Annotated in this window: 53 protein-coding genes and 2 pseudogenes (1 of these 55 cut by a window edge); 29 read left to right on the top strand and 26 right to left on the bottom strand. The window is 61.1% G+C overall.

Annotated features, from left to right (window positions below; all coding sequences use genetic code 11):
- Together I6F36_RS28480 and I6F36_RS39900 are read right to left on the bottom strand one after the other, a co-directional pair.
- Positions 1-2594 carry the 5' portion of an acyl-[ACP]--phospholipid O-acyltransferase gene (locus I6F36_RS28480; RefSeq protein WP_225172630.1) on the bottom strand. Its footprint begins 811 nt before the window's first position, so the window shows 2594 of its 3405 coding nt (coding positions 1-2594); the start codon lies at positions 2592-2594; its stop codon lies beyond the left edge, outside the window.
- Positions 2595-2936: 342 nt separating this feature from the next.
- Positions 2937-3203 (bottom strand): hypothetical protein, encoded by a 267-nt coding sequence (locus I6F36_RS39900; protein ID WP_074448103.1) that lies wholly within the window; start codon positions 3201-3203, stop codon positions 2937-2939.
- 51 nt (positions 3204-3254) lie between these two features.
- Here I6F36_RS39900 and I6F36_RS28475 point away from each other — a divergent pair, with 51 nt between their 5' ends.
- On the top strand, positions 3255-3875 hold the full coding sequence (locus I6F36_RS28475) for a TetR/AcrR family transcriptional regulator (RefSeq protein WP_193375193.1): 621 nt from the start codon (positions 3255-3257) through the stop codon (positions 3873-3875).
- An 8-nt stretch (positions 3876-3883) separates the two neighbouring features.
- On the opposite strand, the gene I6F36_RS28470 is transcribed toward I6F36_RS28475, so the two are convergent.
- The 3 genes from I6F36_RS28470 to I6F36_RS28460 all read right to left on the bottom strand — a co-directional run bounded on the left by I6F36_RS28470 (position 3884) and on the right by I6F36_RS28460 (position 7859).
- Positions 3884-5197: a GGDEF domain-containing protein gene (locus tag I6F36_RS28470; RefSeq protein ID WP_225139044.1), complete on the bottom strand. Its 1314-nt coding sequence runs from the start codon at positions 5195-5197 to the stop codon at positions 3884-3886.
- A gap of 328 nt (positions 5198-5525) precedes the next feature.
- Positions 5526-6830, bottom strand: coding sequence for a nicotinate phosphoribosyltransferase (gene pncB / locus I6F36_RS28465; RefSeq protein ID WP_036011351.1), 1305 nt, complete (start codon positions 6828-6830; stop codon positions 5526-5528).
- Between the two features lie 99 nt (positions 6831-6929).
- Positions 6930-7859: a LysR family transcriptional regulator gene (locus I6F36_RS28460; protein WP_036026598.1), complete on the bottom strand. Its 930-nt coding sequence runs from the start codon at positions 7857-7859 to the stop codon at positions 6930-6932.
- Between the two features lie 90 nt (positions 7860-7949).
- On the opposite strand from I6F36_RS28460, the gene pcaH reads away from it, so the two are divergent.
- Both pcaH and pcaG read left to right on the top strand, forming a co-directional pair.
- Positions 7950-8738 (top strand): protocatechuate 3,4-dioxygenase subunit beta, encoded by a 789-nt coding sequence (pcaH, locus tag I6F36_RS28455; protein ID WP_225142416.1) that lies wholly within the window; start codon positions 7950-7952, stop codon positions 8736-8738.
- A 5-nt stretch (positions 8739-8743) separates the two neighbouring features.
- Positions 8744-9370, top strand: coding sequence for a protocatechuate 3,4-dioxygenase subunit alpha (pcaG, locus tag I6F36_RS28450; RefSeq protein ID WP_225135058.1), 627 nt, complete (start codon positions 8744-8746; stop codon positions 9368-9370).
- 23 nt (positions 9371-9393) lie between these two features.
- Here the strand turns inward: pcaG and I6F36_RS28445 are convergent, their stop codons facing one another.
- Together I6F36_RS28445 and I6F36_RS28440 are read right to left on the bottom strand one after the other, a co-directional pair.
- The gene (locus tag I6F36_RS28445; protein WP_225172629.1) at positions 9394-10005 is read right to left on the bottom strand and encodes an NYN domain-containing protein; all 612 of its coding nucleotides are present in this window, start codon (positions 10003-10005) and stop codon (positions 9394-9396) included.
- Between the two features lie 345 nt (positions 10006-10350).
- Positions 10351-11256: a helix-turn-helix domain-containing protein gene (locus I6F36_RS28440; protein ID WP_036026589.1), complete on the bottom strand. Its 906-nt coding sequence runs from the start codon at positions 11254-11256 to the stop codon at positions 10351-10353.
- 50 nt (positions 11257-11306) lie between these two features.
- On the opposite strand from I6F36_RS28440, the gene pobA reads away from it, so the two are divergent.
- Positions 11307-12479 (top strand): 4-hydroxybenzoate 3-monooxygenase, encoded by a 1173-nt coding sequence (gene pobA, locus I6F36_RS28435; protein WP_036011339.1) that lies wholly within the window; start codon positions 11307-11309, stop codon positions 12477-12479.
- Between the two features lie 49 nt (positions 12480-12528).
- Here pobA and I6F36_RS28430 read toward each other — a convergent pair whose 3' ends face one another.
- From I6F36_RS28430 to I6F36_RS28420, 3 genes and pseudogenes are all read right to left on the bottom strand, one after another.
- Complete coding sequence (locus I6F36_RS28430) at positions 12529-14679, bottom strand: adenylate/guanylate cyclase domain-containing protein (protein WP_225172628.1); 2151 nt, start codon at positions 14677-14679, stop codon at positions 12529-12531.
- Between the two features lie 34 nt (positions 14680-14713).
- Positions 14714-15382 carry a hypothetical protein gene (locus I6F36_RS28425; RefSeq protein ID WP_225172627.1) on the bottom strand — a complete coding sequence of 223 codons (669 nt, stop codon included), beginning with the start codon at positions 15380-15382 and terminating at the stop codon, positions 14714-14716.
- Positions 15383-15566: 184 nt separating this feature from the next.
- Positions 15567-15830, bottom strand: a pseudogene (locus I6F36_RS28420) (two-component system response regulator); the annotation flags it as partial.
- Positions 15831-16023: 193 nt separating this feature from the next.
- Here I6F36_RS28420 and I6F36_RS28415 point away from each other — a divergent pair.
- The 3 genes from I6F36_RS28415 to I6F36_RS28405 all read left to right on the top strand — a co-directional run bounded on the left by I6F36_RS28415 (position 16024) and on the right by I6F36_RS28405 (position 17490).
- Complete coding sequence (locus I6F36_RS28415) at positions 16024-16467, top strand: hypothetical protein (RefSeq protein ID WP_036026581.1); 444 nt, start codon at positions 16024-16026, stop codon at positions 16465-16467.
- A gap of 158 nt (positions 16468-16625) precedes the next feature.
- Positions 16626-16910: a hypothetical protein gene (locus tag I6F36_RS28410; RefSeq protein WP_036011293.1), complete on the top strand. Its 285-nt coding sequence runs from the start codon at positions 16626-16628 to the stop codon at positions 16908-16910.
- A gap of 133 nt (positions 16911-17043) precedes the next feature.
- On the top strand, positions 17044-17490 hold the full coding sequence (locus I6F36_RS28405) for a CHRD domain-containing protein (RefSeq protein ID WP_225112338.1): 447 nt from the start codon (positions 17044-17046) through the stop codon (positions 17488-17490).
- Positions 17491-17534: 44 nt separating this feature from the next.
- On the opposite strand, the gene I6F36_RS28400 is transcribed toward I6F36_RS28405, so the two are convergent.
- From I6F36_RS28400 to I6F36_RS28390, 3 genes are all read right to left on the bottom strand, one after another.
- Positions 17535-17900 carry an antibiotic resistance protein VanZ gene (locus I6F36_RS28400; RefSeq protein WP_036011287.1) on the bottom strand — a complete coding sequence of 122 codons (366 nt, stop codon included), beginning with the start codon at positions 17898-17900 and terminating at the stop codon, positions 17535-17537.
- A gap of 90 nt (positions 17901-17990) precedes the next feature.
- Positions 17991-19529 carry an EAL domain-containing protein gene (locus I6F36_RS28395; protein WP_225172626.1) on the bottom strand — a complete coding sequence of 513 codons (1539 nt, stop codon included), beginning with the start codon at positions 19527-19529 and terminating at the stop codon, positions 17991-17993.
- 632 nt (positions 19530-20161) lie between these two features.
- Entirely contained in the window at positions 20162-20335 is a 174-nt protein-coding gene (locus I6F36_RS28390; protein WP_167361675.1) for a hypothetical protein, read from the bottom strand.
- Between the two features lie 1028 nt (positions 20336-21363).
- Here I6F36_RS28390 and I6F36_RS28385 point away from each other — a divergent pair.
- From I6F36_RS28385 to I6F36_RS28375, 3 genes are all read left to right on the top strand, one after another.
- The gene (locus I6F36_RS28385; RefSeq protein ID WP_036011277.1) at positions 21364-21654 is read left to right on the top strand and encodes a hypothetical protein; all 291 of its coding nucleotides are present in this window, start codon (positions 21364-21366) and stop codon (positions 21652-21654) included.
- Between the two features lie 41 nt (positions 21655-21695).
- Positions 21696-22112, top strand: coding sequence for a hypothetical protein (locus I6F36_RS28380; protein ID WP_036011274.1), 417 nt, complete (start codon positions 21696-21698; stop codon positions 22110-22112).
- A 163-nt stretch (positions 22113-22275) separates the two neighbouring features.
- On the top strand, positions 22276-22554 hold the full coding sequence (locus I6F36_RS28375; protein WP_225112340.1) for a hypothetical protein: 279 nt from the start codon (positions 22276-22278) through the stop codon (positions 22552-22554).
- 15 nt (positions 22555-22569) lie between these two features.
- Here the strand turns inward: I6F36_RS28375 and I6F36_RS28370 are convergent, their stop codons facing one another.
- Positions 22570-23781: a hypothetical protein gene (locus I6F36_RS28370; RefSeq protein ID WP_225112341.1), complete on the bottom strand. Its 1212-nt coding sequence runs from the start codon at positions 23779-23781 to the stop codon at positions 22570-22572.
- 183 nt (positions 23782-23964) lie between these two features.
- On the opposite strand from I6F36_RS28370, the gene I6F36_RS28365 reads away from it, so the two are divergent.
- On the top strand, positions 23965-24207 hold the full coding sequence (locus tag I6F36_RS28365) for a hypothetical protein (RefSeq protein WP_057026181.1): 243 nt from the start codon (positions 23965-23967) through the stop codon (positions 24205-24207).
- A gap of 96 nt (positions 24208-24303) precedes the next feature.
- Positions 24304-24546, top strand: coding sequence for a hypothetical protein (locus I6F36_RS28360; protein WP_128262894.1), 243 nt, complete (start codon positions 24304-24306; stop codon positions 24544-24546).
- 47 nt (positions 24547-24593) lie between these two features.
- Here the strand turns inward: I6F36_RS28360 and I6F36_RS28355 are convergent, their stop codons facing one another.
- Positions 24594-24971 (bottom strand): hypothetical protein, encoded by a 378-nt coding sequence (locus I6F36_RS28355; RefSeq protein ID WP_225112342.1) that lies wholly within the window; start codon positions 24969-24971, stop codon positions 24594-24596.
- A 416-nt stretch (positions 24972-25387) separates the two neighbouring features.
- Here I6F36_RS28355 and I6F36_RS28350 point away from each other — a divergent pair, with 416 nt between their 5' ends.
- Entirely contained in the window at positions 25388-25765 is a 378-nt protein-coding gene (locus I6F36_RS28350; protein WP_036011263.1) for a hypothetical protein, read from the top strand.
- 1 nt (position 25766) lies between these two features.
- Here the strand turns inward: I6F36_RS28350 and I6F36_RS28345 are convergent, their stop codons facing one another.
- Together I6F36_RS28345 and I6F36_RS28340 are read right to left on the bottom strand one after the other, a co-directional pair.
- Complete coding sequence (locus tag I6F36_RS28345) at positions 25767-26420, bottom strand: hypothetical protein (protein WP_036035501.1); 654 nt, start codon at positions 26418-26420, stop codon at positions 25767-25769.
- A 20-nt stretch (positions 26421-26440) separates the two neighbouring features.
- Entirely contained in the window at positions 26441-27178 is a 738-nt protein-coding gene (locus I6F36_RS28340; RefSeq protein ID WP_057026183.1) for a metallophosphoesterase family protein, read from the bottom strand.
- Positions 27179-27370: 192 nt separating this feature from the next.
- Between I6F36_RS28340 and I6F36_RS28335 the strand changes: the two genes are divergently transcribed.
- The gene (locus I6F36_RS28335) at positions 27371-27997 is read left to right on the top strand and encodes a transglutaminase-like cysteine peptidase (RefSeq protein WP_225172625.1); all 627 of its coding nucleotides are present in this window, start codon (positions 27371-27373) and stop codon (positions 27995-27997) included.
- Positions 27998-28008: 11 nt separating this feature from the next.
- Here I6F36_RS28335 and I6F36_RS28330 read toward each other — a convergent pair whose 3' ends face one another.
- From I6F36_RS28330 to I6F36_RS28320, 3 genes are all read right to left on the bottom strand, one after another.
- Positions 28009-29187 (bottom strand): hypothetical protein, encoded by a 1179-nt coding sequence (locus tag I6F36_RS28330; RefSeq protein WP_225172624.1) that lies wholly within the window; start codon positions 29185-29187, stop codon positions 28009-28011.
- Between the two features lie 177 nt (positions 29188-29364).
- The gene (locus tag I6F36_RS28325) at positions 29365-29640 is read right to left on the bottom strand and encodes a hypothetical protein (RefSeq protein WP_036011249.1); all 276 of its coding nucleotides are present in this window, start codon (positions 29638-29640) and stop codon (positions 29365-29367) included.
- Positions 29641-29715: 75 nt separating this feature from the next.
- Complete coding sequence (locus I6F36_RS28320; protein ID WP_225148877.1) at positions 29716-30276, bottom strand: hypothetical protein; 561 nt, start codon at positions 30274-30276, stop codon at positions 29716-29718.
- Positions 30277-30555: 279 nt separating this feature from the next.
- Here I6F36_RS28320 and I6F36_RS28315 point away from each other — a divergent pair, with 279 nt between their 5' ends.
- The 10 genes from I6F36_RS28315 to I6F36_RS28270 all read left to right on the top strand — a co-directional run bounded on the left by I6F36_RS28315 (position 30556) and on the right by I6F36_RS28270 (position 43535).
- Positions 30556-31758, top strand: a complete 1203-nt coding sequence (locus tag I6F36_RS28315; protein ID WP_057026186.1) for a polysaccharide biosynthesis/export family protein — start codon at positions 30556-30558, stop codon at positions 31756-31758.
- A 244-nt stretch (positions 31759-32002) separates the two neighbouring features.
- On the top strand, positions 32003-32512 hold the full coding sequence (locus I6F36_RS28310; protein ID WP_225172623.1) for a hypothetical protein: 510 nt from the start codon (positions 32003-32005) through the stop codon (positions 32510-32512).
- A gap of 28 nt (positions 32513-32540) precedes the next feature.
- Entirely contained in the window at positions 32541-34028 is a 1488-nt protein-coding gene (locus I6F36_RS28305) for an O-antigen ligase (protein WP_225172622.1), read from the top strand.
- Between the two features lie 135 nt (positions 34029-34163).
- Entirely contained in the window at positions 34164-34778 is a 615-nt protein-coding gene (locus I6F36_RS28300) for a hypothetical protein (RefSeq protein WP_225172621.1), read from the top strand.
- A 275-nt stretch (positions 34779-35053) separates the two neighbouring features.
- A complete protein-coding gene (locus I6F36_RS28295) occupies positions 35054-37306 on the top strand; it encodes a polysaccharide biosynthesis tyrosine autokinase (RefSeq protein WP_225172620.1) in 2253 nt (750 codons plus the stop codon).
- A gap of 13 nt (positions 37307-37319) precedes the next feature.
- The gene (locus I6F36_RS28290; protein ID WP_225172619.1) at positions 37320-38039 is read left to right on the top strand and encodes a hypothetical protein; all 720 of its coding nucleotides are present in this window, start codon (positions 37320-37322) and stop codon (positions 38037-38039) included.
- Between the two features lie 390 nt (positions 38040-38429).
- The gene (locus tag I6F36_RS28285; RefSeq protein WP_225172618.1) at positions 38430-39605 is read left to right on the top strand and encodes a glycosyltransferase; all 1176 of its coding nucleotides are present in this window, start codon (positions 38430-38432) and stop codon (positions 39603-39605) included.
- The gene (locus I6F36_RS28280) at positions 39602-40507 is read left to right on the top strand and encodes a glycosyltransferase family 2 protein (RefSeq protein WP_225172617.1); all 906 of its coding nucleotides are present in this window, start codon (positions 39602-39604) and stop codon (positions 40505-40507) included. Before I6F36_RS28285 ends, I6F36_RS28280 begins: the two co-directional genes overlap by 4 nt.
- Before the next feature lie 237 nt (positions 40508-40744).
- The gene (locus I6F36_RS28275; protein ID WP_225172616.1) at positions 40745-41995 is read left to right on the top strand and encodes a hypothetical protein; all 1251 of its coding nucleotides are present in this window, start codon (positions 40745-40747) and stop codon (positions 41993-41995) included.
- Positions 41996-42056: 61 nt separating this feature from the next.
- Positions 42057-43535 (top strand): hypothetical protein, encoded by a 1479-nt coding sequence (locus I6F36_RS28270; RefSeq protein ID WP_225172615.1) that lies wholly within the window; start codon positions 42057-42059, stop codon positions 43533-43535.
- Here I6F36_RS28270 and I6F36_RS28265 read toward each other — a convergent pair.
- The 5 genes from I6F36_RS28265 to I6F36_RS28245 form a co-directional block, all read right to left on the bottom strand.
- Entirely contained in the window at positions 43516-44118 is a 603-nt protein-coding gene (locus tag I6F36_RS28265; RefSeq protein WP_225172614.1) for a glycosyltransferase, read from the bottom strand. The two genes, I6F36_RS28270 and I6F36_RS28265, sit on opposite strands and share 20 nt — an antisense overlap.
- A gap of 443 nt (positions 44119-44561) precedes the next feature.
- A complete protein-coding gene (locus tag I6F36_RS28260; RefSeq protein WP_225172613.1) occupies positions 44562-45875 on the bottom strand; it encodes a lipopolysaccharide biosynthesis protein in 1314 nt (437 codons plus the stop codon).
- On the bottom strand, positions 45872-47029 hold the full coding sequence (locus tag I6F36_RS28255; RefSeq protein WP_346656679.1) for a glycosyltransferase family 4 protein: 1158 nt from the start codon (positions 47027-47029) through the stop codon (positions 45872-45874). Before I6F36_RS28255 ends, I6F36_RS28260 begins: the two co-directional genes overlap by 4 nt.
- A gap of 22 nt (positions 47030-47051) precedes the next feature.
- Positions 47052-47816, bottom strand: coding sequence for a class I SAM-dependent methyltransferase (locus I6F36_RS28250; protein ID WP_225172611.1), 765 nt, complete (start codon positions 47814-47816; stop codon positions 47052-47054).
- Between the two features lie 70 nt (positions 47817-47886).
- Positions 47887-49386 (bottom strand): undecaprenyl-phosphate glucose phosphotransferase, encoded by a 1500-nt coding sequence (locus tag I6F36_RS28245; protein WP_225172610.1) that lies wholly within the window; start codon positions 49384-49386, stop codon positions 47887-47889.
- Positions 49387-49648: 262 nt separating this feature from the next.
- On the opposite strand from I6F36_RS28245, the gene I6F36_RS28240 reads away from it, so the two are divergent.
- The 4 genes from I6F36_RS28240 to I6F36_RS28225 all read left to right on the top strand — a co-directional run bounded on the left by I6F36_RS28240 (position 49649) and on the right by I6F36_RS28225 (position 53762).
- Positions 49649-50638, top strand: coding sequence for an ABC transporter substrate-binding protein (locus I6F36_RS28240; protein ID WP_225172609.1), 990 nt, complete (start codon positions 49649-49651; stop codon positions 50636-50638).
- 220 nt (positions 50639-50858) lie between these two features.
- Positions 50859-51131 carry a hypothetical protein gene (locus I6F36_RS28235; RefSeq protein WP_225172608.1) on the top strand — a complete coding sequence of 91 codons (273 nt, stop codon included), beginning with the start codon at positions 50859-50861 and terminating at the stop codon, positions 51129-51131.
- Positions 51132-51422: 291 nt separating this feature from the next.
- Positions 51423-52397, top strand: a complete 975-nt coding sequence (locus I6F36_RS28230) for a GDP-L-fucose synthase (RefSeq protein ID WP_225172671.1) — start codon at positions 51423-51425, stop codon at positions 52395-52397.
- Between the two features lie 57 nt (positions 52398-52454).
- Positions 52455-53762, top strand: a complete 1308-nt coding sequence (locus I6F36_RS28225) for a WcaI family glycosyltransferase (protein ID WP_225172607.1) — start codon at positions 52455-52457, stop codon at positions 53760-53762.
- Positions 53763-53858: 96 nt separating this feature from the next.
- Here the strand turns inward: I6F36_RS28225 and gmd are convergent, their stop codons facing one another.
- Positions 53859-54950, bottom strand: a complete 1092-nt coding sequence (gene gmd, locus I6F36_RS28220; RefSeq protein ID WP_057026198.1) for a GDP-mannose 4,6-dehydratase — start codon at positions 54948-54950, stop codon at positions 53859-53861.
- A gap of 221 nt (positions 54951-55171) precedes the next feature.
- Here gmd and I6F36_RS28215 point away from each other — a divergent pair.
- A pseudogene (locus I6F36_RS28215) lies at positions 55172-55897 on the top strand (mannose-1-phosphate guanylyltransferase); the annotation flags it as partial.

The following is a 55897-nucleotide window of genomic DNA, read 5'->3' as shown; positions in this document are numbered from 1 at the left end:
CGGTAGTGCAGCGGCGAGGGATACATGTAGATCGGAATGCCCGCCAGCATCGGCATCATCATTCCGCCCGTGAGTCCAAACGAGTGGAACACCGGCAACACGTTGAACACCTTGTCGTTGGCATTGGCATCGACCCGCGCCAGCGCCTGCGCCGCGTTGGCGAGGATGTTGCGGTGGGACAGCACCACGCCCTTGGGCGTACCTTCCGAGCCCGACGTGAACAGCACGACGGCGGGATCGTTGGCCTGGCGGGGCACGCGCGGCGTCGTGCCCGCGAGCAGGCCCTTGATCTTGTCGGCGATGCCGATCGAGGCGCGGACGTCCTCGAGATAGACGACGCGTGCCTCCGCGGAGATCGCAGTCATCAGCTTGTCGAGCTTGCCTTTCTCGATGAAGGCCTTCGACGTCAGCACGGTCTTGACCTGCGCGGCCTTCATGGCGGCGAGCACGTTGACCGGACCGGCCGAGAAATTGAGCATCGCCGGCACCCGGCCGCTGTTCTGCAGCGCCATGAAGACGACGGCGACGCCCGCGGAGTTCGGCAGCAGCACGCCGACATTCTCGCCGGTTGCGGTGCCGTTCTCGAGCTTGCGGCTCAGGACCTGCGCGCCGAGGATCAGCTTGCGATAAGTCAGCTTGGTGCCGAGCGCGTCCTCGATGATGACCTTGCCGGTGTCGCGGTCGCGATAGGCGTGTCCGAGGGCTTCGAACAGCGTGTGATCGAGCATGGCGTTCTTGACGAGGGCGTCGATCATGACGTCCTGCAGCGCGGCGCCGGCGGCGTTGCGGCGGGCCTTGCCCTTCAGCGTTTCGTCGACCGGAAGCTTGACCGGCGGTAGGATCGTCACCGTCACGCGCGGAAACCAGGACCGCTTGATCTGGCTGGAGTTGAGATAGCTGAGATAGGAGCGCTGCGCACCTTCGATCCGGACCGGCACGACCACGGCGTCGGCCTTGTCCGCGATCATCGCGGTGCCGTCATACACCTTCATCAGCGAGCCGGAGACGGTGATGCGTCCCTCAGGGAAGATCACGACAGGCTCGCCCGCCGCCACCAGCTTGATCAGGTCGCGCGCAGCCAGCGGCTTGGTCGGGTCCATAGTGTAGTGCTTGATCGCGCGCAGGAACGGCTTGGCCCACCAGGCCTTGGCGATGCCGGTGTCGACCGCAAAGCTCGCGTCGATCGGCAGCACGGCGTGCAGCAGCGGGCCGTCGATCAGGCTGACATGGTTCGGCGCGATCAGCATGCGCGTGCCGGGAGGCGGCAGGTTTTCCAGCCCGCGCACCTCGGTACGGAACAGGGCGCGGAACAGAAGCCCGCCAGCATCGCGCACGCCTTCCTTGCCCCACTTGGTCAGCACGAACCACACCGCGCCGAAGCTGGCGACGCCGAGGCCGAAGAAGATCCAGCCGATATGCAGACCTGCCGCCTGCAACAGCGCGACGAACAGCGAGCCGACCACCATGAAGGCGGCCTGCAGCACGTTGCCGGCGGCGATGATGCGGGCGCGCTCGGAAGGTTGCGACCAGGCCTGGACCGCGGCAAAGGACGGAACGACGAACAGGCCGCCGCCGAAGGCGAAGGCGACGAAGTCGGCCAGCATGCGCAGGCCACCGAACGAAGTCGCGAAGCCGAGCGCGGTGATCTCGTGCCCCTTTGCGGTGACGCCGATGGCCCAGGCGAGATCGAGGCCGGCAAAGCCCATGATGATGGCGCCGATCGGCACCAGCGCGAGGTTCGGGCGAACGTGGCTGAGGCTGGCGGCAAACAGCGAGCCGATCGCGATGCCGATCGCGAAGATGGCAAGGCACAGCGTCACGACGCCCTCGGTGCCGCCGACGACGTCCTTGATCAGCGCCGGCAGCAGCGACAGCACGATGGCGCCGACCAGCCAGAACCAGGAGACGATCACGGTGCCGTCCCAGAGGAGATGGTCGGCACGAAGCGTCCTGAGCAGGCTCACCGTCGAGGTCCAGGGATTGGCGTCGATGGGCAGCTCAGGCGCGGAGGGCGTCGTCTGCGGAATGCGGGACGCGAACGCCCAGGACAACACGGCCAGCACGACCACGGCGGATGCGACCCAGCCCATATGCGCGGAGCCGGCGACGAACTGGCCGCCGGCGACGGTGCCGAGCAGGATCGCCATGAAGGTCGCGCCTTCGACCAGCGCGTTGCCGGTCGCGAGTTCGCCGAGCTCGAGCTGGTCCGGCAGCATCGCGTATTTCACCGGGCCGAACAGCGCGGCGATGGTGCCGAACAGCGCGAGCGCTGCGAACAAGAGCGGCACCGAATGCAGGAAGAAGCCGGCAGCGGCGAAGCAAGCTGCAAAGATCTCGACGAATTTGAGCCGCCTTGCGACGACGGATTTGACGTATTTGTCGGCGAGCTGGCCGCCGAGCCCGGACAGGATGAAGTAGGGGAAGATGAAGACGGCGCCTGCCACCGTCACCAGCGCATCGCCGTGGCTCGTTGCCGCGCTGTAGAGCAGGATGATGACGAGCGCATTCTTGAGCACGTTGTCATTGAGCGCCGAGAAGAATTGCGCCCAGAACAGCGGCGCAAAGCGGCGTGACGACATCAATTCCCTGATCATGACTGGTCCTGTTTTGGCAAGGCAGACTGAGGTTGTTACGTTGTCTGTGAAACGTCACGACCGGAAGCATAGGGCGAACGATTGCGCGGCAACGAAGTTGCTGGCCTGCTCTGTCCCCTCGGTTCCTCCGATCCTGTTGGTCTCCAATCGGCATCGTTAGGTTCGCAAATATCCGGTCGAGGCCGGGCGGAGCGGCCTCGCTCGCCCGGATATGGCGCCGGGCGATGAAGGAAAGACTGAACCGCATCGTCGAAATCCGCCGGATCGGCCACGCCCGTCCGGACATGGTTAAGTCCATCCTTGCAGCCGGCGCTTGCATTCGAGCCGACCCGCGTGCGCGCCTCAGGTGAGATGGGCGAGGTGGCGAAACGGCGAGAAGCGGCCGAGCAGGCTGAACCGGCGGCCCTCGTGACGGGCACGGGCACGGCTCGCCCGCCACATCCGAAGAGTCGCCCGGCGTTCGGCGAGCACACCGGCAACGTCGCAGGCGTTGGCGATGCGATTGACCGGGGCCATGGCCAGCCGCAGCAGGGCCCGGCCAAAGCCGGCGACGAGGGCGGCGGCGTCATCGACGAAGGTGGTGGCGATATCGACAGCAAGGGTTTGCATTTTCCAGGTCTCCGGGTTAGATTGAACAATGTTCACATGAGTAGCTTGAAAATGAACAATGTTCAAGAAGAATCGCCGCGCGACCAGAAAAAATTTCGGCGCCGGCTCCAGATCGTCGAAATTGCCCGCGGCATCATCTCAGCTAAGGGGCTGAGATCATTGAAGGTTCGGGATGTTGCCGAGGCGGCCGGCTGCTCGGTCGGCAGCGTCTATAACGAGTTTGGCGACTTCGACGGGGTCATTCTGACGGTGAACCGGGAAACGGTTCAGGCGCTCACGGCCCGGCTCCGTGCTGTTCCCGCCGAGGATCCGGTCCGCCAGCTTTATGGGCTCGCCGAGACTTATCTCGACTTCTTCGCCGCGCACGCCAATTTGCTGCGTTCCCTGTTCGAGCATCGGATGGAGGACGATCGCCCCTATCCGGACGACATCCTCCAGATGGTGATGGATGCGTTCGCGCTGATGCATCCGCCCCTGGTGCGGCTATTGCCGGATGCGGACGACGTGAAGATTGCGCTGCTGTCGCGCACGCTGTTTTCCGCCGTGCATGGCATCATCTCGCTCGGCCTCGAGGAGCGCATGGTGGCCGTGCCGTCGCAGATGCTGCGCCAGCAGATCGAACAATTCGTCGACACCCATCTCGCAGGACTTGGAATTCTGCCCCTGCGGTGACGATGCCATTACCCTCGTGCAGCGACCGCTTCGCGCGGGCGTGGCGCAACGACGACAACGTCCGATCGCCCGTTCTCGACCTGAACGCGGTTGCGGCCCTTTTCCTTGGCGCGGTAGCAGGCCGCATCCGCGCGTCGCATCGCATCCTCGAGCGTGATGTTGCCGTCGGCGATGCAGGCGACGCCGATGCTGGCGGTCACGGCAAAGCAACGGTCGTCCCAGGCGAAATTGAACAGCTCCAGCGACCGGCGCAGACGCTCGGCGATGTCGACGGCATCGAAGGGCGAGCATCGCGGCAGGATCAGGCCGAATTCGTCGCCGCCGAGCCGGGCCACCAGATCATGCGCATGCCGGTCCTGCTGCAGCAGGCGCGAGACCTGGCAGAGCAGGCGGTCGCCGGCGAGGTGGCCGCAACTGTCGTTGACGCTCTTGAACTGGTCGAGGTCGAGCAGGATGAGGGCGAGCGCACCCGCCGCGGCATTGTCCAGTTCGGCTTGCAGGCGCGCCTCGAAGGCGCGGCGGTTGGAGAGGCCGGTCAACCAATCATGCGATGCCTGCCAGGCCAGGCGCTCCTTCTCGGCATGCAAGGCGTCTTCGAAGGTCTGCCGTTGCCGCACCAGGCGCCGCGTATGCCAGATCAGGAGCAGGATCAGCGCCGCAGCCGTGATGATGTTGATGCCCGTCAGCGTCAGCTTGATCGCCCGGGATCCTTCGCCGAGGACGGTGGAGAATTGCTTGGCGTGCACCGTGAACTGGGCATTGAGCTCCGATAGCCGCGACGACAGGAATTGCAGGCGGTCGTCGTCCTGAATGGGACCTTTCTTCAGCTCGGATCGGATGACCTCGCCGAACACGCTGAGCTCCAGCAGCATGGGATCGGTGGCGGCCCATTCCCTGATCGCGTCCTGGAGGAAGCTGACGCGATTGAAATAGCGAAACAGCCAGATCAGTCCCGGGACGTCATCGGGATGGTTGCCGCCTTGCAGAAAGCCGACGCGGGCGGCCTCGACGTCGACCGGATCGCGTTCCAGCGCCCAGCGTGCGAACTCGTCGCCGATGGGGACGGCGAGTGAAGCCTGATATTGCGCGAACTGGCTCGGTTCGCCCGAATGCAGATAGAGATTGAGGAAGTAGACCGCGTTCTTCTGCGAGCGCGACCAGAGTGCTTCGCCGGCGACATAGGCGCGGACCGACGACATCACCTCGAGACTGAATCCGGCGATCGCCGCCTGCAGCACGACGACCATCACGAAAGGCGAGACGAGCTTGATGACGTGAAGGAGGTTGCCGCCCTCCGCCGACGCCGCTGTTCTGCGAAACACACCAGTCCCCAAGTCGATCGACGCGCCCGGCAGGGGCGTTGCGCCTGCAACGCAAAGTAGACGAGATGGTTGCTTAACTGGACCTGAAAAGTGCGAGGGATTGTGACGGAGGGTGAAGGTAATGTGACGTGGATGCGCGCAGATCGTTTCAAATGCCGCGAAATCGGAGCTGATGTGATATCGCGAACCAATGCCTTGTCATTGCGAGCGCAGCGAAGCAATCCAGCCTGCCTCCGCGGCATCATTCTGGATTGCTTCGTCGCAAGAGCTCTTCGCAATGACGACGTAGCGGCGGACGGGCGCTACACGCTCTCCGTGGACGTGTGTCCTACACCAGCACCGGCTTGCGTACGCGACCGGCGTCGCCGAACACGCGCAGATAACGCTCGATTTCCGAGGGCAGGCCGGTCGCCTTCTCCGGATTGTCGGAGAGCTTGACGGCCGGACGGCCGTCGACTGATGAGACCTTGCAGACCAGCGAGATCGGATCGAGGCTGATCGAGCCGTCCGGCGTGCAGCCGACGAAATCGTTGGTGAGGTTGGTGCCCCAGCCAAAGGAGAGCCGCACGCGCCCTGCGAAGTGGCGATAGGTGTCCTCGATCGAGCCGACGTCCATCGCGTCGGAGAAGACGAGCAGCTTGTCCTTGGGGTTGCGACCCTGCTTCTGCCACCAGGCGATGATTTCCTCCCCAGCCTGGATCGGCGGCGCGCTGTCGGGGCGGAAGCCGGTCCAATCGGCGACCCATTCCGGTGCATCGCGGAGGAAGGTCCTGGTACCGAAGGCGTCGGGCAGCGCGATCAGGAGGTTGCCGCCGTAAGTCTGACGCCACTGGTCGAGAATGCGGTAGGGCGCCCAGCGCAATTCCTCGTCGTCTCTGGCGAGCGCGGCGGCCACCATCGGCAGCTCGTGCGCGTTGGTGCCGATGGCTTCGAGATCGTTGTCCATCGCGAGAAGCACGTTGGAGGTGCCGATGAAGGAGGGGCCGAGGCCTTCCTTCACCGCCTCGACGCACCAGCGCTGCCAGAGGAAGCCGTGGCGGCGACGCGTGCCGAAGTCGGAGAGCCGCAGGTTCTCGAGCTGGCGCAGCCGTTCGACCTTGGTCCACAACTTGGCCTTGGCGCGGGCGTAGAGCACGTCGAGCTCGAAGCGGCCGCGGCCCTTCATGGCCGCACGCGAACGCAGCTCGTTGAGGATCGCAAGCGCCGGAATCTCCCACATCGTGGTGTGGGTCCAGGGCCCGTGAAAATGCAGCTCGTACTGGCCCTCGACCTTGCGCAGCTCGTATTCGGGAAGGCGGAATTCCGCCAGCCAGCGGATGAAATCCGCCGAGAACATATGGGTCTTGCCGTAGAAGGTGTTGCCGGCCAGCCAGATCAGCTCCTTCTTGGTGAAGCGGATGGTGCGGGCATGGTCGAGCTGGGCGCGCAGCTCGCCCTCGTCGATGATCTCGGCAAGGCGCACATGGCGCGAGCGGTTGATGACCGAGAAGGTCACATTCTGACTCGGGTAATCCTCCCGAATCATCTGCAACATCAATAGTTTGTAGAAGTCGGTATCGAGCAGGCTGCGGATAATGGGATCCAGCCGCCAGCTGTGATTGTAGGTCCGGTTCGCAATGTCAGTCACTGTCATGGGAGGATTTTAGCGCGGCTCCCCCTGCGCAACCAGTGGGTTTGGGAAGGGCAGTCTTGCGGAGCGCGGCGCCTGCTATCAGGGCATGAGAACGGCAGGTCAGAACGTGGCGGCCGTCGCCGCGACGGCCTCGAGTTGGCTCCTGACCCAGCGGTGGGCCGGGTCCTTCTGGTAGCGCTGGTGCCAGACCATGAACATCGGCAGCTCGGCCAGGGTCTTCGTGCGCGACGCCAGCGGGATCGGTGTTTGCGTAAAGCCACGCATTACGCCGGACGCGAGCAGGCTCGGCATGCTCGCCAGCATCTGTGAGCCGCGCAGGAACGACGGCACGCCGGAGAAGCTCGGCACGGAGATCGCGATGTCGCGGTGGAGCCCGTTCGCTGCCAGCCGGCGGTCGAAGTCGAGCCGCTCATTGTCGGTATAGACCACGGTGATGTGACGCGCCGCGAGATAAGCGCTGCGGCTGGCCGGCGCGGCGCGCGCTTTGGGATCGTAGTAGCAGACGTAGTGATCCCTCAGCAGCCGCTTCTGCACGATGTCGACGCCGGACGGCGGCAGCGGCGTGATCAGGAGGTCGCAGCGGTTTTCGCGCAGCATCGCGGGCGAGGGCGATTGCGAGGGGATCACGCGCAAATTCAGGCCCTTCACTTGTGCGGCGACGTGATCGAAGAACCGCGGCAGCAGCAGGTCGCGCTGGAAATCGTTGGCCGCGATCGTCAACGACAGCTGTGCGCGGGGTGGCTCAAAGCTGACGCCCCCGGCGAAGCTGCGCATCTCGTCGATCAGCGCGCGTGCCTTGCCGGCCAGTGCCTGCGCATGGGCCGTCGCAACGATGCCACGGCCGGACTTGGCGAACAGCGGATCGCCGGCGATCCGCCGCAGCTTGTTCAACCCGTGGCTGACGGCAGACTGGGTGAGGCCGAGCCGCGTCGCTGCCGCCGTCACCGAGCCTTCCTCCAGCACCGCCAGGAACAGCTCGAGGGCGTGGCCGTCGAGGGCCAAATGATCGATTTCCTTCATGCAATTCATTATAATTCATCTATTTATCTTGAGAATAGGCTGGCTCATGCTCTCCCGATAAGCCGCCCGACCCCGGGCTCCCAGGGAGAGACAACGCCGATGAATGCCCAGGCGCCAGCCTTGCGGGATCCCCGCCTCAACCGTCCCGAGCCCTTCACGCCGCCGCTCGGCGACGGCGGCTTCTTCCAGCGCGACCGCGCGATGCATCCGCCGGCGCATGCGCCAGGCTACAAGTCCTCGGTGCTGCGCTCGCCGCGCCAGTCGCTGCTGTCCTTGGAGAACTCGATCTCGGAGATCACGGGGCCGGTGTTCGGCCACAACGATCTCGGCCCGCTCGACAATGATTTGATCCGCAACTACGCCAAGGACGGCGATCCCGTCGGCGAGCGCATCATCGTCCACGGCCGCGTGCTGGACGAGACCGGCCGGGGCGTTCCGAACACGCTGGTCGAGTTCTGGCAGGCCAATGCCGGCGGCCGCTACCGGCACAAGAAGGACACCTATCTGGCGCCGATCGATCCGAATTTCGGCGGTTGCGGCCGCGCGCTCACCGACGACACCGGCTACTATTACTTCCGCACCGTGAAGCCGGGCCCCTATCCCTGGCGCAACTACGTCAACAGCTGGCGCCCCGCCCATATCCACTTCTCGGTGTTCGGCTCGGGCTTTGCGCAGCGGCTGATCACGCAGATGTATTTCGAAGGCGATCCGCTGATCCCGGTCTGCCCGATCCTGACGACGATCCCGGACAAGGACGCGCTCGACCGCCTCGTGGCGCCGCTCGACCTCAACGCCTCGACGCCGTTCGACTCGCTCGCCTACCGCTTCGACATCGTGCTGCGCGGCCAGCGCTCCACCTATTTCGAAAATCGCACCGCGGGGAACTAACGCCCATGCCGCAACCGCTCAATTATCTCAAGGAAACCGCCTCGCAGACCGCCGGGCCCTACGTACATATCGGCCTGATCCCGGCCATGGCCGGCTTCGACATCTTCGAGAAGAACTTCTCCAACGTGCTGGTGAGCCCGAACACCAAAGGCGAGCGCATCACGCTGGAGGGCAAGGTGCTCGACGGCACCGGCACGCCGCTGCGCGACGTGCTGCTGGAGATCTGGCAGGCGAATGCGGCCGGCCGCTACAACCACCCCGCCGATCGCTCCGCCGGCGCGCCGGATGACGAGTTTCGCGGCTGGGGCCGCGCCGGCTCCGACTTCGACAGCGGCCTCGTCACTTTCGAGACCATCAAGCCGGGTGCGATCACCGACAGGACGGGGCGCAAATGCGCGCCGCACGTCAACGTCTGGATCGTCGCGCGCGGCATCAATATCGGCCTCAACACGCGGCTCTATTTCTCGGACGAAGAGGCGGCCAACGCCGCCGATCCCGTGCTCAACCTGATCGAGCAGCCGGTGCGCCGCAAGACATTGATCGCAACCCGCAGCGAGCGCGCCGGCAAGGTCGTGTATTCCTTCACGATCAATCTGCAGGGGCCGGAGGAGACGGTGTTCTTCGACGTGTGAGGTGTCGGGCCGGCGTCCTTCGATCATTCCACCCGGTCGTCGCGCCTGATGGTTCCGCGCGCGAGGAATTGCGGTGGCTGCCGCATTTCGCGCGATACCGGTCGATCGGGTGGATCGCGCCCCACTTTTGGCTTCAACTCCACCAGATCGATGAACATGTCCGCCTGCCGGCGCAGGTCGTCGGCGATCATGGGCGGCTGAGTGGAGAGTGTGGAGACGACGGTCACGCGGACGCCGCGGCGTTGCAAGGCTTCGACCAGCGAACGGAAATCCCCATCGCCCGAGCACAACACGATCTGATCGACGTGCTGGGCAAGCTCCATCGCGCTTACGGCGAGGTCCACATCCATGCTGCCCTTCACCTTGCGGCGGCCGGTAGCGGGGTCGACGAACTCCTTGGCGAGTTTGGTGACGACGGTGAAGCCGTTGTAGTCGAGCCAATCGATCAAGGGGCGGATCGACGAATATTCCTGATCCTCGATGATGGTCGTGTAGTAGAAGGCCCGTAACATCGTAGCTCGGCTTTGAAATTCACTGAGCAGGCGTCTGTAGTCGATCTCGAAGCCGAGCGCCTTGGCGGTGGCATGGAAATTGGAGCCGTCGATAAAGAGCGCGCTCTTCCCAAGCGAAGACATTATGCACAACTCCCCGGGTTCGGCACGAAAGCCGACCGTCCAGCCGAAATGGCGCGGCGTATCGGCGGGAATAACTGAAGGCGCCGATGGCTTTGCTGAAAAGGCGGCGCAGACGACCGGACAGGGTTGGCCGCCTTGCGCCGAGGTTAGGGAGGTTCCATGCCACCAGCGCCAGGGCGCCGAATGCCGTTACGCTAGGGCGAGGGCGTGCCCCGCTCAATTGTACGGAGGTAAAGCGCCTCTATCCAAAGGATGGGGCGCTATATACGAAGGTAAGTGGCAACGAGAGACATCGCGGATCCGGGGCGCGTCGATCAGACGTGCCCTGATCCTTTGTCCGGTGGTTCAGCCTTCGCCGCCATGGAGCCGGGCGCGAAAGGCGCGCGGTGAGACCCCCGTGGCGGCGGCGTAGACCCGGCTGAAATAGGCGGGGTCCTCGAAGCCGAGGGCGTAGGCGATGGTCGAGACCGGCAGGTTGGTGTAGACGAGGTTGCGCCGCGCCTCCCGGATCAGTCGGTTGAGGATCAGATGCGAGGCGGTGTCGCCGGTCGCCGCCCGCGTGATCCGGTTGAGATGCGTCGGTGTCACCGACAGCGCCTCGGCATAGTCGGCGACGCTCCAGCGCTCCAGATGATGCTGCTCCAGCAGCGCCTCGAAGCGGCGGAACAACCCGCTTTCCGCGGTGCCGTTGCCGCCGCTCTCGCCCGTGAGCGCGCGGGCCACGAGCCCGATCATGGCCGACGACAAGGCGCGGAGCACATGCGCGCGGCCGAAGTCGCGCGCGGCGTGCTCGGCGAAGATCTGCTTCATCGTGGCGCGGATCTGCGGCGTGCCGCGCACCACGGCCGACCGCGACAGCGCACCGCGCAGGCCCTCGGCGGCGAGCAGCGCTTCGTCGAGGATCTCCGCGGCGATGGTCAAAACCCACCCTTGCGTATCGGGCACGAAGCGGAAGCCGTGGACGTGGCCGACCGGCACGTTGACGATCTGCATTGGCCTCAGCGGCACCACGCGCCCGTCGAGCGTCGCCTCGCCGCCGCCGCGCTCGATCAGCAGCACCTGGTGCAGCCGGGCATGGCGGTGCACGGCCAGCGTCCAGTCGTGCAGCACCGAACGCGAGGCGATCGTCTCGCAATGCACGACATCGGGCAGATCGCCGGACTCGCCGAACAGATTGTAGACCCGGATGGCCGGGGCGGGGGCCGCGCTTCTCATGTTCGAATAGTACAAGACAAAGGCGAAACCCTCCATCGGCTTGCGCCTTAACGTATGCAAAAAAATGCCGACGGGAGGACGCAAAAATGAAAGTTCAGGTCTGTATCATCGGCGGCGGGCCGTCCGGGCTGTTGCTGTCCCAGCTCCTGCACCTCAAGGGCATCGACACCATCGTGCTGGAGAAATACAGCCGCGACCACGTGCTGGCACGGATCCGCGCCGGCGTGCTCGAGCACGGCTTTGCGAAGCTGATGCGCGAGGCGCAATGCGGCGAGCGGATGGACCGCGAGGGCGAGATCCACAACGGGTTCGAGATCGCCCATGACGGCGTGCTCTCCCACATCGACCTGCACAAGCATTCCGGCGGCAATTCGGTCCTGGTCTACGGCCAGACCGAGTTGACGCGCGACCTCTACGAGGCACGCGACCGGATCGGCGGCAAGGTCGTGCACAATGCCGAGGACGTCACGCCGCACGATCTGACGTCGGATCGGCCCTACGTGACGTATCGCTCGAATGGGCAGACGCTCCGCGTCGATTGCGACTACATCGTCGGCGCCGACGGCTTCCATGGCGTGAGCCGCAAGTCGATCCCGAAGGACGTGCTGCGCGAATATGAGAAGGTCTATCCGTTCGGCTGGCTCGGCGTGCTGTCGCGCACGAAACCGGTATCGCCCGAGCTGATCTACGTGAAGCACGAGCGCGGCTTTGCGCTGTGCTCGCTGCGCTCGCAGGTGCTGAGCCGCTACTACATCCAGGTGCCTTTGACCGACAAGGTGGAGGATTGGAGCGACGACGCGTTCTGGGCCGAGCTGAAGCGCCGCCTGCCGGACGAGGTCGCCGGCCGTCTGATCACGGGTCCGTCGATCGAGAAGAGCATCGCGCCCTTGCGCAGCTTCGTCGCCGAGCCGATGAGCTATGGCCGCCTGTTCCTCGCCGGCGATGCCGCGCACATCGTGCCGCCGACCGGTGCGCGCGGATTGAACAGCGCCGCGTCCGACATCTACTATCTTTATCACGCGCTGCTCGCGCATTATCAGAGCGGCGACGATGCCGGTCTCAAGGGCTATTCCGCCAAGGCGCTCGCGCGAATCTGGAAGGCACAACGCTTCTCCTGGTGGATGACGATGATGCTGCACCGCTTCCCCGACCGGATCGAATATGAGGATCGTCTGCAGCAGACGGAGCTCGACTACCTGCTCTCGTCCGAGACGGCGCAGCGTCTGCTTGCGGAGAATTATACGGGGCTGCCGTTTTAGGCGATCTAACCCTCCCCTGGAGGGCCCTCCAGGGGAGGGTAAAAAGCCACTACTTTCCTTCCAGCGTATTGACCGGTGTCCAGTCCGGCGGCGGCGGAGTCTGCGTCAGTACGTTCGCACGTTTGGCGAACCGGGCTGACGCAGGATCGATCTTCGCGACGCCGTCGAACGCACCGGCCGCCTTGGCAAACTCCCGTGCCCGCCAGCACGCCAGCCCTTCCGCATAGGCTGCGGCGACCTTGGCCTGCTCGGCGCTTTCCGCGCCGGTTTCCGCCAGCGGCTCGAACACCCTGATCGCCTCGCCGCGGCCCTGCACCCTGATCGCATCGAGCTCGCGCCAGGCGAAGCTATCGCCGGTCTGCGCCATCGTGGTTTCCGAGGCCATGATCGCGGTGCCGTAATATTTGTTGGCGCCTTCGAGCCGCGAGGCGACGTTCACGGTGTCGCTCATCACGGTGTAGTTGAAGCGGCGGCGCGAGCCGATATTGCCGACCACGGCTTCGCCGCTGTTGAGCCCGATACGGTGCGACAGGCCGTGACCGGCGAAGGCAGGATGGCCTTCATTGAGCTCGGCCAGCCTCTCGTGGCACTTCAGCGCGGCCCGCACCGCATTGCGCGCGTGGGCGGGATCGTCGGCCGGGGCGCCGAACATGGCGACGATGGAATCGCCGATATATTTGTCGACGTAACCGCCATGGCCTTCGATGATGTCGGTCATGGCGGACAGATATTCGTTCATCAGCGTCACCAGCTCGACCGGCGTCATCGTCTCGGCGATCGACGAGAAACCGCTGAGGTCGGAGAAGAACATGGTGACGTTGCGCATCTCGCCGCCGAGCGCCGGCATCTTGCCGGAGGCAACCATGGTCTCGATCACCTCGGGCGCAAGGTAAAAGGCAAAGCTCTTGCGCAGGAAGCGCTCGTCGCGGTCGGCCAGCACGAAGCGATAGCCGATCATGATCGCGAGCGCGGCAAGGCTGGCGAGCGCCGGCTCGGTCAGCGGCAGCGCCAAGGCATGGACGAATGCGCCGACGGCAGCGACCGCGTAGGCGATCGTGAGACCGAGCCAGGCGATCAGGGCGCCGCTCGGCGCAAACACGCCGGCCGCGCAGGCGATGACGGCCGCGAACGCGATCGTGAGAAGGGCGCGCGAGGGAAAGCCGAGCTCGGTCACGGCATCGCGCTCGATCAGGTTTCGGACCGCAGCGGCGTGCACGAACACACCGGCGACGTCGCTGCGGGCCTCTTGCGCGGTGCCGGCAGCCGCGGGCAGGGCACATCGCGCCGACGGCGTTCCGTCATAGCCGCCGGACAAGCGCATCGAGGTGAGCTTGCGGTCCTCGAAGTTGAGGACGGTCCCGAGCAGCACGACCTTGCCCTCGAAGGCGCGCCGGAAGAAATCGCGGTCGCCTTTCTCGACGCAGGCGCGCAGATCGGCAAAGGAGAAGGTCGGAACGTCGCGGCTGAGGTCGCGGAAGTTGAGCGTCAGCGTGTTCGGTACAGTGCTCGGGATTGCGTAGCCGGACAGCCCAGCCGCGCCGGATGGCGCCATCTCGACCTTCGCGCCGAGCGCGCGGGCGGCGAGCTCGGCCGCCATTGTGGGCACCGGCTTGCCCTCGATCGAGAAGCTGAGCGGCATCCGCCGGATGACATCGTCGGCGTCGGTGTGGACATTGAGCGCGCGGACGTTGTTTCGCACCGCCAGCCGCTGCGCACGGTAGGGCATTTCCGGATGGTCGTTGCTCAGGATCTCGCCGAGCACGAGCTTGCCGTTGTCGGAGATCTGCCGCAGCGCGATCAGATAGTCCCGGTCAAATCCGCGCATCCGGGCGCCGAGCGGCGCGTCGCCAAAGGGAATCTCGGATTGCTCGATCGAGTTCTTGAAGATGACGTCGAAGCCGATCACCTTGGCGCCGCCGTCGCTGATACTGCCGAGCACCCGGCCGATCTCGCGCGTCCAGGTCTGCGTCGGCGATCCCTTGAAGGGCGGGGTCTCGTAGGTTTCGCCGTCGATCGCCACGACGACGACCGGCGACGTCGCGGGATCGCGGCGCTCGCCGACAACCTTCCCACGCAGTGCGGTGAGGATGTCGAGCGAGAGGCGTTGCAGTGTCTGCAGCGGCGGGGACGTGAAGATCGCGCCCGCAAGGAGCGCGATCAGGATTGCCGCAACGATGTCCCGTCCCCCGATCCGCCGCATCGCCCCGTCGCCAACTCCGCTTATTCGAGTCCGCCTATTCGAGCCGCAGCAGGCGGCCGATGATCGGGGTCGGCGAGGAGGTGGCGCTGGCGTCGATCTGGAAGGTGTAGCGTTTGGCACCGAGAATGGCGAGGTAGCTGCCGCCCGGGGTCAATGTCTTTCCGGCCTTGGCAAAATCATAGAACTTGCCGCCGACCATAGCATCGCGCTTGAGCGGGACGCTGATCGTGGGCTCCTTGCCGTCGGTGCGTTCGATCACCAGCGTGCTGCCGACTTTGGCCTGCACCAGTGGCGAGACGCCGTAGAGCGTCGGCAGCTTGGCCGGTCCGCCCTTGGCGTCCGAGCGCACGGTGCGGAAGGTCGTTGCGGCGCTCTGGTTCGCCTCGCGCTCGGACAGTTTTGCCGCATTGGTATCGCAGGGCACCTTTTCCCGCTTGACCTCGCCCAGCTGCACGGTGCTCTGCTCGGCGCCGACCAGGACGACACCTTCGCTGATGGTCTCGCGCTGGCAGGATTTCAGGTAGCTGAGCGTGATGCTGGCCTTTGGTCCGAGCTTGATGATCTTGCCTGGCGCCACGTAATCCATGAACGCGATTCCGTCGACCTTGCCCTGGACGTCCTCGACGATCGCAGCGGGAGTCTCCGCCCAAGCGGGGGCCGCAAGGCAGAATGCGCCGACACAGGCGCCGATCAGGCTTTTCATGGGAATTCTCATCCAATTCGACGATGCTCTGGTGCCCGTCCTGGTTCGATGCCTAGCAGCAGGGCGCCGGGGCAAGTGTGACCAGAATCACTCTCAGGTCTTGGTGCCACTTTAGCAGGAACAGGTTCAAACCGGCGACCGGAGAAAAATGGTGCCGCGGCAAGATGTTGGCGGATCGATCGGGTCAGGCGGTCGGGCTGCTGGCCTTGGCTGGATGGCCCGCGTCTGACGAGCTCGCCGCCGCACTCTCTATTTCGATATCGGCAGCGAGAGGGGCGGCGGCGCTCGGCAAAGGAATTGTCCGCTGACCGCCGGCGATCTCGACCACCTCGTCCCAGCGCAACAGGAAAGCCTCGACGCAGCCCGGATCGAACTGCCGGCCCGCGTTCTCGACCAGGTAGCCGCGCGCGGCCTCGAGCGGCATTGGCTCCTTGTACGGCCGTCGCGTCGCGTCGAAGTCGTGGAAACGGCTGACGACGGCATCGAATTGTTTTGACGTCGCCGCCGCCGCGTGCGGCCGCAGAAATTTAACGGATTGATTTTGCAGGGCGTTAACCGTGGCGGAATGCTCGTCGTGTCAGTCATTGTCGCGCCTCAAGCTTCGTTGCAAATACACGTGGAAATTACGGGTGGATGTTTCCATGCTGAAAGAGGGCAAATACGCGGCGTGGTTCAGAACAGCGCACGCGCAAGGCACCGGCATCGTGCATCTGGCCCAGGGACGGATCTCGGGCAGCGACAGCTTCTTCAACTATGGCGGCTCCTATCAGTTCGACAACGACCGGCATTTCACGGCCGTCCTGACCACGCGGCGACATGCCGACGGGCCGCCGACCGTGTTCGGGCTCGACGAGGTGGAGGTCGAGCTCTCCGGCGTTTATAGCGGGGCGATGGCCACCTGTTCGGGAACGGCCCGCCAAGCGCCCGACGTGAGATTCGAAGCGACTCTGATCTTCAGCCAGGAAGAGGCGCCGGCTCCCGACCCCCGGGGCGCGGTCGTGAAGCTCAAGGCCGACAAGCTGCCCAAGCGGCTCGACAGCCGTTCACGGCCGCGGCATCCGTTCACGACGGGCGCGCCCAAGTGACAGTGGATCGGCAACAAGCTGCGCCGGTCCACCCGGCTCACGTCTGCGCCGCGCTTAGCATTGCGTTGACGTTGTTGGCTCGAATTCGCGCTGCAGAAACTCCGCCTTTAGAAGCGAGAGCTATCTAGTCTGCGATAGATCAAGCGTGGTGGAAGAACATGCCTCAAATCTGGATGACATATGACGAGCTCGGCGCCCTTTGCGGCTGCGATGCTGTGGAGGCGAGGGACCGCGCGATCCATTTGTCGCTCGATCGTCGCAGGAGTCGCGACGGTGCCACGCGCGTCAAGCTCGATCTGGCGCTGACGGCCAAGTTCTTTGCATCCGTCCGCGAGGCGGATTTCGATCTCGACTGCGCCATTGAAGCGCTGCACGACACCCACCGGAAGATGGCCGAGCTCCTGGTTCCCTCCGAGCGTCACACGAGGCGCGGGGCAGCTTGAGCGGCGCGTGTTTCGCTTGCGAAGGCTAATTCCCGCGAGCGTTGTCCCGAATCAGCATAAGCTCTGCGGTGGAATGTCCGGCAGTCCTCGGTGTTTTCATCGCGGGACCAACGAAATCCGCAGGAGGAAGTGCATGAGCAAAGCCGTGTGTCGACGGTCCGTGGCACTGTTGGGGGCATTGGCGCTGGTCGGAGGCGTCAGCGCGACGAGCGGAACGGCAGGTGCGGAGGTCGTGAAGCTGCGAGCGGAGCTCAAGGGAAGCAATGAAGTGCCGCCGAACAGCTCGACCGGGTCGGGCAAGGCGGAGGCGACCTACGACACCGAAACGAAAGTCCTGACCTACCTCGTCACCTTCACCGGGCTGACGGGACCGGCGATAGGCGCGCATTTTCACGGCCCCGGCGAGGCCGGGAAGAATGCCGGCATCGCATTGCCGTTCAAGACGGCGCAAAGCCCGATCGAAGGCAGTGCCACCCTCACCGAGGCGCAGGCGGCGGATCTGTTGGGCGGAAAATGGTACGCGAACATTCACACGGCCGCCAACCCAGGCGGTGAGTTGCGCGGCCAGATGATGAAGTAAGGACCGGGTCGCCCGGTCGCTCCGCCGAGGCCATGCTCGCCGTTTCAGGCAGGTGGTCTGGGCAGAAACGCCAGGATCATCTGGGCGAGCATCACGCCCACGGTGCCGCCCGCCGCCTTCTGCAGCACGTCGAGAAAGCCTGGATCGCGATCGGGTATCAACGCTTGCATCAGCTCCAACCCCATGGCGACTGCGATGACGAGCGAGCAAGCCAGGCTAAACCGTCCCGGCAGCAGGAACGACAGCAGGAAGCCGAGCAGGCCATAGGCGCTGAAGCGCTCGATCACGACGATCCAATAGGCCTCGTGGTGACCCATGAGCGCAGGCCGGCCCGACAGCTTCGCCAGCGTGGCATAGGCGATCAGCGCCAGACAGATGCTTGCGGCTGCTATGAGGTGGTTCCTGCGCATGGCGCCAACATACAAGGTTGGTCGCCGCTCCGGTTCGAAAGCCGAAAACATCGTTAGAAAGTATCGTTAAAGCCTCTGGGGGCCGACCAGTCAGGCCACCAAAGCCTTAGCACCGGATGTCGCCGCATCCGGCTGCGCAGCCCGACGCGATCTGATGAGCTCATTGAATTTGGCGGCGGGCAGGGGCGGCGCAACCAGATAGCCTTGGCCTTCCTCGACGCCGGAGGCGAGCAATGCGCGGAGCTGCTCCTCGGTCTCGATGCCTTCGGCGACCACGCTCATATTGAGGTCTTTCGCGAGCGCCACCAGCATCTCCACGATCGTGGTCGTCGATGCGTCCACCGTGATCGTGTCCACGAAGAACTTGTCGATCTTGATCGTATCGGCGCCGAGGCCCTTCAGCCGCGACAGTCCGCTATGGCCGACGCCGACGTCGTCGATGGCGACGCGGAAGCCGCGGTCCCGCAGCTCGGCCACGACCGAAGCGGCGCGCGCGAGATCATCCAATTCGTCGCGCTCGGTGATCTCGACCACGATCTGGCGCGCGGAGACGCGTGCCGTCAGAACCGTGCGCCGCAGTGTTTCGACGAAGCCGGCGCTCAGGAGGTGCTTGGGCACGACGTTCAGCGACAGCTTGAAATTCTTGTCGGCCCTGAGCAATGGCCTGAGCTCGGTGAGCGCCGATCCCAGGATCTGCCAGGTCATCGCCTGGATGCGTCCGCTGGATTCGGCGAGCGGAATGAAATTCATCGGCGGGACCACCGAGCCATCGCGGCGCAGCCAACGCGCCAGAATCTCGCAGCCCTTGATCCGACCTGTCCGGAGGTCGAAGATCGGTTGGTAATATGGCTTGAATTCGCCGGCTGTCAGCGCCCGGTCGAGATCGGCCACTGGCCCTTCCATGCGGCGGTTGCGTGCCAGCAGGATGCCGAAGATCGCGCCAAGTCCGAGCGCCACTGCAAGCGTTGGCCAATAGGCCTCGGTGTTCCAGCTCGACAGCACCGCGTCCTCGAGCCGGATCGTGGCATGAAGCGGGAGCCGAGCGGACGCTCGCTCGAAGCCGATCGGCGCCGGCAGAGACTTGCCGGCCTCGGTCTGGAATTCGCCGAGCTTCTCGCCATTGCTCAAGGCGAGGATCACCTGGCTGTGCGCGCGCAGCTCGGCCGGCATGATGTCGAACAGGCTGGCATTGACACCGACAATGGCGACCAGGGCGGAGTTGCCATTGACGTCCCTGAGCACGCCCAGGGCGTCGCCGCCAAACTGCTCCACGCGGAACAGGGAAAGCGTCTTGTCGCGCGAAGGCAGCATGTCGCGGCGATCCACCCATCCCTTGTCGAATTCGAGCGTCTCGGAATAGGCCGAGCAGATCACCGAGCCGTCCGGCTTGACGAGGCGGACGTCCTTGATCGCCGAGCGCTGGTAGACATGCAGGCGGATGGCTTGCAGCGCCGCCGGCTCGCAGCTGGCGAAATTGCGCCGCGCGAGCTCGTCCAGGCTGCCCGCAGCGAAATCGACTGCAAGCTCCGATCGGCGCAGAACCACCTCGGTGAGCTCATTGAGCTGATGCGCCTGGTGCTGGCGAATGACGGCGCCAGCGGCGAAATGACCCGCCAAGGCGAACGCCATCGTGCTCGCAAGCACGAGTGCCACAAACGGGAGGTCTGGTCGCAGCACTCTCATCCGGCTCAGGCGAAAACAGGCGGGGCGGAAATTCAAGCAAGGCGTGGAGATTGATCCTAGCCAGCGGGGGCTAAGATAGGGTTTAACGGAAAGACTGGCCCGAAGGGCCCCGCCTGAGCAGTGCCCGGCCAATGGTCTGGCGGCTCGGGGTCAGAAACAAGCATGGAAAGTTGAGCAGTATGATCAGGACGTTAAGTCTCGTGATGGCGTTGACAATCGGGAGCTCTCTGGCCTCGGCGCAGGGGACCAAAGACACGCCATCGGGCACGCAATCCACCTCCGCGACGCGCAGTGGCACGGGCACGAATTCCGGATCCGACACGATGGGCGGCGCCTTCAAGGGAACGGGGACGCCCAGCTACGGAACCAGCCCAGGGATGGGGTCCCAGAAGAGGACGCAGAATTAAGTGTGGCGGCTGGCGGGACACCGCCGGCAACCCGCTCAATCCACCTCACCGTCCAAGACGATGGCGGACCGGAACGACCCCGGGATAAGGGGCGGCTAGCCTATCGATGCGGGGCCCGTTCGACTGCAGCGGCCGTACATGAAGCGGAGGCGAGCGCCGGCACTTCTAAGATCAGCTCTTCTTTGCCGGCTTCGACTTCAAGGAAAGACCAAGCCGCAACGCCATGCGCTTGATCGCATCGGGCGAGCGCCCGAGAGCTTTCGCTGCCTGCTCCAGCGAGGTTGAAGACTTGGCCAGCTCGATGAGCCGGCGATCTTCCTTGAACGACCAGGGCCTGCGCGCCATAACCGAAATGATCCTCTCGTCGACACAACGACAAAGCCGCCAAGCGGACCCATGTTCGCTCGACGGCTTTGCTTGGGTGGGGCCGGGCTTGGGGGAGCCCGGTGCGAGATGGATAAGCAATCGCCGAAAGTTCGCAACAAACAACGCGGGTTAAGCTAACCTCTCAACCTTACCGCGATGAAGTTGGTGCATGGCGCTCCGTAGAAGCACGGATGCTTCTTCAGCGGTCTCGTCCGAGAGGCCGCTCGATACGTTCGAGAACGTTTCGCAAGACCTATCGTGCAGATCGCAACTGTGCCCGATGACAGCGCATCCAGCCGCTTCGTTCGAGGCTGCTGCCGCCGTGAACACGGGTTAACATCGCCGGCTGGATATCGCCCCCGAACGATGCGAGATTTCGTCGTCCTCCGGGCTCGTGGTTCTCGCGACGGCCAAAATTCAAGCACCACGTTGCACAAACTTCATCTTCCTCTGACAAAACTTTCAGCGCCGATGATCTTGAAGTCGTCAGAACATCACGTTGAAATGTACCGGGAGGAGCGTTCCGATCATTGGGAACATTCCAAATGTTTGCAATTCTGGTTCTGATTTCGATTTTTGCAGCTGGCTTTTGCTGCGGCTACGGCGTGCGGGCATGGCGCTCGCGCAGGCGATCGGCACGATATCGTCTCTATGCGCCCTACACGCCGGCGGCGATGGGCGCCAAGCAGAGTGAGCATCCGTCGTAGGCGCACCGCCATGTGAGCGCACACTGATCCTGCCGTGCGGCCGGGTCGGATAACCATGCGCAGTTAGGTTAACGTGGTGCGGCGCTTGAGAGCTTTGGAAAGGCAACCTAGAACGTAGCAATTCATGGTGAGAGTTTAGCCGCCTGTATTGTCGCGGCTCGCATAGGTGGGCGTGAATGGCGTATTTGATTGCTTTGCTGGGCGCGACTTGCGTCCTCGTTTTGATCGCGTTTGTTCGTGGCTTTGAGCGGCGGCTGAAGGATCGTCCGGGGCCTTGGATCATGAACGAGGGCCCTGCGAATGACTGATCAAAGGCACAACGCGCCGCGCAGATACTTCGTCGATGCCCAAGGGCATCGCGTTCTGATCGGCCTGTCTCCGGAAGAGACGGCGGAGTTCGAAGCTCTGGATCTTGCATCGAACGAGACAGGGCAATTTACATCCGAGGTCCGCGTGCGAAAAGGAGCCGCTGCCGACGGCGAGATCCGCTGGCACGAGCTGTATTCCAAGCACGCGGGAGCTTGGCGGGCATGGATTGCACAAAGCCAGACCGCACGGGCGCCGGATTCAGGATTTGTTAACTACGTCTGACCGATGGTACCCGCCTGGATCTCGTATGTGGGATGGCCCGGATGTTTCAGCTGTTCCTGAGAGCGCGCGCACACAATCTTCTCGGCTCCCGCCGCGAGGACAAAACCTTCAAGGCCCGCTCGGCCGAGCGTGACGCGGAGACCGACCGCGGGCGGATCGGTGCCGTTTTGGCCGCGATCGAAACCGCCTTGCAGGAGGCGGAGAGGGAGCAGGCCGGGCTCAACCGGCGTGTCGACGATGCGCTTGCCCGTGCCTCCGTCACCTTCGGAAACGGCACCGACGAATATCTCGAGCGGGAGCCGCTCGACAATCATCATCAGGATCTCTTCGCGGCCGACATCTCGAACGGCCAGCGCCGGCTCAAGGAATTGGCGAGCAGCATCGCCCACTTGAAGTTCGTCAAGACGGCAATGCTCACGCGCTTTCCGGATTTCAAGCCGCCGCAGCTGAACAGCTAGGAGCGGTGATATTTCTGCGCGCTCTGCGGCCGTGATTCGAGACGCGGCTCTGGAGCATGGTCCGAACAAGTGCGCAGTCACAATTCAGCGCGCTTTGCCGTTTGGCGCCTCGTTCCTTTTTGGTATGGTCCGGCAAGCATTCACCGAGTGAAGGAGCAACGACGTGCCGGTCAAGAATTTGCGGACATTGGTTGGGCTGGCATTCGCTTTGACATTGGCCGTGCCGGCGACGGCGTCGGCCATCACTGCCGAAGTGGCGCGGGCATGTGACGCCGCGGTGGCCAAGGCCTTTCCGCCCAGGCAGATCGGCAACCCCGCAGCGGGGAGTGCCAAGGGAACGGGCAAAGACCAGCGCGAGTACTTCCAGAAATGCGTCGCCAACAACGGCAAGGTCGACGACATGCCGGCGGATGCGCCAAAGGACAGCAAGCCGGCCAAATAGGAAACAAAGGCTGCGTTATCGCCGCGGCGGCGGGCAGGGCGAGTAGAACGCGCCGTTCGCCGCATTGATGCGCTCGACGCATTGGTTGGGATCGGTGATCGTCCCAGCGATGGTGAAGTCATAGCCCATGCCCCTGACCACCACGATGTAGCGGCCGGGCGCGAGCGTGAAGCCGTCTTGCTCCGGTTGCAGCAACAGCATTCTCGACTGGTCGTCGATCGGACCTACCTTGTAGGGGTAGGACATGCTGCGGATGACCCAGGAATCGCCGGCGCTGACCATGGTGGCTTTCCCGCTGGCATCGACGCCCATCGCTCGCGAGACTTTTGCGATCACCCGAACTTCGGTCCCGCTGGCGTCGATACCCCCGTCGGGCCTGAACACGATGAATTTGACGTCGCCGTCCATCAACGTGGTCGCGCTCGGCGTGTTGATGGCGGCCGAGATCGCGACCCGCCGGTCCGGAATTTTTCCGGGAACCGGCTTCAGCTCGTGGAGCTGGCCCTCGCTCAAGGCGTAGACGCCGAACGTCGTTGGCAAAGGCATCGAGGGGTGCGCCGCCGGCGCCGGCTCCTTTGCGCTCTCCGGGATTCGTTCAGCGGTCTCGCTGGCCGAGGGAGTCGGAATCGCGGTCAGCTGAGGCTCCGGGCCCTTGGCCGAACGTTCGGGCTGCGCCATCTGCGACGATGCCGTCAGTTGTGCCTTCAGCCGCGGCCAATACACGACCGCGGTGCCGGCGCCAGCAATGAGCAGGAGGATCGCGGTCAATCGAACGAGAGACTTGAAAGCGCCGCTCCGTTTGGGTTGGTCGGGCGATCCTGGCGGTGCGGCAGGACGCCGCGGCGTCTCGGCAGCCATCGGAATGGCTGATGACGCCGAGGCAGCGGGCGTCGGAATGGGCGGGGGGACGGGAACGTTCGCCGGTGGAGAATTCGCCACGGGGACCGAGGCATCCCTGGTCGGTGAAGACTTCTCGCTTCGCTCAAAGGCGCGTTCGACCTCTCGAATGGCGCGTTCGAGGACTTGCTGGAGCTCTCGCGCTTCCCGCGCATCGGCGTGGGTGAATTGTTCCAGAAGCTTGACGCGTGCCAGCTCGTAGACGACATCCCGCATCTGCCTGGGGTCGCCGGAGACTTCGCGGATCCGCTCTGACAACAGGCGGACGAGCCCGGCCTTGATCTCTTGCGCCTGCGAGGCGTTGGCTGCGGTGTCGCCGGTCTCGGTCATCAAGAGCGATCAACTAGCCCGGATAGTGCCGTTTCGCTAGGTTTTTTCACCCCGGATCGCGTCGGTTGCGGTGAAACACGCTGATGCTCCGGCCGCAAAGGTCCTGCGCGGTCGTTTCGTAGCGCTTGCTTTTGGGCGGAAACCTGTGACATTTCGACCGGCTCCTTCTTCCGGTGTGTGACCATGCGCGGCATTTTGACAGCAATGATGTTTCTGACCTTTCTGGTTCAGTCTGCTTCTGCACAAGGGACCAAGGATCAGGCCAACACGACTAGCTCCAGCATCGTGACGACGACCGACAAAAAGAAGCAGACCACCCAGGCTGCCTCGCGGCCTACGGCTGTCCGGAACGTGGGTAGCGGTTCTACCGGACAGGCGGCCCAAGGTGTCTGGAGGAATGGCAAGCTGATCGCGGTGCCTCGCTGAGGTCACCCGTGCCGCGGTGAGGTCGCGCAACGAACCGTGATGCCGTCGTGAAGGAACGGTGTTCCCTCCCTGACGTTCTTGCTCGGGAGATATCGCATGAAACGAATAGTCTTGATCACACTCGCCCTTGTGGTGCCTGCGGGCGCCTGGGCCCAGGGCGTCAGCGATCCGTCGACGCCCAACCGCAATGTGATCATCGTCAACCCGTCGCAGCCCGCGCGTCCCAACGCGACGCCGAATATCCCGAGCCGGATCGAGCCTCCCGTGACGACTTACGGACGGGCCCGGCCCTATCACGGGAATACAACCCGGGGCAGCGGGTCGAGCCGCCGTTACTAAAGCGTTTTCGGGCGAAGTAGATACCCCTTCGCGCGTCGTGGGCCTGCCTATTGCGGGTTGACTTCGACCTCCAGAGTCGACGTCCCGGGATCATGACGGTTCTTGCCCGAAATCAGCAGCGTGAACTTGTCGGCGCCTCGCGCTTCCCTTTCTGCCGAATAGCGAAAGCCGGACCCGACCACCGCCAATTGTCCCCGTGATGGCCCGCTCACGACGGATACGTTGAAGATCTGCATGTAAGACCAACGCAGTCCCTGAATGCAGTCGGCGCCAGGGGCGATCGACATCGTCCATTTCACCGTGTCTTGCGACAAGGCGAAGGGCGTGCGCTCCTTGATGCAGAGCGGGCTGGCGTGAGCCGTGAGGGCGGACATGGCATACGCCGCAACGGCAACGCGCAACAACGATACCAGGCTTGCACGCATTCTCGCCAACTCCATCGACGGATGCCGAAGTCTAGCAGCGATGGCCTAACGAGGCCTTAGAACGACGCTATTGTCCTTGCGTCGCTCATCCGATGCCGATCGCAGATAGGTCGATCATCGGTCGGCCTCTCTCCGGATCATGCCATACTAGACCTGTTTTGCCCGACGGATCAAGTCAGGACTTCGGAAAATACGTAAGTCATTGATTCGGTTGGTGCCGGCTACTGTGCATGGGGTTGTTTTTCGCTTTTTGAAGGGACGGCCGCTGCGTTCCGAAAATGTTGCAATTGGCAGCCGTATCAGCTGAAGTTGCGGCTGCTGCTCGACCCGCCATCGGAGTCATCGGAGTGCGACCCGTCCGCTGCAAGTCCCTGTCAGACCGCCGGAGACCGGCGCGCGCGCCGGTTCAGGCGGCCGTGGCGGCCGCTGTCGGATTGGCTCTTTACGCCTGCCCGCTCTCGTGCCGTGCTCAGACCGAGCCGGAGCCGTCCATCAACGACTATCTTCCGCCGAGCGAGCCGGAAGTCTCGCGCGACGAATGGCGGCAGCGCATCGAGGATGCGCGGCGCCGTGCCAAGGGGGTTGCGCGCGAGCGGCGCGAGCATCCGGAACTCTACAAGCCGGCTCCGGAAGATCCGGACCTCGTCGCGACCGAACGTCTGCTTCGCGACGACAGCCTGCAGCGAGGCGACATCGTCGCCACCAAGAAGGGCATGTTCGTCTACCAGGGGCGATCCGATCAGCCGCGCCGCGATCAGGACTTCGTGCCGGTCAACCCGAAATCGGTCCGCTGATTTAGTACCGCCGCAAGATCTCGTTGAATCTGGGATCGGTCACCTTCGTCGTCTCCAGCAGCAGCGACTTGCCTTGCGGCGTTGCCTGCACATAGGCCGCGATCAGCAGCGGCTCGTAACGCGAGCGGTTGGCCAGCGCCGACCGGATGTCGGATTGCGCCAGCAGCTTGATCTCCTCGTCGGTTGCCGCGGCGCTCGAGGTCACGGTGCGGACGCGTGAGAAGGCAACGTCGATCGGCACCGACCCGGTCAGGTACGACATCTTCACCGCAGGCGTGACCGCCTCGCCGGCCTGGGCCTGTAGCGTGCCGAGCGTGAGCCAGAGCGCCGGCCTGATCGGCGAAACTTTCAAGGCTGCCACGACAGCGGCTTGGGCCGTCTTGTTCTCGCTGGCCCTTCCGCCTGCCTCGGCCGACGGACGATGCAGAACGTCGGCGGCCATTGCCGCCGCATGATTTGCCAGGAGGTCGCCATCCCACGAAAAGGATGCCAGGCTGCCTGCCGCCGCGAGCTTGGCCTTGTCCGGCGGAATCTCGCCGGAGAACAAGTCGCTGGCGCGAAAGTTCGGCCGTACGAGATCGCCATAGAACGTCATGCCGGCGTGGAGCGCCAGCGCGATCGCGGTCAAGATGCCAATGGCGCGAAGCGTGATCACCGAAGTTGCGGCCTGAGCTTTCAAATTGCGAGAAGACTATCGCCTTGGATCGTCAACAGGGTCAAGTTGCCGGTCGCATAAGCGCCGGTGTCGATGTTGATGCGATTCGACCGGATATCGGGCGCGCTGACCGGCGTATGGCCGTGCACGACATATTTGCCGAAGCGCTCCTCGGAGGCGAGGAATTCCTCGCGGATCCAGAGCAGGTCCTCATCCTTCTGGCGATCGAGCGGGACGCCCGGTTTGACGCCGGCATGGACGAAGAAGAAGTCGCCGCAGGTAAAGGACGAGGGCAATTGCTGGAGGAAGGCGAGATGCTCCGGCGGGAGCGCACGTCTCAGTCCCTCGATCAGTTCGACCTGCTGCTCCGCGGAAGGGTTCATCGTCGGCGTGACGCCATAGGAGACCAGCGTCAGCAGGCCGCCATAGTGGCGCCACTCCTGCAGGCGGGTCGGGTCCTTGAGCACCTCGAGCAGGAAGACCTCGTGATTGCCCTTCAAACAGACCGTCTCGTGCGACTTCGAGCGTTCGATCAGGAGATCAAGAACGGCGCGTGAGTCCGGGCCGCGGTCGACATAGTCACCGAGAAAGACCTGAATGGCGCGTTGCGGCGCCGAGCGGGCCAAGTCGGCGTCGATCACGGTTAACAGCGATTGAAGCAAATCGGCGCGGCCATGCACGTCGCCGATCGCATAGACGCGGACGCCATCGGGAAGCCGCGGCTTGGTCTTCTTTCGAAAGCGGGAGGAAAGGCCCATCGGGTCGGTCGAATCGCATCCAGCGTCACGAGCGGAAGTCGTGACCGCTCTTAGCAGAACAAGTCACACATCGGTATTCTTAATTGTTTCCAATCGATGAGCCCGCATTTTGATTAAAGCCTCGCGTGGCCTTTGAGCCGTATTTCAAGAGGTCTCGCGTAGCGTCTCCCCAACAAGAACGGGGAGCGCGACATGCGCAAAGTTGTGAAGTTCCTGGCGGCCGTCGCCGCCATCGTCGTTGCTGCGGGGGTGCAGCAGAAAGCGGAAGCCGCCTTCGTCGGGGCGCCCCTGGGGCTGCGTAGTGCCATCCACTACATCAAGTTCGACCAGCCGACGCTGCCGCCGATGGCGTTCACGCTCTTCTGCCTGAAGTACAAGGACGAGTGCAGGCCGCGGCCGCAGCGGATCGTCTTCCGGGGCGGCCGCCTGAAGCTGACGGCCGAGCGCATGGCGCAAATGCAAGAGGTCAACCAGCGGGTGAACACCGCGATCCGTCCCGAGGCCAATCTGGAAGGGCTGCGCGGCGAGAAATGGCTGCTGCATCCGGCAAGCGGCGACTGCAACGACTATGCCGTGACAAAACGCCACGATCTGATCGCCAAGGGCTTTCCGGCGCGCTCGGTGCTGCTGAGCGAGGTCGTGACCAGCTGGGGCGAGCATCATCTCGTGGTCGTGGTGCGCACCTTCTCCGGCGATCTCGTGCTGGACAATCTCTCCGGCCACATCATGTCGTGGTCGAAGAAGCCCTATCGCTGGGTCCGCATTCAGTCGCCCAAGAATCCGAACTACTGGGCCTCGCTCGGCGACCGCGCGGTCTGATCAACCGCGCGCTATCGTGATCCGGATTGGCTGACGCTCTGCGACAGTCCCAGTCCCAAGATCACCGAAAGGCAGAGGATTGCTGCCGGGTGCAGCAATCCGGGACCGGCAAAGCTCTGAACCAGCGCAAACAGGACGCAGGCCGCGGCCGAAGCGGGAAAGAACGAGTCGCGTCCGCGCTGCAGCGCGCCGACGAACAGGCGGACCAAAGCGAGCAGGCTCACCGCGATCATGGCGACCAAGCCGACCCAACCCATCCCCGCGAACACCGATATGGCCGCCGAGGGCGCCGTCAGGACGGCGCCGGCATCGCTCTGATAGATCCTGCCCACTGCAGCAAAAGTCCCGGCGCCGGCGCCGAACCAGCGTGTATCGGCCAGCATGCGCTCGAGGGCGGCCTTGGTCTCGGTCCCCATCTCCGGAACGAGCCGTAGGAGGATCGGTCCGGAATTCTTCTCGAAGAGGAAGGTCAGCACGATCGCCGCGCCGATCAGGGCTGCCACCGACAACGCGCTCGCGGCCAATGGCGACAGATCCAGTCTGCGGATCACGAGGATCAGCAGGATCAGCACGACGCCAAAGGCCGCCGCCATGGCGCTGTTCGTCCCTGATAACCCAAAGATCGCGGCGGCACTGACCAAGGCTCCGACCAGGCCGCAAAGTCCGATCGCGACCGAGCGAACGACCGAATGATGCGTCTCCGCCCGTTCGGCGGCGAGCTGCATCACCGCCAGGTTGAGCATGAGGCCGAGCCCGGCCAGGCTCGTCGTGAGGTCATGGGGGACGGATCCGGCAAGCGCCGGCGAGAGCCGATGCAGGTCCAACATCAAGGCGGAGATCGCGGTTACGCCGCTCAGCACGAACAGAACCAGCTCGGCACGGCCGCGGTTGCGGACCACCAGGATCGCGACGCCAAGCAATGAGATCGCGGCCAGCGCCAGCAGCAGCGCATTCACCGTCAAGCCGATATCGGCCGTGATCGGCCCGAGCGACAGGCCACCGATCACCTCGTGGGCGCTGGCCCAGATCGGATGCGCAAAGCGCAGCGGAAGCGGAGCAAGCTGGGCCGCGATGCACAGCGGGATCGCGACCAGAATCCAGCGGCCCCAGGAGGTCGCACGAAGATAGTGCTCGTAGTCGGCCTTTCGCGAGCTCGAGGCGGCGGCCAGCAGGCCTAGTGCCGCGGCCATCGACCCCAGCTGCGCGCCCAATGAGGCGCCGGCGATTTCGAGAGCGGAAGCGGAAACGATGGAGACGATGAGGGCAAAATAAGCGAGGGACAAACGGCGCGCTCGAAGCGAATCCTGAAACGGTCAGGTCACCATACAAGCGGGCGGTGCGTTTTCAAACAGAGGCTTGCGTTGCGATCAGCGCGTGGCCTTGACCGGCCGACCGAAGACGCGGGTGGCGCGTGCGGCGGCAAGGGCAAAGCGCGCCCCCGAGCCGAAGAGGTAACCGCCTTGGAGGGCGATGGCGGCGAACGCCGCAGCCTTCATGCCGTCAAGGAAGCCCAGGCTGGTCATCATGCTGACCGGCAGCATGGTGAGCACCAGCGCAAATGTGACCGGCAGGAGCACGAACACGCGAAAGCGTTGGCCCAGCACGGCACCTGTGAGAAAGCTGAAAATCAAAAAGGCGGTCATCCGAAACACTCTCCGTGCTCCGGACCCTAGATTCCCCGCCTAAAAAGACCCTTAAGTTGTATGGCTAAATTTAGCCTATTGGCCGCAATTTGCCAGCAGCGAATGATAGGCCTCCCGCAGCCCGTTGAGCGCCACCATCCCCTTGATCTCGCTGTCGCCTTCCCTGACCACCACGGACAGCGAGGCCGTCGTCTGCCACTTTCCGGCAGCAAAGGCCGAGACCTCGTCGGGCAACAGCACGGCCGCTCCCGCGGCCGCCATGCTGCCTTCGAAGCTCAGGGTGCCGCCGCCGCTTGCGGCAATGGTCACCTTGGGGCGGCTCCGGGGCGGGAAGGGCCGGATCAAGGCCACCAGCACATCGACCTTGCCCTTCGGGGCGCAGCGCACGATCAGGCCGGCGAAGTCCGGGTCCGATTGGGTGGTGTCGGCGGTCTTCATGATGGCCGCGAAGCTTTCGCCGTCCTTGGCCCCTTGGGTCCGCGTGAATTTCCAGACGGACGTGGACGCAGGGGCGGCCACCTCAACAAAGGCCGCGCCGCGACACCACGCCCCGGCGCTGCCAGGGCAGGCGACGGCGCGATCGGCGGCGCCAAAGAGGGAGCCCGCCAACAGCGGGATCAGAAGGAGGCCAGACACGGGGAGTTCCTATCCTTAATAGCCCCAGACTTAGCAGACGGCGGCGGGGTCAAGAAGCCTTGAGCCCGACACAGCGCCCCCACGATTGGGGCGAGCTGCTCACCGATCGGGCACGCGAAATACAACAAATAGTCACAAAGACTTAAACTAAGCCCGAAACAGTGTCCCGCACGCAACAGTAGCCGACCGATCGCTCCGTTAACTACCGGGAACCCTTGTCGCACCACCCCCTAGGCCGTACCAATCAAGGGCTAATTGGGGTCTCCTGGGGCGCGATTGATGCATTCCTTTGCCAAGTCATATCTTTTCAAGCCAGCATTTCTGGCCGCCGCTTTGGCGCTCGGAGCCTGCTCGACCAATCCCGGCTCGGGTCCGCTGACAGACGACGTCAACAACAAGATACAGACGGAAAACGCGCCGGCCTACGAGCTGGTGCCGCTCAATCCGGCGACCGTAAAGATCCTGCACACACACGAGCCCAAGGGCCTAGCCGGCGTGTTCACCGATCGCCGCCCGCCCGCCAGCATCGTGTTCGGCATCGGCGACGTTGTCAGCGTCACCATCTTCGAGGCCGCGGCAGGCGGTCTGTTCATCCCGGCGGAAGCCGGTGTCCGCCCGGGTAACTATGTGACCATCCCGGATCAGTCGGTCGACAATGATGGCTTTATCACCGTGCCCTATGCCGGTCAGATCAAGGCCGCAGGCCTGACGGCGGTCCAAATCCAGCGCGCGATCGTCGAGAGGATCGGCAACCGCGCCATCGAGCCGCAGGCGGTCGTGGCGATGTCCTCGCAGCGCACCCAGCTGATCAGCGTGCTCGGCGAGGTCAATTCGCCGGCGCGTTATCCGGCGAGCGCGGCGGGCGCGAAGGATCGCGTGCTCGATGCGATCACCCGCGCCGGCGGCATCAAGGGCCAGGGCTTCGAGACCTGGGTCATGCTGGAGCGTGGCGGACGGCGGGCCACCGTGCCGTTCGAAAATCTCGTGATGGCGCCTGAGAACAACGTCTATGTGCGTCCTGACGACAGCATCTACGTCTATCGCGAGCAGCAGAAGTTCCTGGCGTTCGGCGCCAGCGGCCAGAGCGGCGAGTTCAACTTCGATGCCTGGCGCATCAACCTTGGCGAAGCCGTCGGCAAAGCCGGCGGCCTGCTGGATGGCCAGGCCGATCCGGCGGCCGTGTATCTCTATCGCCGCGAGCCGCGCGAGGTTGCGGCCCAGCTCGGCATCGACGTGAGCAAGTACACCTCGGAGACGATCCCGGTCATCTTCAACGTGAACTTCCGCGATCCGGGCGGCTTCTTCCTCGCCACCAAGGTCATGATGAAGAACGGCGACATCATCTACGTCTCGAACTCGCGCAACGTCGAAGTTGCCAAGTTCCTGAACTACCTGCGTGTGATCATGGCGACCGGCAGCGATAGCATCAATCTCGCCAACGACGCCCTGATCTTCCGCAACAACATCAAGCTGGCGCCGTAAGACGCCGACTTGACCGACCAAAAACGATGGCACCGGGGCTTTGTCCCGGTGCCATTTTCGTTTAGCAATCGAGGCGGTTCTGCTGCGCCGACAAGCCCGGGATCTGGATCAAGGCGCCACTCGGCACGGCCGCGCCGGTCATCGGTCACCCCGCGGCTTTGCAAGGGGCTTCATGCGCTTTCGAACATTTTGCCGTCTTCTGGCTCACGTCCCGCTTACCTTCGCGCTTGCACCGGTCGGGCCGGTGATCGGCGCTGCCGCAGAGCTGGGCGTCCGCTATCGCATCGATGTGATGGTTTCCGCTGAGCCGGATGCTCCCGTCCTGTCGCGCCTCAAGGGCGCCAGGGGCGAGCTGTCCTTCACGGTTCGCCTCTCGGCGAACTCCAAGGAGAGCAAGTTCTTCGGGATGCTGCGCCCGTCCTTCCCCGACATCGTCGTGCCCGATGCCCCGGGCAAGCCACTGGTGCAGCAGACCAAGCTGTGGGAGGAGGATGTCTGCCATCAGCGCCGCGGCCTGCCGAAGGTTACCGTGACCCAGCTCGGCGGGCATTTTGCGCAAGGGGAGGGGCGGATCGAGATTTCCGCCATCAACCGGCACATCGGCGTTCTGGTCCCGCCCGACGAACTAACCCCCGGAATAAAACTCGATCAGGGGAGTGATAGCTTTGGATTATTCTACGCATTCCGGGCGCAGAGCCGGAACAGCCGCCTCAACGTGGATCTGAAGATCTATCCGATCGATTGTTTCCTCTAGGCGCGAGCAAAGCTCGCAAGACATAACGATGCGCCTTTGGCTTCCCAAGATTCGTTGGTCATGGAGCTTGCCCGCGGCCTTCATCCTGTTCTTCGTGGCCGCGGGCGCGCCGTTTCCGTTCGGCTCGACCAATGATCTGTCGATCGCGTTCTGGTGCCTGTGTCTCGGCATCGCGGTGATCTTCGCGCCGACGCGTGATCTGCGCAGGCCGCATCTCTGGCTGCTCGCCGGCATCGGCGTGATCGTTGCCGCTTACGCCTTCGTGCTGCATGAGCAGCTCTCCGACCATCCCTGGGTCGCGCCGTTCCAGCCGATCTGGAAGCAGGCCTCGGATCTGCTCGGCGTCCCGATCGCCCCGTCCGCTTCCATCGTCAAGAACGAGGCGTTCTTCGCGCTCGGCGCGCCGCTTGCCAACATCCTCGCCATCGTGCTCGGCATCACCGTCGGCGCCGATCGGATGCGCGCGCGCCGCCTGCTCTGGGTGATCGCGATCTCGGGCGCGGCCTACGCGCTCTATGGCGTAGCCTCGTTCCTGATCGAGCCGACCATGATCCTGTGGCGGGACAAGACGGCCTATCTCGGCAGCGTCACCGGCACCTTCATCAACCGCAACACGGCGGCGGCCTATTTCGGCTCGGCCGCGGTGATCTGGATGCTGCTGATCCTGGAGGACGTCCGTCGCCGCCTGCCGGAGCGGCACATCGAGTGGCGGCGCCTATCGCTCGACCTGCGCGCGATCCCGCCAAGAGAGATCCTGCCGCAGCTTAGCTGCCTGCTGATCTGCCTGATGGCGATGTTCATGACGACCTCGCGCGCCGGCGTCGGCCTGTCGCTGCTGGCGATGATCGTCGCCTTCACGCTGTTCCTGCGCAAGGACCTGCCGCCTCGCACCGGCATCTGGATCTCGCTCGGCTCCGGCGCCGCCGTCGCGCTCGGCCTGTTGCAGCTGCTCGGCGGCCGCGTCTCCAGCCGCTTCGACAGCCAGGGCTTGGTCGACGAGGGCCGCATCGAGGCCTGGAAATCCACGCTGCGGATCATCGCCGACAATCCCTGGTTCGGCACCGGCATGGGCACCTTCCAATGGGCCTTCCCGCCGTACCGCAGCCCCAACATCTCGATTCGCGGTGTCTGGGATGCTGCGCATTCGACCCCGCTGGAGCTTGCCTCCGAGGTGGGCATCCCGATGGCGCTGCTGGTGGCGCTCGGCTGGGCCATCATGCTGCTGGTGCTGGCGAGTGGCGTGTTCACCCGCCGGCGCGACGTCATCATCCCGCTTTCCGCCGCGGCGACCGCGACGCTGTCGCTGCTGCATTCGTGCCTGGACTTCACCTTGCAGGTGCCCGGCTACAGCATTCCGTTCTTTGCGCTTTTCGGCGCGGGCCTGGCCCAGTCCTTCTCGAGCCGGGAGGGCCGCGCCGCCGCTGATGCGCTCGCCACCGCACCGCGAGGCGAGGGCCGCTCGGCAACCGCAGGCACAGCCCCGCGCGCGCAGGGCGAGCTTCACAAAACTGTCTAGATTTGAAGCAGTTGCGCCGTTTACGAAGTCTTTAGAATAAGTGGACAGCTGTTTTCTCTTCCGCTAGGTTCCGCACTGCACAGCCATTTGCCCGGGCCGAGGAATCGGGGCAGCTGATTTTTTGGAGGTTGATTTATGAGCGTTATCCGCATCGCGCTTCGCATGGCTGCCGCCGCGGCCTTCGCCGCGACGATCACGACGGCCGCCAGCGCCGCCGTTTACCCGCCGCAGCGCCAGCTGCCGGCCACTGTCATTTCCGACTTCAAGGCCGCTCCCAACAGCCTCTTGCAGCAATATCCGACCGGCGGCCCGCAGCTGATCTCGCGCGTGCGCGACCTCGGCGCCTCCGATCCGACCACGCTTCCGGGCCTGATCGCGCTGCTCAAGGATCCCGCGACCACCAAGGACCAGATGCGCGCAATCGTCGGCGGCCTCGCCCAGGTCGCCCGCATGGCCGCGCAGACCGACCAGGCCTTTGCCAGTGAGATCCAGACCGCGATCGCCGGCATCGGCAACCCCGACGTGATCGCCGCCTACCAGGCCGCGACCGGCGACGTCGCGATCGCCGCGACCGGCGGCGGCGGTGGTGGTGGCAGCGGCTCAGGCGGCCCGACCGGCAACAACTTTCCGAACGGCGGCAATGGCGGCGGCGCTGTCAGGTTCGGCAACAACAACAACGCCAACAATCCGCCCGCTACTGCCGGCGGCGGCGTCGGCGGCACCACCCCCAATCAGGTGAGCCCGCGCTAAACCCGTGCGCGGCAGACATTGTTGCGAAAGTCCAGCAGAGCGGCGCCATCGAGCGCCGCTTTTGCGTTGGTGGCGTTAACGTTCACGCGAATTGTAGTGTCAAAGTCGCGCTGCCCTGCATCAACAGCGTTCAACTTCAGATGACCTTGTGCTACCTTAATATATAGCGACGGAGCAGAGGGGCTTGCTTCCGAACGCGGGAGGCAATTGCCAAGCCTCCACACAAACCTTCATCCCTAAAAAGCAGATCGCGGATTGATTTCAGGAATCGATAAATGTTGCAGGTGAACAAGCCGACCTCGGAGATCAACCGTGATTTCGCCGAGGCCGACGGCTCTCCGTCGCAGACGCTGACCTCCTACCTCGACATCGTCCGCCGCCAGTTCCCAACCATGGTCGCGATCGTCTCGGCCTGCGTGATCCTGGCGCTACTCTATCTCTTCACCGCCGCGCCGCTGTTCACCTCCACCGCCTCGATGGTGATCGACACCCGCAAGGTGCAGCTGTTCCAGCAGCAATCCGTGCTCGGCGACATCTCTATAGACTCCGCGACGGTGGAAACCCAGGTCGAGATCCTTAAGTCCGAGAACATCAGCCTCGCGGTAATTCGCGACCTGAACCTGATCGATGATCCTGAATTCACTGGTAGCGGCGGTGGGCCGCTAGGGACATTGATCGGAGCTCTCTCCGGCCTGTTTGCCGAGGGACGTGTTTCTTCCGAATTCGAGCAAACACGCAAGGCGTTGGATCGTTTCGAGAAAGCTCGTACCATCAAACGTCTCGGCCTAACCTATGTGATGGAGATTGGATTTACCTCTAAAGATCCGGCGAAGGCTGCGAAGATCGCCAACGCGATCGCCGATGCCTACATCGTCGACCAGCTCGAGGCCAAGTACCAGGCCACGCGCCGCGCCAGCGTCTGGCTGCAGGACCGCATCAAGGAGCTGCGCACACAGGCTTCTGGCGCACAGAAGGCGGTGGTGGATTTCAAGATCGCCAATAACATCGTTGATAGCGGTGGCCGTTTGATGAACGAGCAGCAGCTCGCCGAGGTCAACAGCCAGCTGGTGATGGCGCATGCGGCCACCGCCGAGGCCAAGGCGCGGATGGACCGCATCAACGACATCCTCAAGCAGGAGATTCCGGACGCCAGTGTCGCCGACGCTTTGAAAAACGACACCATCGTCAAACTGCGTGGCCAATATGTCGACATGGCCTCCAAGGAATCGATCTGGGCGATGAAATACGGCTCGGATCACTTGGCCGCGGTCAACCTTCGCCGGCAGATGGCCGAGATCAAGAAGAACATCATTGACGAGCTGAAGCGCATCCAGGAATCTTACAAGAGCGATTATGATATCGCCCAGACGCGCGAAGAGGCGATCAAGTCGAGCCTTGCCAACGTAGTCTCGGAATCGCAGCTTACAAACCAGGCCCAGGTGCAGCTCCGTGAACTCGAGAGCAACGCGCAGAGCTACCAGGCAATGTATGACAACTTTCTGCAGCGCTACATGGAGAGCGTGCAGCAGCAGTCGTTTCCGATCACCGAAGCGCGCGTGATCAGCGCAGCGACCACGCCGCTGAGGAAGAGTTCCCCAAGATCGATGCTCTTCCTTGTTGGTGCACTGGTCGGCGGATTGTTGCTAAGCTTCGGCGTCGCCTTGGCACGCGAGGTCTCCGACAGGGTATTCCGCACCACTTCGCAGGTGGAGGAGCAACTTGGCGCAAACTGCATCGCCATATTGCCCGCTCTCCATGGCAATGCGTCTGCAAGTCTTTCCGCAAGGTTTAGAAAAGGGAAGGCTGAGCCGGAGCCGGATTTGTTGCGCTATGTGGTTGACAACCCGCTCTCCCGCTTTGCCGAAGCAGTGCGCTCGCTGAAGGTGGCGGTCGATCTCAACGCCATTGTGCGCGAGAACCGCGTGTTGGCGGTAACCTCAACCTTGCCGAATGAGGGCAAGAGCACACTCTCGACCAATCTCGCGCAGCTCATGGCGCACTCGGGCGCCAAAGTAATCCTTGTTGATGCCGATTTGCGTAATCCCTCGCTGTCTCGAGCGCTGAGGCCGGACGCAAAGGTGGGACTTGTAGACATGGTCGCGCAGAAGGTTCAGCTTGAGGACGCGGTAAGCATCGACCCGCATACCGGACTTGCAGTTCTGCCCGCCGGTACCACCTCGAAGCTGCTGCATACGAACGAAATACTTGCATCCAAGGCGATGCACGCGGTGATAAGCATGCTGCGCAGCAGATATGATTACGTCGTGCTGGATATGCCTCCGATGGCACCCGTGGTGGACGTGCGCGTCACGTCTCCGTTTGTCGATTCCTACGTGTTCGTGGTGGAATGGGGCAAGACCAAGATCGACGTGGTGCGGCACAATTTGCGCAACGCCCCGGAAATCCAAGACAAGCTGCTCGGGATCGTACTAAACAAGGCGGACACTAGGCTGCTCGCCCGTTACGAATCTTATCACGGCCGTTACTATTATCAGAAATATTACGCCCGCTACGGATATGTGGAGTAACCCGCGGCCCGCATTGCTTTTGCTTGGCCTCGCCGCGCTCTGGTGGTCGGGCGGCGTCCTTCCGATCTTCCGTTCCGCTGCGCCCGTCCGGGAGATCACCGAGGCCATAATAAGCGGTCAACGTTTCCGGCCGGGCGTGCTTGATGAAGCGCTAACGCGAATGCAGCGCGATCCGCCGCCATTAGTTATGCGGGCCGCAATCATCCGAGCCGCGGCGCTCGTCGAACTCAGCGTTGCTGAGGGAGCCTCGGAACGCAAATCGGCAGAGGAGGCAGACCAAGAGATAGTTGCCGCAGGGGACAGGGTGCGCACTTCACTTGCAACGAACCCGGCGGATTCGTTTCTCTGGCTCATGATCTACTCGCTAAAGGCTATGAGCCAGGGGTTTTCTATCGAGAATATACGCTATCTAGTCCAGTCTTACGCGACCGGACCACGAGAGGGCTGGATTGCGCTTCGGCGCAGCCGAATGGCGCTGTCCGTTTTTCCAATGCTTTCGCCAGCAGCTCAGCAACGCGTCGTTTCCGAGTTCGTCGACCTAGTCAATTCAGAGTTCGTCGAGGCTGCTGCCAGTAACTTGACAACCGTCGGATGGCCCCAAAGGGAACGACTGTTAAATGCTTTGCAGGTTGTACACCTTGCCGCAAAGAGGGGTCTTCGAAAGCGACTCTTTGCAGATGGGATCATAGTTCAGATTCCAGGCGTCGATTTAGAGGAGAGGCCGTGGCACTGAGATCGTCCCATAAGGTCTTGCTATGTGCGGTGTCATGCGTTTTCACTGTTGGAACCGCCTATTCGCAATCCAATCAATCCAACACGAGGTTGACAGTTCAGGGCCCTGCTGAGCAGTCGACGCTGCCGATCATTCGGGACGGATACGGGCGTCCATGTGTGGATATCGAAGCCGCGGCACGTGCTCAGGCCGTCAACCCACAGATGATGGATCACGTCATTAGTCTTAAGAACAACTGCCCGCGCGTCATTCGTGCAAAGGTTTGCTATTTCAGTTCTGACCGATGCAACGATGTGACTCTCAATGCCTACAAGAGAGTCGATACAATCTTGGGCACAATGCGTAGTGTCACCTTCTTCAGGTATTCAATTGTCCAGAAGTAGTTTTCCAATGAATATCGTCCACGTTATTCCGTCTCTCTCGCCATTGCATGGAGGCCCCACGTTCGTTGCAATGCAACTTTCGAAAGCGTTGGCGAGTCGCGGCCACCAAGTGTCACTTGTTACGACTGATCGGGCAGGTGTGCCAAGTTTGGGAGAACTTAGCCAAGTTTCGGTGAAGGTGTTGCGCGAAACGTTTTCGCCCTACGCCTACGCTCCCGAAATGTCGAAGGAACTGGCGTCGCTGATACCTAGCGCTGATGTAGTTCATATCCATGGGCTCTATCTGCACCCGACCGTTAAAGCCGCGCAGTTGGCACATAAATTTGAGGTTCCTTATATCATCCGGCCAGCTGGCGCTTTGGATCCTTATCATTTAGGCCGCAAAGCGTTGAAGAAGGCGGTTTTCGATCACCTAGTACACAATAAAATTTTGCGGAATGCTTCCGCGTTCCATTTTACTACCGAGATTGAGAAGGAGATTTCGCAGCCGCGAACGTACGGTAATCGCGGTTTCGTTGTTCCGAATGGATTGGATATTGCGCAGATCGAGCACCGCGCGCAACGAGGCCGGTTTCGTCAGAGCTTGGGTGAAGCCACCAAGAGCAAGCGATTGATCCTGTTTCTCGGGCGGATCAACTACAAGAAGGGCTTCGAAATTCTAATTCCAGCCTTCGCTCGTGTGAATCAAATCGTTCCCAATCTCCATCTTGTTATCGCGGGCAATGATGACGGTCATCTGCCGATGGTCAATGCACTGATCGAAGCAAACAACATATCTGCCAATTGTACGATCACCGGATTTTTGGACTCGCCCGAAAAATTCGAGGCGATGGCTGATGCCGAGATTTTCGTCTTACCGTCGTATTCGGAGAATTTTGCAAACGCACTCTTTGAGGCGATGGCCTGCGGCGCCCCATCGGTAATTTCAAATCAGGTCAACAGCTGGCCGGAAATTGCTGCGGCCGAAGCCGCGTTCGTTATTGATACAACGGTGGACGATCTTGCAGCGGCTCTTCGAGAACTGCTTACAAGTTCAAGCCGCCGAGCTGAGCTTTCGCAGCGAGCTAGGGACTTCTGTCGCTTGCACTATGACTGGTCCATGATCGCCCACAAGCTCGAGCTTGAATACCGTGCGGTCTTGACAGAGCGCGGCCAACCAGACCCCAAGAGACTGTCCGCATGACTGTGTCAGTGACTGCAATAGTATTGACGCACAATGAACAAATGCACATTGAGCGCTGCATTTTCAGCCTCAAGCCGTATGTCAGTCGGATCGTTGTGGTTGACTCGGGGTCGACTGATGCGACTGTGGATATTGCAGTGGGATGTGGAGCAGAGATTTTCTCTCATCCGTTTAAGAACTACGCAACTCAATTCAACTGGGCCCTAGAGAACTGTACGATCAACACCGACTGGGTCATGCGGATTGACGCGGACGAATATATCGACGTGGAGTTAGGCAACCAGATGGTGTCTCAACTTTCGGCCGTCAGCTCGGAGATCACCGGATTTGTAGTGGAGCGGAAGGTTGTCTTTCTCGGTAGGATGATTCGATTTGGAGGCGGCGTTTCACCCCAGTTTGTCTTGAAGATCTGGAGAACAAACAAGGGAGCCGTAGAGAACAGATGGATGGACGAACATACGGTCTTGTTTGAAGGCTGCGCTCGGAAACTATCGGGACTATTGGTCGATGACAATCTTAAGGGTTTGAGTTTTTGGGTGGACAAGCACAATCGATACTCTAGTCGGGAGATGATAGATGCGTTGAACTCCGAGTTTGGATTCTTTGAGGAGCCCGCGTCTGTTAATCTTTCGACGCAAGCGAAGATCACGCGAGTTGCAAAGAAGTCTGTCTACGCTCGTATGCCGCTCTACTATCGTGCGGTCTTCTATTTCCTTTACAGATACTTTTTCCGACTTGGATTTCTCGATGGAAAGGCTGGATTGGTGTTTCATCTGATGCAGGGGCTTTGGTATCGCCTTCTTGTGGACGTCAGGATCTCCGAAGCGCGCCACTTCATCGACGTAAACGGCCTGCCCGCATTCAAGTCCATGTTGGACGAGCGTCACGGCATCAAAATCTGAATGGTGAGAGACTGGGGCGGCCATTCTGCGATGACGCGAAGTCAAATCTCAGCAGCATGCTTAACGCTAGTATCCCTTTTGGCCCTGGCGCAACTAGCGTTGGGCTGCAGTGTCGCAGTTCTAACGCTTTGCTTAGTAAGTGTGGCTGTGTGTCTTGTGCCTGCCGCTATCTACAAATTCGATTTGTATGGTGTGTTGAACGTCCTTTTGGGAGTCCGGTACGTTGTATTTCCTCTCTTGGCAAAGACTTTCTACCTGCAAGCGCTTGATGAGAATCTCGTCTATCCGTTCGAGGCGTACTTTCTGACCCTTTGCATTCTTTCGGCGGAAACGGTTGTTATCTTCGTGGTTCGGTTCTTTGACCGAGGGAAGTCCCTCGTATCCTTAGGAAAAGGCTCGTCAGGTATTCTTTCCGTAAAGAATCTGACGCTCGGCTTGGGCGTCGTCGCTTACATTGGTTTGGCTGCGGTGAAGCCGACCTCGGCCCAGACTGCTGGAACCGGCTTCTTCGTGCTCTTTTCGGCGCTAGCTAAGATATTCGTGCTCGGCCTCGTTATGCAAACCAGGGATGGAGCGAAGCACTTTGGAACGAATGGCTTCATTACAGTCGGACTTGTCGCAGCGATCGGCTTTGAGTTCATAGTCAGCCTTGTACTTAACTATCGCGAGGGACTCCTTTCAGCCCTTATAGGGGTTGTACTGGCGGCCTACTATTGCCGAGCAATCAGGCCGAGACATGTGATCGTTAGCGTTCTCTTTGTATCTTTGTTTGGACTTCTGATCTCGCCAATTACGCTGTATCTCAGAGTCAAAAAAGAGAACGTGCCCATCGCAGAGTTCGCAGAGTTGGCGTTGGCGACGACCGCAAGGGCCATTGTCGATCCCGAGTTCTTACAGTCTTTATCAAGCTACAATGACAGCAGGCTTAAACGGGACAATATCACAGGATACGACTATTACAGGTTGCAATCCAGATCAAATGTATTGAATCGATTGTCTTACGTTGCGCTCGTTGATTGGGCTTACGCCGGAATGGCTGGGCGTTCCCCGCTTGGCATACGCGTTTTTGAGGAGAGTCTCCAGCGCGTCACACCGTCGTTTATCTGGCAGGACAAGAAAGCCATGAATTACGGTATTGGAGATTTCATAGCCTGGAATACTGGTCAGCTTCCGATGGGCAATGCAGCTTTCTTGAACTATAGCTTAGCAATGGAGGGGTTCGCATCTTACGGATTCGCGGGGCTTGTGGCTTATCCATTCTTATTTATGTTTCCTCTGCTGTTTGCACTTTCTCGGATATCGAGTTTTCGAAATATCTCCGTTGTAAGTGTGTTCTTCTTCGCAATCTATCAGCATAGTTTCGTTGAATCGACGACAGAGGTAATTCTGGCGGAGTTGACTCGAACGATCCCGTTTTTCTTTCTTATTCTGCTTGTGCTTCAGAACTTTCGGTCGACTAGTTCGATTGCCGTGTCGCGCCACGGCTAGGTGGTCATCTTCGCGATCTCGTTCTGCTTCGAGGTGCTCAACCTCATAAGGAGATTGTCCCGTGCTTGCAATGCGAGGCCTCAATAGCTTCGGTCGGAGGGGAGGCCTTCTGCTCGGAGTGCTGTTATTCGGGCTTCAGTCGACTCCTGGAATTGAAGCTGCGGAGCCCGGCGCAACGTTCAGCCGGAGCATCCGCGAGTGGACGGTGTGTGATGGTAAGCAGGACGATCGAAGTGGTGTTGCGAAAGCTTTTGCGGAGGCAAAGAACCATGCCTTCACGCTCATTGTCGATTGCCCCGTCTACATTCACGTTGGAAGCGATATTTCTAGGCCGATCTTCGTCGAGGACGGCACAACCGTTCAATTCGGCACACATGGACGGTTTGTTACGGATAACGTGTTAATTCCCACCTGGGTCATTGCTAACAGCAGCGATATTGAGTTGCTCAACTGGCGTGTTGAGTATGTAGGACAGCTTCCAATTGACCCCGATACTAAGGGATACGTAATAAACGGGACCTTCGTGCCATCGCGCGGGAAGTATCAGCCAGCCGGCGCTTTTCACGATTTCGTCTTGACGCCGTGGCTAGCCGCAAACAGGGGTATTGTCTTCGATCGGTCCGACGGGCCCATCACCTCACCTTGGCCAGGGCCAACGGCAACGTCTGCCATTTTTTATGTGCTAGGCAGTTCAAGCTCGATCAAGATTCGAGGCATGAAGATGTTTGTGCCCAAGAGTGCTGATGGAAGTCGTTTTATCCCAGTGTGTTTCCTGACGACTGTTGGTTACAAGAATGGCCAACGAGTGAGTGCGGCGTTGCCTGTCGACGCAGATTCCGCAACTATGCCCAGCGATATCGAGGTGGCGGATCTGGAACTTGATGGCACGTACATGGGGTGGCTTGGAAATCTGAGAAACTCACATTTCAATAACATCAGGTCGTTTCGCTATGGGGATCTCCAGGATTCGTTGGGTGGAAGCGTAGGCGGATTGGGCAAATGGTTTGCTCCGCCTCACTTGTTCTATATCACTACGCCGAAGTTCAAAGATCTGCGCAACACGAAGCTGGAGATTCGCAATGTACACGATTGGGGTCTACGTAGCGGAGTCGCAAGAGACCAAGACAAAGCAAGCTTGAGTGGTAATGCGTTGTCGCTAAAGATTAGCGCGGCTGATTCTCGCGTTGAAAACTACATATCTTACAGACCAGATGGACTTCTTGATCTTCTTCCGAGCGAACGACTTGTAATGGTCGGACTGATGGGCTCATACGACTCGTCATTCTTGCACGGCATTTATCCGGCGGTCCGTTTTCCAGTTGGTCCTTATCACGATGTCACGTTTGAAGACGTTGAGATCGAAGATAGAGCGCGCGGGCCTACGATCGGACCGATCGGAGATATCTTAGATGCGAATAGTACGAACGTGTCTTTGAGAAAGGTGAGAGCCGTGCTCCACGCGCCAGCTCCGAATGCGCAGAGGCAGCCGCGCTTCTTAGGTAAAGATCATTCAGCTATGATCAACATACTGTCCGACTAATGTTCGAACTGACGACTATGTCGCCAATCTGCCGTAGGACCGATGCAATCAGGTTTTCGTTGAAGTGGCCGTTTCGTAAAGCTCTTGCATTGCCCGCTTTCGAGATACGGCGGAGCCTTTCTTGATCTGCGAGGAGATCGAGACACGTGCTCGCACATTCGTCGGCATCGTCCCAGAAAACTGCTTCTTCTCCTTCCGAGTACATTGCCAGGTGTTCAGCAGTTCGTTCAGCGCATAGCAACGTTCCGATCGCCGGAATCTCAATTGATCGTGTCGTGTGTAGGTCCTGATTTCCCTTTGAAAGCAGGCCGATGGCGATGGATGTGCATTGAATTGCTTTGACATACTCTTCCGACGACAAACTTCCCAATCTCACGTGATCCTTCAAAAGCGGAAATTCAGGAGCCTTCTCCCACCGCGGCCCAAAGATTGTTAAGGGCACCCCTCTGTCGATGAGGCGCAGTAGGAACGCACCTCGCTCTGGCATCCAAGTCCCGACGAAGCTAGCATGAGAAAAAAATCTAAACTTGTCTTCCTCGGAGAGCGGCGTTGCGCGATGAGCAATTTCGTCAGCTGCAAACATTACTCGAAAGACGCGCTGGGCTCCCGCCCTGTACGCTGCGTCAACGCTGGATTCGCGAGGGGTGACAACCAAATCATATTCTGAGACGGCTTGTAGGAATAGACGCCACCGAAATCCATCTCGTGGAACGTATGGGTTGTCCTGGCAGTAATTCACAATGGGTGCGCCCATGCGCTTCAGAGCGCGAACAAGGGAGGGGCTACAAAGGTCTCCATGATCGACCCATACTAGATCGAAATTGATAGTCGAGGCGCGCTCATAGACGTATCGGTGGACGATGCCGCCTAAGCCCAGATAGCCCGTCTTAAAGCCCCATCTCTTGAGACTGGCCGGAAGGGCACGGTGAGGGTCGATCTCGGTTACAAGGTGTCCCAAACGCTTCATTGCGAGAGCACGGTGATGTGACGTCCCCGTGCTCGCACCGATATATAGTATCTTCATACTTAGCGTACGATCTCCCGCCAAAAATGCTTTTTCCCGTCGATAGTGATCACAGCAAGCATCGCAGTATGGGCGCAAAGCAATGACATGCCAACGGCATTGAGCCCAAAGGTACGCAAGGTAACTGCTATTGCAGCCAAGCAAATGAAGCTGATCGAAAGATAGGCATAGGACAGGACGATGTGCCTGTTGATTGCCAAGACCGGTATTGCCATTGACGTCCACGTCATCTCGGCCGCGGCCGCCAGAATCATCAAGAAGAACCACGGATATCCGGCCTGGACGACACCTTTTGTCCAGAACTCAAGTATTTGTTCTCCAAAGCTAAAAAGAACAACAACATAACTCACGACCATAGCAGCAGTCGTGAGAAGATGCCATTTAAAGGTGGTCCAGAGAAGCGTCTTCTCGGTTGAGAAGAGGCGCGTGTATTCGGGAATGATAGTGGCGTTTATCAAGTTCGCGCCAGTTGTTCCTAGCCGTACAAGAGTTCTGCATGTGGAGAACGTGACGATTGACTGAGGATTGGCCAAGCTGCCAAGGAGAATAACAGGCCCTTGAATCAGGACGATCTGAGCAAACGACTGAGCGACGAAAGCAAAGGAGGGTGCTGCAAGACGACGGATCTCTGAGAGCTTTACCTGCCGAAACCCGAGTCGTAGCCAAGGGGCAATTGAACGTAGCCTCGCCCACACGAAGACGACTACGACGGTGCGGCATAAGAAGATCGCTAATGCTGCAGTTGGAAGATCATTGCTTTGCGTTGCGGCAACGAGGGTGGCCATACCCTCCGCCAACCGCGACGAAGCATTCCATGCGACCTCCTCCGCGGGCCGACCACTAGCTCGCAAGCCTGCGGCGAACAAGAGCAGATACTGATTCGACAGCACGTTCCCTGATAAGAGCAGAAGAACTTGTCTTGCTACGTCTCCACTGATCTCCCCAACCGAGAACACGTGCTTCCAATTTGCTGGTGATACGACCACGAGCAGAGCTACTATAACTATGGCGACTACTGCATTGAGCAAAGCGAATGTGCTCTGATATATGCAAGCGGCCCTGGTGCGATCACCGGCCGCTGTGCTTGCAGTCAAATCGTTCTTGGCCGACAAGGTGAAACCAAAGTCAGCGAAGACTAGGTAGGCGGGCACTGCGGAGAGCAAGAGCCACACACCGTACTTTTCCAGACCCCAATAGTGCAGAAGGACAGGAACGAGGGCCAGCTGAATGGTGACGGTAACTATCTGGTTATAAACTTGCGCGCCAAACGTACGCGCAAGTTGCTTTCTCAGCCAAGCGGCTCCGGTTCTGCTCATAGGGTAGAGCTATTCTTCTCGATCGACGAGCTGCTGCCATCGCAGAGCAAATCGTCTATGATCGCATTCAGATTGGCTTGGAAAGAGTCATTCAGATACTTGGTTTCGACTTTTCGTCTTCCGTTTTCGCCAAATCTGCCTGCTAGCTCAGTGTTCGTGAGCAGTTCGTAGAGTCGATCGGCAATGACCTGTGTATCGCGATGATCTACTACAAATCCGTCGGCGCAATCGGATACCACCTCCTTTGCTGCCCCGAATGAGCTACAGAGAACGGGCAGTAACCGCAACCAAGCCTCGAGATATACGATTCCAAAACCTTCCTTCGCGGAGGGGAGCGCGAAAACGGAGGCGCGTTGATAAGCCATCGAGAGCTCGGAGTCGCTCAAACGGCCGAGAAACTTGACGCTACCCCTGATACGTAGATCGTCCGCTAGCTGCTCCAACTCGCGACGCAGCGCGCCATCGCCCACTATCTCATATCGCACATCCGGCAAGCGATCCTTCAGCACCGCAACCGCTCTAAGCATTTGATCGATATTCTTAGGGCGATCGCCTAAGCTTAGCCGGGACACAGTAAGAACGATGGGTGTGCTTTTGGAACGAGGGCTAGATGGCCTCTCAATTTCGTCAACCGCGTTTGGAAGGATGATAAACTTGGTAGTGTGTACGCCAAACTCCTTTGACATAACTTCAGCAGTATATTGGCTTACTGACGCAATTCGATTGACCGCGTGTAGGAGGAGACGCTCGTACCATCGTTTTTTGCGACGGCCAGGCTGATTCCAAACCTCGTCCCCATGCACGAAGAGAAGTATCGGTGTCCTCCAGCGCAAAAATCTCACCAGCGCTGCGATAGGAAGAAGATTCACATGTCCGACAATCACCGCGTCGGCTCCGAGCGCCGCCGTCACGCTCGCCCACATGAACTTAACTCGGTTTCGATGACTTCGAATGTTCGCATTGAGATGTTCGGGGAGGGCATCGCCGTCCCGCAGGAGGCGCACCTGTAGCGGAAGGTCACGACCCGAACGTGCGCGCGATGCTAGGTTTGTAATGACGCGCTGATTGAAGTTTTGCATCCCGCCTACTAGCGAATAGGTTTCGAGCGCGCAAAAAAAGATCTGCGTCGTCTTTCTTGGCCTAGGACAGCTCATCGTAGCCAGAAGCTTACTTGTCTCAAATTCTTACTCCGAGCCGTCCCAAGACCCTGGTAGCGAGCACCTTCGGGCCTTGCTTTAACATCAGGCGGGCACTAATCGCCTCCATGGTTGCTATCCCGAGGTACTGGCGCGGATGGACAAAGGCGAGATTGTGTGATCGCGAGTAGATATCCGCAATTGTTGATCGTAGCTTAGATGCTAAAGCAGGGTGCCTCCCGGACTTAATGAATAGAAACGTGTTCTGTATGTAGAAGGGCGCAATCTTGTCGTCGTTCCAGCAGGTCGCACGAACAAAGTCGAAGCACTCATAGCCCTGGCCCACAAATTTTGAGATCCAATAGCTAGGCCACTGCTCGTTAACGTGGTGCGTGCCGCCCTGCATCGGGATCGCAGCTCCAAATACAACGACATCAGCATGCGAGACGAGCGTCTGCACTATGGTATCGGCGAAACGTTGATCGAGGTGTTCGGCAACTTCGAGTGATAACGCAAGATCGAAGGTCCTGTTCAGGTTTAGAGGTTGAGTAAGATCATGCTTGAGGAACTTGTCAGGAGGAATGAGAAGCTCGCTATTCTTGACCCACGGGCCGTCGACCGCTCTGCACTCGGGAATGCCTAGTTCTATGGCGGTCTTGGTCCAGCTGCCTGTTCCAGACCCGATCTCAATCCACGATTTCGGTTGAACTGCCTCAAATATCCTTGGAAGCATCGCCTCGGCGCTACGCTTCGAGACGTTAGAGATGCCGTCGTAGTATCCGGCCGAGTAAAACAGGCTTTTCATTTCAATGCTCCAATGGCGCAGCCCCAGTCACTGGAAGCCACACTGATACGTCGGATTTTGAGATTGATGCTTAATATGCAGAGGTTTGTAGCACGCCCATCGTCGCTGTTTGCAAGATGATCCTCACATCCAACCACAAGCTCCAATTATTGATGTACCACAGATCACACTCCACGCGCTTCTGCATCAGGTCGAGCGTGCGGGTTTCTCCGCGATAACCATTAACCTGGGCCCAGCCGGTGATGCCGGGCTTGACGTGGTGGCGGAAGGCGTAGTTGCCGATGATCTGCTCATATTCGGTGTTGTGGGCGGCCGCGTGCGGGCGGGGGCCGACCAGTGACATGTCGCCCTTGAGCACGTTGAGGAGCTGCGGCAGCTCGTCGATCGAGGTCTTGCGCAGCCATTTGCCGATTGGCGTGACGCGCGGGTCGTTCTTCTCAGCCTGCCTGATCGTCGGGCCGTCCTCGAGCACGCGCATGGTGCGGAACTTGAAGATCCTGAACGCGCGCCCGCCGAAACCGTGGCGGGTCTGACGGAAGAACACCGGCCCCGGCGAGGTCAGCTTGATCAGGAGCGCGGTCACCAGCATCACCGGCGCGAACACGAACAGCGCAAGGCTGGCGCCGGCAAGGTCCAGCGCGCGCTTGAGCGCGCGTTCGCGCCACGTGAGCGGGGCGCGGCGCAGCTCGGCGGTGAAGGTGTTGCCGGTGCCGACAAGCGGATAGCGCAGGAAGCGCGCCGTGTTGGGGTCCGGCACCAGATGCACGGGGAGGGGGAGGATCTTCAGCACGTCCAGAATGCTGTCGATCGCATGCTGCCGGCTCCAGTTGATCAAGAGGAAGACGTGCTCGATCCGCTGCTCGCGCGCGTAATTGATCAGCTCCTCGAAGCGCGGCGCCAGCGAGGACAGCAGCAGCGGCGAAGCCAGCTCCTTGGCCGGGATCTCCATTACGCGCATCAGGCGGTAGCCGTGCTGGCCGAGGTCCTCGACCGTGTTGGACGAGGTCGCAAGGCCGAACTCGGCGATCAGAAGCGCCCGTCCGTTGGCGAAGGCGCCGGTGCGCAAGGCATGCGCGGTCCAGCGCGCCGCCACGATCTTCCAGGCGAGCAGGGCGGCAAGGCCGACCAGGTAGAACGAGATCGTGGTGCCGCGCGAGAACTCGTCGCTGACCTTCATCGTGAAGGCGATCGCCAGCAGCGCGCCGAACAGGCCCGTCCACGTCGTCAGCGTCATCCGGAACGTGCGGGGCAGGTGGGTGACCGTCTTGAGGCGATAGCCCTGCTGCACGATGGTCAGCAGGACGAAGTTGATGGCCACCAGCACGCTTGCCGCCGCATAGACGTCCGCCTTGCCGAGCGTGCCCGCGGTGACGACGTGATAGCCGACCGCGCAGCCGATGCCGCTGACCACGATCAGCGCCGCATCCACCACCGCCAGCAGCCGTTCGACCACCACAGGTCGCAACCAGCTCGGCGCAAAGCCTGTAGATGCCGACGCAACCGGCTCGACCAGCCGGATTTCCGTCGCAGAATCAGCGACAGGCACCGGCCGAGTGGAAAGAATTGTCATCCTGCCAAACCCATTGACGCAAAATTCATTAGCCCGAACAAGCCGTGCTATCGGGCAAAATCGCTGTTAGAACAAGGCGAAGGAAAAATTAACCTTACCCCACAAGCGTGCATTGTAGCTCATCTCGCCTCGACTGATATGTTAAATTTCACAACCCGTTAGGAAGTCCTCGTTGCCTCGCACCCAGTCCCGGCGGCGATCCCGCTCGAGCGGGAAGCGCTACCTCGCCATTGGCCTTGCGGCCGTCGCTTTGGTGGGACTTGTGCTTCTCCTTCTGCGCCCCGATGCGGCGCCGATCCGAGCTCCAACAGCGTCCAGGCCCGTCGCCATCAAGCTCCTCCTTGATGGGCCGTATGGCGCGCGGTTTGCCGGGGAACTCGCCGCATCGAGGCAGGGATATTTCTCCTCCCGCATCGAGGTGTCGGCGCAGCCCGGTCCCGACTTCGTCCAAACCATTGCACGCCAACATGCCATCGGCGTGACGAGCGGCCAGAACTTCCTGCTGGCGAGCTGGCGCGGCGTCCCCGTGACTGCGTTTGCTGCAAGCTTCCTCGACACCTCTGTCGCGATCTTCACGCTCGAAAGCTCCGCCTTGCGGCGGCCGGCCGATCTGGTCGGAAAGCGGGTCGGATACCGCAGGGCGAGTGAGGGAGACGTCGTCTTCGATGCCATGATGGCGCAGCTCGGGCTTCCCCGAAGCCAGATCACCAAGGTGCCGGACCGCGACAGCTTCGAAGCCCTGCGGGCCGGGGAGGTGGATTCGATCATCGCCGCCATCGACGAGCAGCCGGATCCCACCAGCTCGACCTTCGTGAAGCTGAACGTCATCAAACCGCAAGACTACGGTATCCATGTTCCTGGCCTAGTCTACTTCGCGAGCAATAGTCTCGTCCATGAACAGCCATCTATGATTGCCGATGTCCTTCAGGGCCTCATTCGAGGATGGCAATTCACCTACGCGGACTATGCACGGAGCGTGCCCGTTCTTACGGGTACCGGACCGGCTGGCCTGAACCCTGAGCGGCTAAAATTCGAGCTGCAGCAGCAGCGCCCACTGGTGCTGCCGACGGGTGGCCGCATCGGCGACTACGACGAAAGCCGCTGGCGGACGCTTCGGGATATCCTTCTCTTCGCCAAGCTGGGCGAGGAAGACGTGCCTTTGGCTCAAACGGTCAGCTACCAGTTTTTGCGGGATGTGTACCGCCGTTCACCCGACCTCGCGGCTCCAGGCGCGTGGAGCCAGGACAAATAGGACCAAAAATAGGACCAAGAAGCCACACTTGCGCGCTATATCGTCCCAAAAGGCCCTCGGCCGCCCCGGCATCGGTTGCATTTTCGTCGGTGGCCTTGGTAAAGTTCGGTTCACTATTTGGGCTAGTTGCGGAGTGGCTTTACGGACGGTGACGTTGGTCGGCTGGGGTCTGGCAAGCGCGGGTCGGGGTTCAAATCCGCAGGGGCGAGGAGCTTTTTAGATGTTCAAGACGTTGATGCGAGCAGGTCTTTTGACTGCAACCGTTACCTTCTGCGCAGCGAGCGGAGCGAACGCCGCAATGCAGATGCCCGCGCCGGCCGCCCTGCTCACAGGCGAGAGCCAGGTGACGCCCGCTACGTTCTGGGCGCAGCCGTATCCCTACCGGTATGTGCCGCGGCGCCATTGTCCGTTGGTGCGGGTCGAGACACCCTATGGCTGGTACATGGATCGCGTTTGCGCGCCGGTCGGTCCGGTCCTGCGTCGGGCGTACTGAGATCGAAATAAACCGAGCGGCGGCTGCCGCCTGTCTCCGATCGTTTTCAAGGCAGTCGCACAATTAATGCGGCTGCCTTGCTTGTTTTTGTTTCATTGTGTGCTGATCATTTCTGCGCGCAGCGCAGGTTCACCATGAATATCTTTGTCGGGCCGGGGCAGGCTGTCGCATGGTGAAGATTGTGTTAGCAGTTCGGCGGGGCTGCATCTGCAGCGTGATTGCGTAAAGCGACCGGTCGCCGGATCTCGCCAGGTGGTGCGATCCAGCCAAACGATGCTGATAGAGGGTACGATGACAGGGGCTTTAACCTACGATCTCACGGCCAAACGTGTCTTCGTTGCGGGTCACCGCGGCATGGTGGGATCAGCTGTCGTCCGCCGGCTTGCATCGGAGAACTGCACCGTGCTCACGGCTGATCGGCGCGAGCTGGACCTGACGAAGGAAGAACCCACGCTCAAATGGCTCGAGGCCAATCGCCCGGACGTCGTGGTTCATGCCGCTGCAAAGGTCGGCGGTATCGCAGCCAACAACAATTTCCCGGTCGACTTTCTCTGCGACAACCTCGCGCTGGAATTGAGCGTGATCCGCGCAAGTCACGCGGTTGGTGTGCAGCGCCTGCTGTTCCTCGGCTCGTCCTGCATCTATCCAAAGCACGCCAAGCAGCCGATGGCCGAATGCGAATTGTTGACAGGACCGCTCGAACCCACCAACGAGTGGTATGCGATCGCCAAGATTGCCGGCCTCAAGATGTGCCAGGCGTATCGTCGGCAATATGGCGACGATTTCATCTCGGTAATGCCGACCAATCTCTACGGCCGCGGTGACAATTATCATCCGGACCATAGTCATGTGCCGGCCGCATTGATCCGACGTTTCCACGAAGCCAAGCTCGCCAATGCACCCAGCGTTTCGGTGTGGGGCACCGGCACGCCGCTGCGCGAATTCCTCAATGTCGATGATTTTGCGGATGCCTGCGTTTTCCTTCTGAAGAACTATTCGAGTGACCAGCCCATCAATGTCGGCACGGGCGACGAACTGTCGATTGCCGAATTCGCGACCACAGTCGCGGAGGTGGTGGGCTACGGGGGCAAGCTCGCGTTCGATACATCCAAGCCTGACGGAACGCCACGCAAGTTGCTGGATAGCTCGAGAATCCGAGCACTTGGTTGGCAGCCGAAAGTTGCCCTGCGGACAGGCCTTGCAGCTGCCTACGCAGATTATCTTCATGGCTACGGGCGTCATCTGGAAGTCGGCGCAACGCGCTGAGTAGACTAGTTAGATTGCTTATTTTTTTATTCTGAAGTTTGAATTGGGGCGGGCTTCATGCGTGTTCTCTTGGTCGGCATCAATTATGCCCCCGATCTGATCGGTGTGGCGAAATACAACGCCGAGCTCTGCGAAAGTCTGGTCGCCGAAGGCCATGAAGTCAGAGTGATTACGGCGCCTCCCTATTACCCCGCCTGGAAAATCCCACCTGCATTCAATTCCTCGTACTTCAGATCGAGAGATGTTGACGGAGTTCGAGTAACGCGTACGCCGATTTATGTGCCCGGACATCCCTCTGGCGTCAGACGGCTAGTCCATCACGCTTCATTCGCGCTCACGAGCTCGGCCCCGGTTCTTCTTGAGGCGCTGTCCTGGCGGCCCGACGTCATGATCGCTGTCGCACCTTCGCTGATGTCGGCAGCCTTCGTCTCGTTCGTCGCTCGTCGCGTCGGCGCCAAATCATGGCTTCACGTGCAGGATTTCGAGGTGGATGCGGCGTTCGATCTTGGTTTGCTGCGCAATCCTTCTCTGCGAAAATGGATGCTTCGAATCGAAGCGGCGATCCTCAAATCGTTCGACAACGTTTCAACCATCTCTCAAGCGATGGTAGAGCGGTTGAGGATCAAGGGATTGCGGCCCGACAAAACCGCGGAAGTGAGGAACTGGATCGACACGACTGCGATTTGCCCGGGGCCTCGAGCGACCAAATACCGTCAACAACTGAACCTAGCTGAGAGCGATATCGTTGGACTTTATTCCGGCACGATGTCCAACAAGCAGGGTCTTGAGCTCGTGATCGAGGCCGCGATTGGCCTGGAGCGAAGTCATCCGCATATCCACTTCATCCTTGCAGGCGAAGGGCCTCACAAGATGAGGCTCGAGCAGCTTGCAGCCGGACATCGCAATATCCACTTTCTCGGGCTCCAGCCCAATGACAGCTTCAATCAATTGATGGCCACGGCCGATTTCCATCTGATTCCGCAGAAGGCCGAGGCCGCCGATCTTGTGTTGCCCTCGAAGCTCGGCGCGATCTTCGCATCCGCTCGGCCGGTCATTGCGATGGCCGAAGAAGGCACCGGGCTCGCGGCGGAAGTCACGAACGCGGGCCTCGTGATTCCGCCAGGAGATTCGTCGGCTCTCGAAATCGCAATTTGCCAGCTCAGCGACGCGCCCACCCTGCGTGAGCATTACGGCGAAGAAGGAAGAAGGCGAGCTCTTGATCGCTGGGATCGACGCACGATCGTCCACAGGTGGTCGGAGGCCATGACAGGGCAGGGCAATGCGACAGGGCAGACGAGTGCCAGCCCGGCGGGCGCTGCCAACGATATTGGGCTTCCTGTGGGGGATGCCGTTCGGTCGCCCTGAGGCATTCGACAGAGTTGGATACGGTCCGAAAAGAATGAGCGCCGCAATGGGCGCTCATTTGCTTGCTTAAGTTGCTTGATAGCCGATCTACGAGAACTACTCGTGGCGCGGATAATATCTAAACCCGTGCTGCTTGATGAGCTCGTCGCGCTTTGCGGACCCGAGATCTTCCTTCATCATTTCTCGAACCAGGCTTTCGAACGACGTCTTGGGCTCCCAGCCAAGTTTCTGCTTGGCCTTTGACGGGTCACCAAGAAGCGTCGCCACCTCAGTTGGGCGGAAATAGCGGGGATCGACCGAAACGACGCACTTGCCGGTCTTGGCGTCATATCCCTTTTCTTCGACGCCGCTTCCATCCCAGCGGATCGTCATACCGACTTCGTTGGCAGCGACATTGACAAAATCTCGGACCGAATGTTGCACGCCAGTAGCGATCACGAAATCCTCGGGCTTGTCCTGCTGCAGCATCAGCCATTGCATTTCGACGTAGTCGCGCGCGTGTCCCCAATCGCGCAAGGCATCCAGATTACCCAGATAGAGCCTTTCCTGCAGCCCCAAATGGATGCGCGCCAAAGCACGCGTGATCTTTCTGGTCACGAAGGTCTCGCCGCGGACCGGAGATTCGTGGTTGAAGAGGATGCCGTTGCAGGCATACATCCCATAGGCTTCGCGGTAATTGACCGTAATCCAGTAGGCATACAGCTTGGCGACCGCGTATGGTGAACGCGGATAGAACGGCGTGGTCTCCTTCTGCGGGATCTCCTGGACCAATCCGTAAAGCTCGGATGTTGACGCTTGATAGAAGCGCGCCTTCCTCTCCAGGCCGGTAATACGCATGGCCTCGAGGATGCGCAGGGTGCCGAGACCGTCGGAATTGGCTGTGTATTCGGGCTCTTCGAACGAAACGGCAACGTGGCTCTGCGCCGCAAGATTATAGATTTCGTCTGGCTGCACTTGGCCAACGATCCGGATCAGGCTCGAGGAATCCGTCAGATCGCCGTAGTGAAGCCGGAAGGGCGGATCGGGCTCGTGCGGATCGAGATAAAGATGATCAATGCGGTCCGTATTGAAGAGGGAGGTCCGGCGCTTGATGCCGTGGACCTCGTATCCCTTCTGCAGAAGAAGTTCGGCCAAATAGGCGCCGTCCTGCCCGGTGACGCCGGTAATAAGTGCTCGTTTCTTTGTCATAATAATCTCAAGGTTCGGTAGGCCGTTCGTACTCGAAAACGAAGAGAATAGGGAGATGGGCTGGGTCAAAAAAGCAAGCTTAGATTAACAGCGTTGAGGTCTGCGCAATAGGCAACAGAGTCCTGCTGAGGCTATTTCGAATTTGTATTCCCAACGGTGAAATTCTGGCTTTATGAATGTTGTACGATTTGTGAATTGAATTTGGCCTGGAGCTTCAGATTTTGGACAAACGCATAATCCCCCTGATCATGTGCGGCGGTGCCGGCACGCGGCTGTGGCCCGCTTCGCGCGAGGTTCGGCCCAAGCAGTTCCTGCCGCTGTTCGGCACGCGCTCGACGTTCCAGGACACGCTGCTGCGCGTGTCCGAACCCTCCCTGTTCGACCGGCCGATCGTCATCACCAACGCCTCCTAACGCTTCATGGTGCTGGAGCAGCTCGCCGAGATCGGCATCGAGGCCGACGTGATCCTCGAGCCGATGCGGCGCGATTCCGGCCCTGCCATCGCGGCCAGCGCGGTGTTCGCGCAGAACCGCGCCAGCGAGGCGATCGTGCTCGCGCTCGCCGCCGATCACGTCGTGCAGAATAATGCCGCCTGTCGCGAGGGCCTCACCGCCGCGAATGCCGGGCGCATCGTCACTTTCGGCGTCAAGCCGGAGCGGCCGGCGACCGAATACGGCTACATCAATCCGGGCGAGGTGATCGCGGGTGAGGTGCAGGCGGTTGCGCGCTTCGTCGAGAAGCCGGATGCGGTGAAGGCCTCCGACTACGTCAATTCGGGCTATCTCTGGAACAGCGGCAACTTCATGTTCCCGGCGAGCGCGCTGCTCGACGAATATCGCAGGGTCGATGCGGCAAGCGTCGAGGCCGTCACCAATGCCGTCAACAATGCCGGCCGCGATCTCGGCTTCGTCACGCTGGAGCCCGAGGCGTTCGGCGCGGCCAAGGCG

Source organism: Bradyrhizobium sp. BRP19 (genome assembly GCF_020194195.1).
Lineage (GTDB): Bacteria > Pseudomonadota > Alphaproteobacteria > Rhizobiales > Xanthobacteraceae > Bradyrhizobium > Bradyrhizobium yuanmingense.
Note: the sequence above shows the minus strand (reverse complement) of the source record. Positions and strands in the feature narration are given on the sequence as shown.

What these genes read in the sequence shown, in the direction of transcription:
- I6F36_RS39900 (WP_074448103.1), bottom strand. Translation starts at nt 3,203, where the DNA reads ATGCAAACCCTTGCTGTCGATATCGCCACCACCTTCGTCGATGACGCC.
- I6F36_RS28475 (WP_193375193.1), top strand. Translation starts at nt 3,255, where the DNA reads ATGAACAATGTTCAAGAAGAATCGCCGCGCGACCAGAAAAAATTTCGG.
- pncB (WP_036011351.1), bottom strand. Translation starts at nt 6,830, where the DNA reads ATGACAGTGACTGACATTGCGAACCGGACCTACAATCACAGCTGGCGG.
- I6F36_RS28460 (WP_036026598.1), bottom strand. Translation starts at nt 7,859, where the DNA reads ATGAATTGCATGAAGGAAATCGATCATTTGGCCCTCGACGGCCACGCC.
- pcaH (WP_225142416.1), top strand. Translation starts at nt 7,950, where the DNA reads ATGAATGCCCAGGCGCCAGCCTTGCGGGATCCCCGCCTCAACCGTCCC.
- pcaG (WP_225135058.1), top strand. Translation starts at nt 8,744, where the DNA reads ATGCCGCAACCGCTCAATTATCTCAAGGAAACCGCCTCGCAGACCGCC.
- I6F36_RS28445 (WP_225172629.1), bottom strand. Translation starts at nt 10,005, where the DNA reads ATGTCTTCGCTTGGGAAGAGCGCGCTCTTTATCGACGGCTCCAATTTC.
- I6F36_RS28440 (WP_036026589.1), bottom strand. Translation starts at nt 11,256, where the DNA reads ATGGAGGGTTTCGCCTTTGTCTTGTACTATTCGAACATGAGAAGCGCG.
- pobA (WP_036011339.1), top strand. Translation starts at nt 11,307, where the DNA reads ATGAAAGTTCAGGTCTGTATCATCGGCGGCGGGCCGTCCGGGCTGTTG.
- I6F36_RS28430 (WP_225172628.1), bottom strand. Translation starts at nt 14,679, where the DNA reads ATGCGGCGGATCGGGGGACGGGACATCGTTGCGGCAATCCTGATCGCG.
- I6F36_RS28425 (WP_225172627.1), bottom strand. Translation starts at nt 15,382, where the DNA reads ATGAAAAGCCTGATCGGCGCCTGTGTCGGCGCATTCTGCCTTGCGGCC.
- I6F36_RS28415 (WP_036026581.1), top strand. Translation starts at nt 16,024, where the DNA reads ATGCTGAAAGAGGGCAAATACGCGGCGTGGTTCAGAACAGCGCACGCG.
- I6F36_RS28410 (WP_036011293.1), top strand. Translation starts at nt 16,626, where the DNA reads ATGCCTCAAATCTGGATGACATATGACGAGCTCGGCGCCCTTTGCGGC.
- I6F36_RS28405 (WP_225112338.1), top strand. Translation starts at nt 17,044, where the DNA reads ATGAGCAAAGCCGTGTGTCGACGGTCCGTGGCACTGTTGGGGGCATTG.
- I6F36_RS28400 (WP_036011287.1), bottom strand. Translation starts at nt 17,900, where the DNA reads ATGCGCAGGAACCACCTCATAGCAGCCGCAAGCATCTGTCTGGCGCTG.
- I6F36_RS28395 (WP_225172626.1), bottom strand. Translation starts at nt 19,529, where the DNA reads ATGGCGTTCGCCTTGGCGGGTCATTTCGCCGCTGGCGCCGTCATTCGC.
- I6F36_RS28390 (WP_167361675.1), bottom strand. Translation starts at nt 20,335, where the DNA reads ATGGCGCGCAGGCCCTGGTCGTTCAAGGAAGATCGCCGGCTCATCGAG.
- I6F36_RS28385 (WP_036011277.1), top strand. Translation starts at nt 21,364, where the DNA reads ATGACTGATCAAAGGCACAACGCGCCGCGCAGATACTTCGTCGATGCC.
- I6F36_RS28380 (WP_036011274.1), top strand. Translation starts at nt 21,696, where the DNA reads ATGTTTCAGCTGTTCCTGAGAGCGCGCGCACACAATCTTCTCGGCTCC.
- I6F36_RS28370 (WP_225112341.1), bottom strand. Translation starts at nt 23,781, where the DNA reads ATGACCGAGACCGGCGACACCGCAGCCAACGCCTCGCAGGCGCAAGAG.
- I6F36_RS28365 (WP_057026181.1), top strand. Translation starts at nt 23,965, where the DNA reads ATGCGCGGCATTTTGACAGCAATGATGTTTCTGACCTTTCTGGTTCAG.
- I6F36_RS28360 (WP_128262894.1), top strand. Translation starts at nt 24,304, where the DNA reads ATGAAACGAATAGTCTTGATCACACTCGCCCTTGTGGTGCCTGCGGGC.
- I6F36_RS28355 (WP_225112342.1), bottom strand. Translation starts at nt 24,971, where the DNA reads ATGCGTGCAAGCCTGGTATCGTTGTTGCGCGTTGCCGTTGCGGCGTAT.
- I6F36_RS28340 (WP_057026183.1), bottom strand. Translation starts at nt 27,178, where the DNA reads ATGGGCCTTTCCTCCCGCTTTCGAAAGAAGACCAAGCCGCGGCTTCCC.
- I6F36_RS28335 (WP_225172625.1), top strand. Translation starts at nt 27,371, where the DNA reads ATGCGCAAAGTTGTGAAGTTCCTGGCGGCCGTCGCCGCCATCGTCGTT.
- I6F36_RS28330 (WP_225172624.1), bottom strand. Translation starts at nt 29,187, where the DNA reads ATGGCCGCGGCACTAGGCCTGCTGGCCGCCGCCTCGAGCTCGCGAAAG.
- I6F36_RS28325 (WP_036011249.1), bottom strand. Translation starts at nt 29,640, where the DNA reads ATGACCGCCTTTTTGATTTTCAGCTTTCTCACAGGTGCCGTGCTGGGC.
- I6F36_RS28315 (WP_057026186.1), top strand. Translation starts at nt 30,556, where the DNA reads ATGCATTCCTTTGCCAAGTCATATCTTTTCAAGCCAGCATTTCTGGCC.
- I6F36_RS28305 (WP_225172622.1), top strand. Translation starts at nt 32,541, where the DNA reads ATGCGCCTTTGGCTTCCCAAGATTCGTTGGTCATGGAGCTTGCCCGCG.
- I6F36_RS28300 (WP_225172621.1), top strand. Translation starts at nt 34,164, where the DNA reads ATGAGCGTTATCCGCATCGCGCTTCGCATGGCTGCCGCCGCGGCCTTC.
- I6F36_RS28295 (WP_225172620.1), top strand. Translation starts at nt 35,054, where the DNA reads ATGTTGCAGGTGAACAAGCCGACCTCGGAGATCAACCGTGATTTCGCC.
- I6F36_RS28285 (WP_225172618.1), top strand. Translation starts at nt 38,430, where the DNA reads ATGAATATCGTCCACGTTATTCCGTCTCTCTCGCCATTGCATGGAGGC.
- I6F36_RS28280 (WP_225172617.1), top strand. Translation starts at nt 39,602, where the DNA reads ATGACTGTGTCAGTGACTGCAATAGTATTGACGCACAATGAACAAATG.
- I6F36_RS28265 (WP_225172614.1), bottom strand. Translation starts at nt 44,118, where the DNA reads ATGTTTGCAGCTGACGAAATTGCTCATCGCGCAACGCCGCTCTCCGAG.
- I6F36_RS28260 (WP_225172613.1), bottom strand. Translation starts at nt 45,875, where the DNA reads ATGAGCAGAACCGGAGCCGCTTGGCTGAGAAAGCAACTTGCGCGTACG.
- I6F36_RS28255 (WP_346656679.1), bottom strand. Translation starts at nt 47,029, where the DNA reads ATGAGCTGTCCTAGGCCAAGAAAGACGACGCAGATCTTTTTTTGCGCG.
- I6F36_RS28250 (WP_225172611.1), bottom strand. Translation starts at nt 47,816, where the DNA reads ATGAAAAGCCTGTTTTACTCGGCCGGATACTACGACGGCATCTCTAAC.
- I6F36_RS28245 (WP_225172610.1), bottom strand. Translation starts at nt 49,386, where the DNA reads ATGACAATTCTTTCCACTCGGCCGGTGCCTGTCGCTGATTCTGCGACG.
- I6F36_RS28235 (WP_225172608.1), top strand. Translation starts at nt 50,859, where the DNA reads ATGTTCAAGACGTTGATGCGAGCAGGTCTTTTGACTGCAACCGTTACC.
- I6F36_RS28230 (WP_225172671.1), top strand. Translation starts at nt 51,423, where the DNA reads ATGACAGGGGCTTTAACCTACGATCTCACGGCCAAACGTGTCTTCGTT.
- I6F36_RS28225 (WP_225172607.1), top strand. Translation starts at nt 52,455, where the DNA reads ATGCGTGTTCTCTTGGTCGGCATCAATTATGCCCCCGATCTGATCGGT.
- gmd (WP_057026198.1), bottom strand. Translation starts at nt 54,950, where the DNA reads ATGACAAAGAAACGAGCACTTATTACCGGCGTCACCGGGCAGGACGGC.